55 protein-coding genes and 1 pseudogene (1 of these 56 cut by a window edge) are annotated in these 55,672 nt (G+C 52.8%); 31 read left to right on the top strand and 25 right to left on the bottom strand.

The window, feature by feature from the left end; all coding sequences use genetic code 11:
- The 8 genes from ACT3T7_RS09990 to ACT3T7_RS09955 form a co-directional block, all read right to left on the bottom strand.
- Positions 1 to 606, bottom strand: the 5' portion of a protein-coding gene (locus ACT3T7_RS09990; protein ID WP_444630943.1) for a septal ring lytic transglycosylase RlpA family protein. It extends 369 nt beyond the left edge of the window; the window shows 606 of its 975 coding nt (coding positions 1-606); the start codon lies at positions 604 to 606; its stop codon lies off the left edge, out of view.
- Positions 603 to 1,571, bottom strand: a complete 969-nt coding sequence (gene mltB / locus ACT3T7_RS09985) for a lytic murein transglycosylase B (RefSeq protein ID WP_444630942.1) — start codon at positions 1,569 to 1,571, stop codon at positions 603 to 605. The genes ACT3T7_RS09990 and mltB overlap by 4 nt, the downstream gene beginning before the upstream one ends.
- 103 nt (positions 1,572 to 1,674) lie before the next feature.
- On the bottom strand, positions 1,675 to 2,835 hold the full coding sequence (gene rodA, locus ACT3T7_RS09980; protein ID WP_444630941.1) for a rod shape-determining protein RodA: 1,161 nt from the start codon (positions 2,833 to 2,835) through the stop codon (positions 1,675 to 1,677).
- A gap of 3 nt (positions 2,836 to 2,838) precedes the next feature.
- Complete coding sequence (gene mrdA / locus ACT3T7_RS09975) at positions 2,839 to 4,746, bottom strand: penicillin-binding protein 2 (protein ID WP_444630940.1); 1,908 nt, start codon at positions 4,744 to 4,746, stop codon at positions 2,839 to 2,841.
- 70 nt (positions 4,747 to 4,816) lie between these two features.
- Entirely contained in the window at positions 4,817 to 5,284 is a 468-nt protein-coding gene (gene rlmH, locus ACT3T7_RS09970) for a 23S rRNA (pseudouridine(1915)-N(3))-methyltransferase RlmH (RefSeq protein ID WP_193053137.1), read from the bottom strand.
- Positions 5,281 to 5,667 (bottom strand): ribosome silencing factor, encoded by a 387-nt coding sequence (rsfS, locus tag ACT3T7_RS09965; protein ID WP_172118365.1) that lies wholly within the window; start codon positions 5,665 to 5,667, stop codon positions 5,281 to 5,283. The genes rlmH and rsfS overlap by 4 nt, the downstream gene beginning before the upstream one ends.
- 86 nt (positions 5,668 to 5,753) lie before the next feature.
- Positions 5,754 to 6,413: a nicotinate-nucleotide adenylyltransferase gene (nadD, locus tag ACT3T7_RS09960; protein WP_444630939.1), complete on the bottom strand. Its 660-nt coding sequence runs from the start codon at positions 6,411 to 6,413 to the stop codon at positions 5,754 to 5,756.
- 46 nt (positions 6,414 to 6,459) lie between these two features.
- Positions 6,460 to 7,767, bottom strand: coding sequence for a glutamate-5-semialdehyde dehydrogenase (locus ACT3T7_RS09955; RefSeq protein ID WP_193053140.1), 1,308 nt, complete (start codon positions 7,765 to 7,767; stop codon positions 6,460 to 6,462).
- 198 nt (positions 7,768 to 7,965) lie between these two features.
- Between ACT3T7_RS09955 and ACT3T7_RS09950 the strand changes: the two genes are divergently transcribed.
- Genes ACT3T7_RS09950 through ACT3T7_RS09940 form a run of 3 tightly spaced genes read left to right on the top strand, consistent with a single transcriptional unit; the run spans position 7,966 to position 11,163 of the window.
- On the top strand, positions 7,966 to 8,814 hold the full coding sequence (locus tag ACT3T7_RS09950; protein WP_444630938.1) for a hypothetical protein: 849 nt from the start codon (positions 7,966 to 7,968) through the stop codon (positions 8,812 to 8,814).
- Complete coding sequence (locus tag ACT3T7_RS09945) at positions 8,811 to 9,737, top strand: diguanylate cyclase domain-containing protein (RefSeq protein WP_444630937.1); 927 nt, start codon at positions 8,811 to 8,813, stop codon at positions 9,735 to 9,737. The genes ACT3T7_RS09950 and ACT3T7_RS09945 overlap by 4 nt, the downstream gene beginning before the upstream one ends.
- 28 nt (positions 9,738 to 9,765) lie before the next feature.
- Complete coding sequence (locus ACT3T7_RS09940) at positions 9,766 to 11,163, top strand: bifunctional DedA family/phosphatase PAP2 family protein (protein ID WP_444630936.1); 1,398 nt, start codon at positions 9,766 to 9,768, stop codon at positions 11,161 to 11,163.
- Between the two features lie 5 nt (positions 11,164 to 11,168).
- Here the strand turns inward: ACT3T7_RS09940 and ACT3T7_RS09935 are convergent, their stop codons facing one another.
- From ACT3T7_RS09935 to mpl, 3 genes are read right to left on the bottom strand one after another with little or no spacing between them, the layout of a single operon-like run.
- Positions 11,169 to 11,789 (bottom strand): LysE family translocator, encoded by a 621-nt coding sequence (locus tag ACT3T7_RS09935; protein WP_172118359.1) that lies wholly within the window; start codon positions 11,787 to 11,789, stop codon positions 11,169 to 11,171.
- Positions 11,786 to 12,439, bottom strand: coding sequence for a flavin prenyltransferase UbiX (locus ACT3T7_RS09930; protein WP_444630935.1), 654 nt, complete (start codon positions 12,437 to 12,439; stop codon positions 11,786 to 11,788). The genes ACT3T7_RS09935 and ACT3T7_RS09930 overlap by 4 nt, the downstream gene beginning before the upstream one ends.
- Positions 12,436 to 13,821, bottom strand: coding sequence for a UDP-N-acetylmuramate:L-alanyl-gamma-D-glutamyl-meso-diaminopimelate ligase (gene mpl / locus ACT3T7_RS09925; protein ID WP_444630934.1), 1,386 nt, complete (start codon positions 13,819 to 13,821; stop codon positions 12,436 to 12,438). Before mpl ends, ACT3T7_RS09930 begins: the two co-directional genes overlap by 4 nt.
- A gap of 290 nt (positions 13,822 to 14,111) precedes the next feature.
- Here mpl and ACT3T7_RS09920 point away from each other — a divergent pair, with 290 nt between their 5' ends.
- Complete coding sequence (locus ACT3T7_RS09920; protein WP_193053180.1) at positions 14,112 to 14,501, top strand: glutaredoxin family protein; 390 nt, start codon at positions 14,112 to 14,114, stop codon at positions 14,499 to 14,501.
- An 11-nt stretch (positions 14,502 to 14,512) separates the two neighbouring features.
- Here the strand turns inward: ACT3T7_RS09920 and ACT3T7_RS09915 are convergent, their stop codons facing one another.
- Complete coding sequence (locus ACT3T7_RS09915) at positions 14,513 to 15,013, bottom strand: hypothetical protein (protein WP_444630933.1); 501 nt, start codon at positions 15,011 to 15,013, stop codon at positions 14,513 to 14,515.
- Positions 15,014 to 15,303: 290 nt separating this feature from the next.
- Here ACT3T7_RS09915 and ACT3T7_RS09910 point away from each other — a divergent pair, with 290 nt between their 5' ends.
- The 7 genes from ACT3T7_RS09910 (at position 15,304) to pepQ (ending at position 23,396) form a co-directional block, all read left to right on the top strand.
- Positions 15,304 to 16,875, top strand: coding sequence for an ABC transporter substrate-binding protein (locus tag ACT3T7_RS09910; RefSeq protein WP_444630932.1), 1,572 nt, complete (start codon positions 15,304 to 15,306; stop codon positions 16,873 to 16,875).
- A gap of 156 nt (positions 16,876 to 17,031) precedes the next feature.
- On the top strand, positions 17,032 to 18,081 hold the full coding sequence (locus ACT3T7_RS09905) for an ABC transporter permease (RefSeq protein ID WP_172118203.1): 1,050 nt from the start codon (positions 17,032 to 17,034) through the stop codon (positions 18,079 to 18,081).
- On the top strand, positions 18,078 to 19,034 hold the full coding sequence (locus ACT3T7_RS09900; protein ID WP_444630931.1) for an ABC transporter permease: 957 nt from the start codon (positions 18,078 to 18,080) through the stop codon (positions 19,032 to 19,034). The genes ACT3T7_RS09905 and ACT3T7_RS09900 overlap by 4 nt, the downstream gene beginning before the upstream one ends.
- 7 nt (positions 19,035 to 19,041) lie before the next feature.
- Positions 19,042 to 20,058: an ABC transporter ATP-binding protein gene (locus ACT3T7_RS09895; protein WP_172118205.1), complete on the top strand. Its 1,017-nt coding sequence runs from the start codon at positions 19,042 to 19,044 to the stop codon at positions 20,056 to 20,058.
- A gap of 17 nt (positions 20,059 to 20,075) precedes the next feature.
- Positions 20,076 to 21,122 carry an ABC transporter ATP-binding protein gene (locus tag ACT3T7_RS09890; RefSeq protein ID WP_444630979.1) on the top strand — a complete coding sequence of 349 codons (1,047 nt, stop codon included), beginning with the start codon at positions 20,076 to 20,078 and terminating at the stop codon, positions 21,120 to 21,122.
- Positions 21,123 to 21,171: 49 nt separating this feature from the next.
- Positions 21,172 to 22,083, top strand: a complete 912-nt coding sequence (locus tag ACT3T7_RS09885) for a LysR family transcriptional regulator (protein ID WP_444630930.1) — start codon at positions 21,172 to 21,174, stop codon at positions 22,081 to 22,083.
- Between the two features lie 14 nt (positions 22,084 to 22,097).
- The gene (pepQ, locus tag ACT3T7_RS09880) at positions 22,098 to 23,396 is read left to right on the top strand and encodes a Xaa-Pro dipeptidase (protein ID WP_444630929.1); all 1,299 of its coding nucleotides are present in this window, start codon (positions 22,098 to 22,100) and stop codon (positions 23,394 to 23,396) included.
- Between the two features lie 88 nt (positions 23,397 to 23,484).
- Here the strand turns inward: pepQ and ACT3T7_RS09875 are convergent, their stop codons facing one another.
- On the bottom strand, positions 23,485 to 24,090 hold the full coding sequence (locus tag ACT3T7_RS09875) for an OmpW/AlkL family protein (protein WP_193053148.1): 606 nt from the start codon (positions 24,088 to 24,090) through the stop codon (positions 23,485 to 23,487).
- A 583-nt stretch (positions 24,091 to 24,673) separates the two neighbouring features.
- Here ACT3T7_RS09875 and ACT3T7_RS09870 point away from each other — a divergent pair.
- Both ACT3T7_RS09870 and ACT3T7_RS09865 read left to right on the top strand, forming a co-directional pair.
- Positions 24,674 to 25,528 carry an AAA family ATPase gene (locus ACT3T7_RS09870; protein ID WP_444630928.1) on the top strand — a complete coding sequence of 285 codons (855 nt, stop codon included), beginning with the start codon at positions 24,674 to 24,676 and terminating at the stop codon, positions 25,526 to 25,528.
- A gap of 3 nt (positions 25,529 to 25,531) precedes the next feature.
- Positions 25,532 to 26,713 carry a vWA domain-containing protein gene (locus ACT3T7_RS09865; protein ID WP_444630927.1) on the top strand — a complete coding sequence of 394 codons (1,182 nt, stop codon included), beginning with the start codon at positions 25,532 to 25,534 and terminating at the stop codon, positions 26,711 to 26,713.
- Positions 26,714 to 26,741: 28 nt separating this feature from the next.
- Here the strand turns inward: ACT3T7_RS09865 and ACT3T7_RS09860 are convergent, their stop codons facing one another.
- Complete coding sequence (locus tag ACT3T7_RS09860; protein ID WP_441679840.1) at positions 26,742 to 27,302, bottom strand: hypothetical protein; 561 nt, start codon at positions 27,300 to 27,302, stop codon at positions 26,742 to 26,744.
- Between the two features lie 168 nt (positions 27,303 to 27,470).
- Between ACT3T7_RS09860 and ACT3T7_RS09855 the strand changes: the two genes are divergently transcribed.
- A complete protein-coding gene (locus ACT3T7_RS09855; protein ID WP_444630926.1) occupies positions 27,471 to 27,812 on the top strand; it encodes a RidA family protein in 342 nt (113 codons plus the stop codon).
- A 66-nt stretch (positions 27,813 to 27,878) separates the two neighbouring features.
- On the opposite strand, the gene ACT3T7_RS09850 is transcribed toward ACT3T7_RS09855, so the two are convergent.
- The 3 genes from ACT3T7_RS09850 to ACT3T7_RS09840 all read right to left on the bottom strand — a co-directional run bounded on the left by ACT3T7_RS09850 (position 27,879) and on the right by ACT3T7_RS09840 (position 32,198).
- Positions 27,879 to 29,834 carry a tripartite tricarboxylate transporter permease gene (locus ACT3T7_RS09850; RefSeq protein WP_444630925.1) on the bottom strand — a complete coding sequence of 652 codons (1,956 nt, stop codon included), beginning with the start codon at positions 29,832 to 29,834 and terminating at the stop codon, positions 27,879 to 27,881.
- Between the two features lie 80 nt (positions 29,835 to 29,914).
- On the bottom strand, positions 29,915 to 31,021 hold the full coding sequence (locus tag ACT3T7_RS09845) for a tricarboxylate transporter (protein ID WP_444630924.1): 1,107 nt from the start codon (positions 31,019 to 31,021) through the stop codon (positions 29,915 to 29,917).
- Positions 31,022 to 31,073: 52 nt separating this feature from the next.
- Positions 31,074 to 32,198 (bottom strand): 4-oxalomesaconate tautomerase, encoded by a 1,125-nt coding sequence (locus tag ACT3T7_RS09840; protein WP_444630923.1) that lies wholly within the window; start codon positions 32,196 to 32,198, stop codon positions 31,074 to 31,076.
- 148 nt (positions 32,199 to 32,346) lie between these two features.
- Between ACT3T7_RS09840 and ACT3T7_RS09835 the strand changes: the two genes are divergently transcribed.
- Positions 32,347 to 33,252 (top strand): LysR family transcriptional regulator, encoded by a 906-nt coding sequence (locus ACT3T7_RS09835; protein ID WP_139528162.1) that lies wholly within the window; start codon positions 32,347 to 32,349, stop codon positions 33,250 to 33,252.
- Here ACT3T7_RS09835 and ACT3T7_RS09830 read toward each other — a convergent pair.
- Positions 33,249 to 34,706 (bottom strand): cobyric acid synthase, encoded by a 1,458-nt coding sequence (locus ACT3T7_RS09830; RefSeq protein ID WP_444630922.1) that lies wholly within the window; start codon positions 34,704 to 34,706, stop codon positions 33,249 to 33,251. The genes ACT3T7_RS09835 and ACT3T7_RS09830 overlap by 4 nt on opposite strands.
- A gap of 152 nt (positions 34,707 to 34,858) precedes the next feature.
- On the bottom strand, positions 34,859 to 36,220 hold the full coding sequence (locus ACT3T7_RS09825) for a cytochrome P450 (RefSeq protein ID WP_444630921.1): 1,362 nt from the start codon (positions 36,218 to 36,220) through the stop codon (positions 34,859 to 34,861).
- A gap of 337 nt (positions 36,221 to 36,557) precedes the next feature.
- Here ACT3T7_RS09825 and ACT3T7_RS09820 point away from each other — a divergent pair, with 337 nt between their 5' ends.
- The 7 genes from ACT3T7_RS09820 to ACT3T7_RS09790 all read left to right on the top strand — a co-directional run bounded on the left by ACT3T7_RS09820 (position 36,558) and on the right by ACT3T7_RS09790 (position 43,399).
- Positions 36,558 to 37,478, top strand: coding sequence for a glutaminase (locus ACT3T7_RS09820; RefSeq protein ID WP_444630920.1), 921 nt, complete (start codon positions 36,558 to 36,560; stop codon positions 37,476 to 37,478).
- A gap of 224 nt (positions 37,479 to 37,702) precedes the next feature.
- Entirely contained in the window at positions 37,703 to 38,740 is a 1,038-nt protein-coding gene (locus ACT3T7_RS09815) for a substrate-binding domain-containing protein (protein WP_444630919.1), read from the top strand.
- Complete coding sequence (locus ACT3T7_RS09810) at positions 38,737 to 39,753, top strand: ABC transporter substrate-binding protein (protein ID WP_444630918.1); 1,017 nt, start codon at positions 38,737 to 38,739, stop codon at positions 39,751 to 39,753. The genes ACT3T7_RS09815 and ACT3T7_RS09810 overlap by 4 nt, the downstream gene beginning before the upstream one ends.
- Positions 39,754 to 39,755: 2 nt before the next feature.
- Positions 39,756 to 40,646, top strand: a complete 891-nt coding sequence (locus tag ACT3T7_RS09805; RefSeq protein WP_444630917.1) for an ABC transporter permease — start codon at positions 39,756 to 39,758, stop codon at positions 40,644 to 40,646.
- Positions 40,643 to 41,431, top strand: coding sequence for an ABC transporter permease (locus ACT3T7_RS09800; protein WP_172118221.1), 789 nt, complete (start codon positions 40,643 to 40,645; stop codon positions 41,429 to 41,431). The genes ACT3T7_RS09805 and ACT3T7_RS09800 overlap by 4 nt, the downstream gene beginning before the upstream one ends.
- A 53-nt stretch (positions 41,432 to 41,484) precedes the next feature.
- Positions 41,485 to 42,576: an ABC transporter ATP-binding protein gene (locus ACT3T7_RS09795; RefSeq protein WP_444630916.1), complete on the top strand. Its 1,092-nt coding sequence runs from the start codon at positions 41,485 to 41,487 to the stop codon at positions 42,574 to 42,576.
- Positions 42,569 to 43,399 (top strand): phosphodiesterase, encoded by an 831-nt coding sequence (locus ACT3T7_RS09790; protein WP_444630915.1) that lies wholly within the window; start codon positions 42,569 to 42,571, stop codon positions 43,397 to 43,399. Before ACT3T7_RS09795 ends, ACT3T7_RS09790 begins: the two co-directional genes overlap by 8 nt.
- Here ACT3T7_RS09790 and ACT3T7_RS09785 read toward each other — a convergent pair.
- Together ACT3T7_RS09785 and ACT3T7_RS09780 are read right to left on the bottom strand one after the other, a co-directional pair.
- Entirely contained in the window at positions 43,380 to 43,892 is a 513-nt protein-coding gene (locus tag ACT3T7_RS09785) for an O-acetyl-ADP-ribose deacetylase (protein ID WP_444630914.1), read from the bottom strand. The two genes, ACT3T7_RS09790 and ACT3T7_RS09785, sit on opposite strands and share 20 nt — an antisense overlap.
- Positions 43,893 to 43,910: 18 nt before the next feature.
- A complete protein-coding gene (locus tag ACT3T7_RS09780; RefSeq protein ID WP_444630913.1) occupies positions 43,911 to 44,768 on the bottom strand; it encodes a methylated-DNA--[protein]-cysteine S-methyltransferase in 858 nt (285 codons plus the stop codon).
- 146 nt (positions 44,769 to 44,914) lie between these two features.
- Between ACT3T7_RS09780 and ACT3T7_RS09775 the strand changes: the two are divergent.
- Together ACT3T7_RS09775 and ACT3T7_RS09770 are read left to right on the top strand one after the other, a co-directional pair.
- Positions 44,915 to 45,493, top strand: a pseudogene (locus ACT3T7_RS09775) (LysE family translocator); the annotation flags it as partial.
- A 224-nt stretch (positions 45,494 to 45,717) separates the two neighbouring features.
- Complete coding sequence (locus ACT3T7_RS09770; protein WP_444630912.1) at positions 45,718 to 46,320, top strand: YqaA family protein; 603 nt, start codon at positions 45,718 to 45,720, stop codon at positions 46,318 to 46,320.
- Positions 46,321 to 46,356: 36 nt separating this feature from the next.
- Here the strand turns inward: ACT3T7_RS09770 and ACT3T7_RS09765 are convergent, their stop codons facing one another.
- On the bottom strand, positions 46,357 to 46,674 hold the full coding sequence (locus tag ACT3T7_RS09765) for an antibiotic biosynthesis monooxygenase family protein (RefSeq protein WP_441680236.1): 318 nt from the start codon (positions 46,672 to 46,674) through the stop codon (positions 46,357 to 46,359).
- Between the two features lie 75 nt (positions 46,675 to 46,749).
- On the opposite strand from ACT3T7_RS09765, the gene ACT3T7_RS09760 reads away from it, so the two are divergent.
- Entirely contained in the window at positions 46,750 to 47,187 is a 438-nt protein-coding gene (locus tag ACT3T7_RS09760; protein ID WP_444630911.1) for a helix-turn-helix domain-containing protein, read from the top strand.
- A 63-nt stretch (positions 47,188 to 47,250) separates the two neighbouring features.
- Here ACT3T7_RS09760 and ACT3T7_RS09755 read toward each other — a convergent pair whose 3' ends face one another.
- Positions 47,251 to 47,673 (bottom strand): MAPEG family protein, encoded by a 423-nt coding sequence (locus ACT3T7_RS09755; RefSeq protein WP_444630910.1) that lies wholly within the window; start codon positions 47,671 to 47,673, stop codon positions 47,251 to 47,253.
- A 170-nt stretch (positions 47,674 to 47,843) separates the two neighbouring features.
- Between ACT3T7_RS09755 and ACT3T7_RS09750 the strand changes: the two genes are divergently transcribed.
- The 3 genes from ACT3T7_RS09750 (at position 47,844) to ACT3T7_RS09740 (ending at position 50,075) form a co-directional block, all read left to right on the top strand.
- On the top strand, positions 47,844 to 48,647 hold the full coding sequence (locus ACT3T7_RS09750) for a helix-turn-helix domain-containing protein (protein WP_444630909.1): 804 nt from the start codon (positions 47,844 to 47,846) through the stop codon (positions 48,645 to 48,647).
- A gap of 50 nt (positions 48,648 to 48,697) precedes the next feature.
- Positions 48,698 to 49,153, top strand: a complete 456-nt coding sequence (locus ACT3T7_RS09745) for a carboxymuconolactone decarboxylase family protein (RefSeq protein WP_444630908.1) — start codon at positions 48,698 to 48,700, stop codon at positions 49,151 to 49,153.
- Positions 49,154 to 49,289: 136 nt separating this feature from the next.
- The gene (locus tag ACT3T7_RS09740; protein ID WP_444630907.1) at positions 49,290 to 50,075 is read left to right on the top strand and encodes a class I SAM-dependent DNA methyltransferase; all 786 of its coding nucleotides are present in this window, start codon (positions 49,290 to 49,292) and stop codon (positions 50,073 to 50,075) included.
- Here the strand turns inward: ACT3T7_RS09740 and ACT3T7_RS09735 are convergent, their stop codons facing one another.
- A complete protein-coding gene (locus ACT3T7_RS09735; protein WP_444630906.1) occupies positions 50,076 to 50,480 on the bottom strand; it encodes a DUF4019 domain-containing protein in 405 nt (134 codons plus the stop codon). It lies immediately after the preceding gene.
- 214 nt (positions 50,481 to 50,694) lie between these two features.
- A complete protein-coding gene (locus ACT3T7_RS09730; RefSeq protein ID WP_444630905.1) occupies positions 50,695 to 51,738 on the bottom strand; it encodes a linear amide C-N hydrolase in 1,044 nt (347 codons plus the stop codon).
- A gap of 272 nt (positions 51,739 to 52,010) precedes the next feature.
- Here ACT3T7_RS09730 and ACT3T7_RS09725 point away from each other — a divergent pair, with 272 nt between their 5' ends.
- The 3 genes from ACT3T7_RS09725 to poxB form a co-directional block, all read left to right on the top strand.
- Positions 52,011 to 52,406: a hypothetical protein gene (locus ACT3T7_RS09725; protein WP_444630904.1), complete on the top strand. Its 396-nt coding sequence runs from the start codon at positions 52,011 to 52,013 to the stop codon at positions 52,404 to 52,406.
- Between the two features lie 21 nt (positions 52,407 to 52,427).
- Positions 52,428 to 53,930, top strand: a complete 1,503-nt coding sequence (gene mqo / locus ACT3T7_RS09720; protein WP_444630903.1) for a malate dehydrogenase (quinone) — start codon at positions 52,428 to 52,430, stop codon at positions 53,928 to 53,930.
- An 8-nt stretch (positions 53,931 to 53,938) separates the two neighbouring features.
- The coding region (poxB, locus tag ACT3T7_RS09715; RefSeq protein WP_444630902.1) for a ubiquinone-dependent pyruvate dehydrogenase at positions 53,939 to 55,672 on the top strand (1,734 nt) is incomplete at its 3' end.

The following is a 55,672-nucleotide window of genomic DNA, read 5'->3' as shown; positions in this document are numbered from 1 at the left end:
AATGGCCTCGACTTTTACTCGTCCTGTTCCATTATCCAATATGCCCAACCGGGCGGCGGCTGCGTAAGAAAGATCTATTTCTCTATCGCTATGAAAGGGACCACGGTCGTTAACACGGACAATCACCGACTGCCCGCTGTCCAGGCTGGTAACGCGTGCAAAGGTGGGCAACGGTAGCGAGCGATGCGCCGCCGACATTTTATACATGTCGTAAATCTCGCCATTTGAGGTCGCATAGCCATGAAATTTTTCGCCGTACCACGAGGCCAAACCTTGCTTGGCATAGCCAGAAGCATCCGGCATTACATGGTACTTTTCACCCCATACTTCATAGGTTGGGCGGTTGCCTCCCGCAGAACGCGGTTCATTACGTGGTACAGCATCCGGCACGGTGGATACATCCGGCGGCGCAACAGGATACGCATCCCCATGCATGGCATAGCGCCCACCTCCACTGGCAGTAGTACTTGCGGCGGGTGCAGCGTCAGGTTGAGTTTGAGATGGCGTAGCAACACGCTGAGCTTCACGATTCGCGCAGCCGCTTACCAATATTATCAAGGCGATCATACTGCCTACTTGCCAGGTCCTTGATTGCAACATGTTCATCCTTGTTCCTCAGCCTGCTGTTGAATGGCCTCAGCTAACTCTGTCACTGCCATGGCGTATAAATGACTGTGGTTATAGCGTGTAATAACATAAAAGTTGTTTTCACCCAGCCGATAGCGTAGCTGTCCATCATCCATCTCAAACACCAAGGGCATCACAAGCAAAGTATCGTTAAGCGCTTCTTGCGGCTCAATCCCTTGCTTGGCTGTCTCAGCCACACTCATGGTCGGCGAAGACGTTTGGTTAAACGTCAGCGCTTGGGGCAACACTTCCGGTCCCGTTGCTTCATGATAAATGGCACCATCACGCCGCCAGCCATGCTCCGCAAAATAATTCGCGACGCTACCGATGGCATCCACTGGGTTTTCCCATAAATCACGAATGCCGTCATCGTCAAAATCAACGGCATAGGCCTGGTAACTAGTGGGAATAAATTGAGGATATCCCATTGCGCCTGCATACGAGCCATAAAGTTCAGTCGGGTCGACCTTTTGCTCATGGGCGATCTGTAAAAAGGCGGCTAGCTCACCACGGAAAAAATCCCCTCGACTGGGGTGATAAAACGCCAGTGTAGCCAGTGAATCCAGCACGCGATGGCGCCCTTTATGGCGGCCATAGTACGTCTCTACGCCAATAATGGCGGTAATAACATTACCCGGCACGCCATAAACATCTTCCGCACGCGCCAGGGTCTCAGCGTGCGCTTGCATAAAGGCAGCGCCCTCTTCGATACGCTGCTCCGTTAGAAATATATCGCGATACTCGTGCCACTTTAAGCGGCGCTCTGCCGCGCCTTCCATGGCATCCAGCACCTCTTGAGAATACGCTGCTTGAGAGAAAGCATCGCGTAACCACGCTTCCGGTATGCCTTGGGCGATTAACTCATCTACCAATATCTGGGTGCGTTCATTATGTTGCAGGTCCACCCCTTCCGCCGAGTGCTCCTCAGCGAATACGGCAGGCATCGAGCACGCTATTAGCGCGGCGACAAGGCAACTGCCAGCTTTATTTCGGGCCCTTTTTATCAACTCACCACTCCTTTGAAAACACACCGCCCTGACTGAAATACTAACGTGGCAATAGCCGACGATGGGCATGAATAGACATGAGAATACCGAACCCTGCCAACAAGGTCACGCTAGAGGTGCCACCATAACTCACCAAGGGCAGCGGCACGCCTACCACGGGTAAAATGCCGCTAACCATTCCCACGTTTACAAACACATAAATGAAAAAGGTGAGAATGATACTGCCGGCAAAAAGACGTCCAAACGTATCCTGTGAAGAAGCCGCCAACCAAATACCGCGACCTACGATCATCAAGTAAAGCGCCAATAAAACCAGCATCCCGATAAGCCCAAACTCTTCACCCAATACGGCAATAATAAAATCAGTATGCCGCTCAGGCAGAAATTCAAGCTGCGACTGCGTGCCCTCCAGCCACCCTTTTCCCCATAGCCCTCCACTACCAATGGCCGTGGTTGACTGGATAATATTCCAACCCGAACCTAGGGGGTCGCTTTCTGGATCAAGAAAGGTTAACACCCGCTGACGCTGGTAATTGTGCATATTCATCCACAAGAGCGGCACACACGCAGCCAACAATGCACCAACAAATCCAATCAAGCGCCAGGAAAGACCCGCGAGCAAAACCACGATGACAGCCGCACTGGCCACCAGTAACGATGTACCCAAGTCCGGCTGAATAGCGGTCAATACAACCGGCACACCAATGATCACCGCGCACACCACAATATCTTTTAATCGCGGTGGAAGCTGGCAACGATTTAAATAGGCAGCCACCATTAACGGAACCGTCAGCTTCATCATCTCTGAGGGCTGAAATCGGATAACGCCAGGGATCTCAAGCCAGCGCTTAGCCCCCATGCCAATATCACCGGCAATTTCCACTGCCAATAACATGATGACCCCTGCACCATAGGCAAAGGGTGCCCAGCGTAAAAACGTGGTCGGTGACAGCTGCGCCAATAATGCCATCACCGCCAGCGCAACGCCAAACCGCATCGCCTGAGCGATTACCGACTCAATACGCTGGCCAGACGCACTATATAAAACCAGTAGGCCGCCCACCATTAAGACCAACAAAAGGCCTAATAGCCAAGGGTCAAGATGGATGCGTTCCCAAATACTTTTACGTCGCGCGATACCGCTATCGGGCGGTCGAACGGGATAACGACGCAATGGGCGGGTAAGCGTCTGCCAAGGCATAGGTCAGTTCCCCTCCACTTGAGCGGTATCTTCTTCCAACACTTCGCGTACATCATCTGCGTCAGGCGCTTCATCTTTTAAAAGCCATGCATCGGTCATGGCGCGCGCCAAATGCGCTGCATGGGTACTGCCGCCGCCCGCATTTTCAACGATAACCGACACGGCAATTTGGGGGGAATCAACCGGCGCAAACGCTACAAACAAGGCGTGATCTCTCAGGCGTTCCTCAAGCTCATCGGCGTTATAGCGCTGGTCCTGACCCAAGGAAAACACCTGAGCCGTTCCCGATTTGCCGCCCATTCGATACTCAAGGCCAACGCCAGTCCGCCGTGCAGTGCCTTCGCTACCGCTGAGCACTTTCTCCATACCGCTAAATACCCGGTCCCACCAGGCATCATTTTCCAGCTGAATATCGTCCAGCGTGTCGGGTAAATCTTCACGAAGTAGCGTATCGCCCACCTGGAGAGCTAAGCGGGGTTTTACCCAGTGGCCCCGGTTGGCAAGCGTTGCCGTTGCGCTTGCCAGCTGCAACGGCGTTACTTGCCAGTAACCTTGGCCAATACCTACTGACAAGGTTTCGCCGGGATACCACGGCTGGTTAAAACGCTCCCGTTTCCATTCGCGAGACGGCATCAGCCCAGTGCTTTCACCCTGAACATCGTAGGCGACTCGTCGCCCGAATCCGAACCCATTCATCCGTTCATGCAGATTATCGATACCTAAATCATGGGCCAATGTGTAGTAGTAAGTATTATTAGAGACTGCTAATGAACGCTCTAAATCCACACGACCGTGCCCCCAGCGCAACCAGTTCCGGTAACGTCGGGAGTCATTAGGCAGTTGATAATAGCCTGGGTCGCTAATCGTGCTGTCTGGGGTAATAACCCCCTCAGCCAGTCCCGCGAGGGCTAAAAAGGGTTTAATGGTCGAACCTGGTGGATAGTGGCCACGAATAGAGCGGTTAAAAAGAGGTAAATCCAGGTCGTTCTGCAAGCCGCGATAGGAGGCGACATCGATCCCGGTCACAAACTGGTTGCTGTCAAACCCAGGCGTCGACACCATGGCCAGAATCTCGCCCGTTGCAGGCGCAATAGCGACGATTGACCCACGCCGCCCATCCATTAATTCATAGGCAAGCGTTTGTAGAGACTTATCAATTGTCAGCGTTATGTTCTTCCCAGGCACAGGGTCGGTGCGACCCAGCTCTCTTAATACTCGCCCTCGGGCGTTGGTTTCGACTTTACGCAGGCCTGCTTCGCCATGAAGCTCCTCTTCATAGAAGCGTTCAATGCCGGTTTTACCAATAAAGTGGGTGCCGGCATAACGGCCGGCATCCAAATTTTGCAGCTCATCAACATTAATACGCCCTACATAGCCCAGCGTATGGGCCATAACGTTTGAATCGGGATAGTAACGTAGCAGTTGGGCTTCGACTTCAACGCCTGGCAGGCGGTGGCGGTTAATCGCGAGCCGAGCAATTTGGGCTTCACTCAGATCGCTCATTAAGAGCGCAGGTTGGAAAGGACGCTGTCGCTGGCGTGAACGTACGTTAAAGGCCTCGATATCTTCTTCTGGCAGTTCCAGCAATTCCACTAACAGGGCCAGCGTTGCATCAAGGTCATCAACACGCTCACGCACCAGCGTCAGGTTATAAGTAGGCCGGTTTTCAGCTAACAGCACACCATTTCGGTCATAAATCAAACCTCGATTAGGCGGCAGCGGCTCAACACGCACACGGTTTTTTTCTGACCGCGTGGTGTAAATTTCATGTTGAACAATTTGTAAGTAGCCTAAACGCCCTACCAGAAGACCGGTAAGCGTTATAACGACCAGAACGGCAAGAAGTGTTCTGACACGAAAAATGCGCAACTCTTGCTCAGAATTTTTTAGCGTGTCACGGCGCTGGGGCATGGCAACAGATGACTCTCAAATCAGACGATTGACGCAACACAGCCAACAAATACCACCACCTTTTGAGCCGTTAACGGTGGTAGGGGTGACCAACTAATAGCGTCCAGGCACGATAAAGCTGCTCGGCCAGCATGATACGAACTAACGGGTGCGGCAGCGTTAACGGTGACAATGACCACGCTTTATCGGCTATCGCAGAGAGGGAAGGTTCAAGACCATCAGGCCCACCGACCAGCAATACAATATCGCGGCCCTCCATACGCCAGCTATCCGCTTCCTGGGCCAGTTGTTCGGTTGTCCAGGGTTTGCCTTTTACTTCCAGCGCAACCAGATACTCATCACCCCGCAGTTTATCGCGAATGCGTTGAGCCTCTTGAGCACGCGCTTTGGCAATATCTGCATTTTTACCGCGCTGGCCAAGCGGGATTTCTTCTATTTCAAGGCTGAAATCCCGAGGGAGCCGTTTACGATAGGTTTCAATGCCCTCTTCAACCCAAGCAGGCATTTTCGTACCTACCGCCAACAGCCTTATTCTCATGACATCGTGGCTCGCTCTTCAAAAAGCGTGCGTGCCTCATCCGTCATGCTTGCATCGCTAGGCAGGTCTGCCCAGAGGCGTTCAAGGTCATAAAGTGTACGGGCTTCCGGCATCATGATATGAACAACAATGTCACCCAGGTCGACCAATACCCAATCCGCATTATCACCGCCTTCAACACCGCGCGGCGCAAGACCGGCTGCCTTGGCTTTTTCTACGACGTTTTGCGCAAGTGCCGCAACATGCCGGGTAGACGTACCACTAGCAATCAACATAAGGTCGGTAACCTCAGTTAAGCTGGAAACGTCCAGTTGAGTGATATCGCGTGCTTTAAGGTCTTCTAACGCATCAAGCGCTAGGCTTTTCAGTGTATCGATGTGCATGACTCCTGCAGATAACCTCGTATGGTGTTCTGGTATTCGGCTAGCAAAGCGGGCCATTGTAACGGCTTCTTGCGTGACTACCAGCGCTATTCAACGTCCTGGTAAAAGCCTTTATGTAAAATGGCCTCTTCAACCGCTTCCGGGAGCAAATACCGAACGCTTTTTCCCTCACGCAGCCGCTGACGAATATAGGTCGCTGAAATTGCCATCATCGAAGGGAGCGACAGCAGTAAAACGCCACCACTGGGGCGCTGCATCAGCGAGCCCACGCCTTCGACTTCACGTTGCCCTACCAGTTCCCTTAATTCATCAGACCAGGGTGTTTGATAGCCAGGCCTGGCCATCACTACCAAGTGAGCGAGGGAAAACAACGTGTCAACCTGCTGCCACTGAGGAAGGCGTAAAAAGGCATCAAACCCAATCACCATGACTAAACGTGCCTGTTCACCATATTCAGCCCTCAGTTCAGCAAGCGTATCAACGCTGTAGGATGGCCCTTCGCGGCGCAGCTCACGGTTATCCGCGTAAAGCCCGGGCGTAGTGCCAATCCCGGCTTGTAACAACGCCATTCGTTGCTCTGCCGACACTTGTGGTGCACCACGTAAAGGCGGTTTTGGCGCCGGTATCATATGCAACTGGTCAAGGCCCAATGCTTCTCGCACTTCCAAAGCGCTGCGCAAATGGCCATGGTGAATAGGGTCAAATGTCCCTCCCAGCATGCCTGCTTTTATGGGTACTGAATTCATATCGACCTACCACTCATAGCGCTGCAAAACTCATAGCGTACACGCCTTATTGGCGAACCTGACCATCGCCGAATACAACGTATTTACGCGTGGTAAGGCCTTCCAACCCCACCGGCCCTCGCGCATGCAGCTTATCGGTCGAAATGCCAATTTCAGCACCTAACCCATACTCGAACCCATCGGCAAAACGGGTTGAGGCATTCACAATCACAGAGCTTGAGTCCACCTCGGCCATAAAACGGCGCGCCAGAGAGTAGTCCTGGGTCACAATAGCGTCGGTATGGTGCGAGCCATAGCGCTCAATATGCGCAATCGCCTCTTCCACGCCATCCACTATTTTGATCGCTAATACCGGAGCAAGATATTCGGCGTACCAATCCTCCTCGGATGCCGCCAAGGCCTGAGGAAGCAGCGCTTGAGTGCGTTCACAGCCTCGTAGCTCAACCTCATGTCCTGCGTAAGCCCGCGCCAGCTCTGGCAACAGCAAATCAGCCACCGGCGCATCAACCAGAAGTGTTTCCATGGTATTGCAGGTGCCGTAACGGTGCGTTTTAGCATTGACCGCGATAGCCAAGGCTTTAGCTGGATCCGCCGTGGTATCAATATAGACGTGACAAACACCATCAAGGTGCTTGATAACGGGCACTTTAGCGTCACGCGAGATTCGCTCAATCAGCGATTTCCCACCACGCGGGATAATGACATCCACGTAATCAGGCATGCTGATCAAGGCGCCGACGGCGGCACGGTCGGTCGTCGCCACCACCTGAACGCAGTTAGCAGGCAGTCCCACATCCACCAGTCCTTGCGTAATGCATTCGCCAATGGTTTGATTGGACGCGCTCGCCTCTGACCCGCCGCGTAAAATGCAGGCATTGCCCGACTTTAAGCACAAACTGGCCGCTTCAAGCGTTACATTGGGGCGTGATTCGTAAATGATGCCAATGACCCCCAAAGGCACGCGCATTTTGCCTACCTGGATGCCGCTGGGACGGTAACTCATATCGTCTATCTCACCCACCGGATCAGGCAAGGCGGCCACTTGACGCAGCCCTTCAATCATCGCATCAAAACGGGCGTCATCAAGCGCCAAGCGGTCAAGTAACGCACTATCCAGACCATTTTCCTTACCGCGCTGCATATCCTGAGCGTTGGCGTCTAAAATACGCGCGCGAGCCGTCATCAGCTGCTGCGCTATTGACTCAAGGGCACGATTTTTGATGCCGGTATCGGCACGACGTAGCTCGCTTGCGGCTGAACGCGCTGCCTTTCCAAGCGCCTGCATGTATGCGGGAACATCACCGGCGGTGAGTTGCTGTTGAGCCTCATCTTGTAAGGGCGTTGAAACGCTCATGCTGTCTCCCTTTATCATCATGCACGCCGCCATCATTTTATCTGGTCAGGCGCGTCGTAATTGTGTCCAGTAGTAGGCAATATATTACGCTACTTAAACGTTATAATGAGCATTTTAAGTTTCACACTTGGTCCTGTCACCGCTGATTAGACGACGGGGAACGTACATGGAGTTCGTGAAGGTGAATAGTAAGCCACCATGCAAAGCAAATACAAAATTCACTTGCTTAGAGCCAATTTACTCGCCGCAGCGGCTGCACTAGCGTTCTGGACGTTGGGCGCACAGCCCATAGCCATCCTGCTGCTTTGGCTCTCCGTCAGCTGGCTTTGCATTACAGCGCTGCTTCTGGATTTTAGCCATCGTCACTCCAGAGGGCTGCCCTGGCAAGTGCTGCCGGGCTTATTACTGCTGGGGTTAATTGCCAGCGCACCAGAGCAGCATGATATGTTGATCTGGGCGTGGGCGGCCATATTCATGCTACCCCAGGCGCGCTGGATTCTTGTACTTAATGCCATGGCCGCACTACTTAGCGGCGCCTTAATAGCGCCACAATTGTCCTTTCCAGCTGGGGGGCTAATACTGCTGCTATTGGGCATACTGTGCTTACTGGCTGTTTCTAGCGCACGCCAATTGGTTGATATGAATGGGGCTATCGGCCAGCGTTTGCGGCTTATCCCAAAGGTTAATCTTTGGGCTGGCGAACAGTTGCTGCGCGATCTTCCTCGTGAGCAAACCCGTTCTGAGCGCGAGGCTATCTACGCAGAGCTATTTATATTGCAGGTTAAGCGGCGCCAGCTTTGGCCCACCGCAAAAAAGCTTTGTGAGCTAACCTACTCCTTTGAGAACACCTATCGTCTGAATAGCACAACGCTTGCCACCTTGATGCTTTCTCGCTCGCCACAAGAAGCCACACGCCGTCGCACGCAGCTCCAGGCTGCGCTCCCTGAAAATGTTGTGAGCCATCATGAGCCGCTAATGGATATTGAGCCCTCAACCTTAACGCTTGAACACCTCTGCAATACCCCCAAGACGCTGGGTTCCTCATGAACAGCTATCCATTTTCCAAGCGGCTAATGATCATCACTTACAGCACCAGCCTGGTAGTAATGATGGGGTACGCGTTATGGCTTTATAAAATGGGCAGCTATCGGAGCTTATGGGTACCCGCGTTTGTTACCCTGGTGCTATTAGCGGCCCTACTGATGCATTTAGGGCAGGGATTAAAGGGATACATATCTCAAATACTGCTGGTAGGCAGCACCTACCTCACGGTATTAAGTACGCTTTCTATCTCTAACGCATCAGCCATCTGGCTTGGCCTACCCATCACCTCTGCTTTTATACTCTTACCCCTTTGGCTTGCCTTGGTGCTGACGGGGGTGCTTGGCCCCCTTGTCTGGTTGTTTATCTCTCACCCGACACCTGAGCCACCCTTCTATCTCGGCTATGTTATTTTGCTTTTACTGCTGGCCCTCCCTCGATGGGAGCATGCTCGCCGCCGCGCATTACTACAGGCCACCGACCCCTATGATTGTCACTGTCGCGCCTACAACTACGAAACGCTAAAGGAGCGCTTAAACAACGAATTTCAGCGTGCTGCCATGCTTAACAAGCGCTTAGCGGTACTGGTCATTCACCTGCCACAGCTGGATATGGCCGAAGAGCAGTTCGGCTCTCGAGCTAAAATCGCGCTACTTGATACACTGTGTAGCGAAGTGATAGGTCGCTGCCGTGATCATGACATATTGGGGCGCGCTGGCGAGGCCACCTTCTGGCTGGTGCTGCCCGACACCAGCGAAAGCGGTGCGCTGCTGGTTCGTGAGCGGCTACAGCATGCACTTTCCCAGTGTGTATTGGTTGAAACCGGTCATCTTGAAGCCCGCATTGCAGCTTGTTTGCCTCATAAAGAGAGCTTCGAGCGCTATATACAACGCCTGCACGCCCGTGCTCATGCGCTGGCAAACGGATGACAGCGTATCGCCCTTCAAGGAGTCCCTCGTGTCTTTAGTCGAAACCTTTCAACAGCTCTCGCTCTCTCCTTTCATGCTTCTTCTGCTGATGCTGCTCATTTCGCTTGCAGAATCGTTAGCATTAGTGGGCCTGTTGGTGCCCGGCGTGGTGCTGATTACGGCAGTGGCCTCCCTGGCGGGGCATGAGTCTATCGGGATAGTGTGGTTAGTAATGGCCGCCTTTTTAGGCGCGGTGATCGGCGACGGCATTAGTTTCAGGCTTGGTTATCGCCACCATGCACAAATCACTCAACGCTGGCCACTTTCCCTACATCCAGAATGGCTAGGCAGAGGCTCCCGCTTTTTTGATCGTTATGGTCTTTACTCGGTCTTTATTGGCCGATTTGTTGGCCCGGTAAGACCCGTCATTCCGCTCATAGCGGGCATGATGCGGATGCCACCCCGTAATTTTTTATGGGCAAATATCACATCTGCCGCACTGTGGGCACCTGCCTATGTACTGCCAGGCTATTTGCTCGGACGAACATGGCAAGAACACCTTGATTTACCCCCGGGCATCGAAACAGCGTTGCTCATAATAGCCGCCAGCGTGGTGGTACTCGCGGTAGTGTTTTCCTGGGGGCGAGCACAGGTAGGCCGTCATGGGCGTCTCTACCTTGCTACCGCCCGTTTAGCACGTCGTATTCCGTTTATGCGCCGACCCTGGCTTGTCATGAGCCAATCTGGCGAAGTCCCTCTCGCTTCGCTGCTGCTATTTATTATTGCCTTAACCTGCCTTTCGGGTTGGACACTGCTGGTTGTGCATCACAATGGTCCATTGACGCTCGACCTCTATATCCAACGGCTCTTTAGCTGGCTTCAAAGCGACACCCTTATCGCTATTGGTGCCGTATTTGCCAAGATTGGCGACAAGCTGGGCATTGCTGTCCTGTTGCTGCCGTGGGCACTATGGATGATCTTTTATAGAAGATGGGATGCCTTGCTGCATTGGGGAGCGGCGGTGGGAGGCGTAGCGCTTCTTAACACGCTGGGTAAAGCCATTTTCGGGCGTGCTCGACCTGACACCCCCGATTACCTGACCGGCTCGCTCTCTTATCCGAGTGCCCATACGTCAACCTCGGTTGTCGTATTGGGCCTGGCCGCCGCGTTTATTGCCTCGGAGCTACCTCTCCAAAAACGTATCTGGATCTATTGGGTGGCGATTGCTTTGGCGGTGCCAATGGCACTGTCACGGCTCGTTATTGGCGTGCACTGGTTTAGTGACCTGGTCGGCGGCGCTCTGCTTGGGCTGATGATCTGTGCGCTGGTTCGTCTAAGCTGGCAGCGCTATCCTCGAAAGCCATTAACGCCCTGTCCTTGGCTGCTATTGGGGTCGGCCTCGCTGGTATTAATCAGCCTTCGCGTGGTTTTCTTTCCACCAGTGTAGGCGGCCTAGCCTAGCGCCAGCCATAATCCAACGCCCATCATTAACGTGCCGGCAATGCGGTTAAGTAAACGAACATTGCCGCTTTTTCCCAGCGTTTTACGCAGCGTTTTACCGCCGACGGCATACACCAACAAGCTGGCAAACTCGATCAACAAAATAACCACAATCAGCAGAACCAGCTGGCTACCCAGCGGGCGGCTGCTATCCAAAAAGGGGGGCAGCAGTACCATAAAAAATGCCCACCCCTTCGGGTTAGCCACAGCGGTGACAAACCCTTGCATGGCAAGTGTTAGCCGCCCGGCGGCAGGCCCCGCATTTAGTTCACTGGGTATCGCCATACGCCCACGAGAGCGCCACATCATAATGCCCAAATAGGCCAAATAAGCGCCGCCCACCCATTTGAACACCGTGAAGAGCTCAGGCTGACGGAGCATTAAGGCGGCTACCCCAGCGCCTGCTGCTGCGGCTACCAAGCCTACGCCAACCAGCTCTCCCATCATCATCCACAGTGTACGTTTTACGCCTTGGGTCATGCCCAGCACCATGGCAAGCGTCATGCACATACCCGGCGTGAGTGACACAAATAAAAACGTGGGTACAAATATAGAGAGCGTGGCCCAGTTCATTGCTTATCCTTAAACATATTATCGGCTTCATCCTCGCCCCAGCGAGGCATCAAGGTATGCTGAATGCCCAACTGATTAAGAATGCGTGCCACAATAAAATCAATGAGATCATCAATGGATTGCGGGCGGTGATAAAATCCGGGGGCGGCAGGTAAAATGACAACCCCCATGCGGCTTAGCCCCAGCATATGTTCCAAATGGATAGGCGAAAATGGACTCTCTCGGGGCACCAGCACTAGCGTTCGACGCTCTTTAATCGCGACATCGGCCGCCCGCTCAATCAGGTTGTTACTTGCCCCAGTGGCAATAGCCGAGAGCGTTCCCGTCGAGCATGGGCACACCACCATAGCCGAGGCCGCTCCAGACCCGGAGGCAACAGGCGCCATCCAGTCCTCTCGCCCAAAGCAGCGGATTTGGCCAGGCGCGGCGCCGCTACGCTCTCTCAATGCAGCAGCCAGCCGTTCTGGCTGCGCAGGCAGGCTAATGTCGGTTTCCGTGGCAATCACCATGTGTGACGCTTTGGAGATCATGACCCACACTTCATGGCCTGCCTCTACCAATACGTCTATCAGCCGCAGGCCATACTGCGCCCCAGAAGCGCCCGTTAATGCCACGGTGATCGGCTTTTTGAACAGGGAATCTGTACTCACGCGTTCAATTCCTTGGCCGTTAAGGCATTTAGTAGACGTTCATGTACGCCATCAAAGCCACCGTTGGACATCACCACAATCCGATCCAGCGGTTCGGCATGGCGAACAACCGCCTCTACCAGCGTTTCAATCTGCTGATAAAGATGAGCTTTAGCACCTTGCTCAGCTACCAGCGCCTCCATCGACCAATCAATACCGGCAGGTTGATACCAATACACCTGATCCGCATCAGCGATGCTGTCGTTGAGTCGATCGCGTAGCGCACCTAACCGCATGGTGTTGGAGCGTGGCTCAATGACCGCCAGCAAGCGCCCTTTGGTCGTTGTGGCACGCAAGCCTTGCAAGGTCGCCGCAATCGCAGTGGGGTGATGGGCAAAGTCGTCAATGACTTGAACGCCCCCCACTTCTCCACGCACTTCCTGGCGTCGGCGTGGCGTTTCGAAACGCGCTAGTGCTGCGCATGCCCGGGCTAAATCAACTCCGCACTCGTGGGCAGCCGCCAACGCTGCCAAGGCATTTCGCGCGTTGTGAACGCCACTTAACGACCACTCGACTACGCTATCCTCTTCGCCCTGGTCTGTGCGGTGAATCACCTGAAAACGGCTGGCATCAGGGCGCTCAAGGCAGAGCTGCCACGCACTTTGGGACTGCTCACCAAAGTGCTTAATGGGTGTCCAGGCTCCCATCGCTATGACGCGTTCTAGCGCTGGCTGTTCATCGGCTACCAACAGGCACCCTTGGCTGGGTACGGTGCGCATAAGGTGATGGAACTGGCGTTCAATAGCAGCTAAATCCGGAAAGATATCCGCATGATCAAACTCAAGATTATTAAGCACAGCAATATCGGGGCGATAGTGTACAAATTTGGAGCGTTTATCAAAAAAGGCCGTATCGTACTCATCTGCTTCAACAATAAAAGGCCCCTGAGGATCACCCAGCCGAGCGGAAACACCAAAGTTACGCGGCACACCGCCAATTAAAAAGCCTGGTACTTGGCCTGCGCTCTCCAATAGCCAGGCCAGTAAACTGGCGGTGGTGGTTTTACCATGGGTACCGGCGATAGCAATTACTCGCCGTCCTGGTAACACATGCTCAGCAAGCCATTGCGCTCCTGAGGTATACGGCAAACCGCTGTTAAGGAGCGCCTCTACTTCAGGATTTCCGCGTGACAGCGCATTCCCCACTACCACCAGGTCAATCGAAGCACCAAGGTGCTCTGCTCGATAACCTTCCATTAACGTAATGCCTGCTTCAGCAAGCTGAGTACTCATCGGAGGATAGACGTTTGCATCTGACCCGCTAACCTGATGGCCCTGCTCGCGCGCGAGTAGCGCAAGACTACCCATAAAGGTGCCGCAGATACCGATAATATGAAGATGCATGGTTTCTGTCCCTGAACAACGTAATAAACACAGCTTAAAATAGCTGAAAAGACTAGCATGCTCGGCTTGTTTACTCACCCAGAAGCAAGGGTTTAAGCACACGTGGTGGTTAGAAAATGCCCCAATATACGTATAGCGAGCGTAGCCAAGTGACAAATGCGTTCGATTATTGCAGGATGCGCGCACGCTTATTTAAAGCCTACCTGTTGGCGCGTCGCATCGCTGTTTACAATGACGTACTTTTTCTAAGAACGCTGACCCATGCCCCAGGGTTAGCGATGGAGTTTATTATGCGTGTATTAATTCGCTATTTTTTCCGTGGTGTTCGCTTGGTGCTGGCACCGGTCATGCTTATCAGTGAAAAACTCTCAACGCCTAACGCGATTGAGCGTGCCCCCGCCGATCAAGCGCGCGTCGACCAGGCTTGCCAACGCTTGGCCCTTTATCAATTCCGTACCTGCCCTTTCTGCATTAAGGTGCGTAAAGAAATTGCCCGCTTAGGACTAACCATTGAGCTGCGCGATGTTCAGCATGACCCCGCACATAAGCAGGACCTCCTTGAAGGCGGCGGCAAAACCAAAGTGCCTTGCTTAAAGATTCACCACGAAGATGGTCGCGAAGAGTGGCTGTATGAGTCTGATGATATTAATGCATGGCTGCATCAGCAATTTGGAGCTTAAAACTGTGCTTGTTAGAACCGTGCTCGATAGGCATTAACGTCAAACTGCACGTCAATGTCGATTCCCTCAGCCCGGCTGGGCGCGTCGTCCAGTGCAGTTTGCAACGCCAATACGCCTTCGACACGTCCAGCAATATGAATGTGGCTGCCTTGCTGCTCAAGCTGCGTCAACGTGACGGTAACACTGCCTCCTTCAGAGGTGTAAAGCGGCGGTACGGTGGTGCTACCGATCAGTTGTACTACGTGGGCATCGATAAGCTGGTTGTCTTCAACCGCCAGGCTAATAGACAACCCTTCGTAGGCGTCCCTTTGATCAGGCTCGACAAACCCTGTGATAGTGATTTGACGTTGATCACCAACCTCTACAAAAGAAGCATTGGAGTCACGGCCCTGGCTCAGCACAAACCACTCCCGCGGCTCGCCGTCCAGCATGCCTTCAATAGTGTCAGACTGTGCGGTTAATGGAAGCCAACCGATTAACACCAGAATGGTCCATTGATTCCATTTCATCATTTTCAGCCTGCCTTCCAGCGGGTCACTAATGGCTTTCGTGGGCTGATAACAAACGCCCGTTTATTTTCCATCTACGACTTTAGACTAGCTTGCACTCCACTATTCACTGCTACAAGCCCAATCATTCAATAGTTGAATAGGGTCTATCATTATTTCGATTGTATGACGTATTCAACACTCTCTATGTTAATAGGATAGCTTACAAGCTGACCGTGTCTGCTTTGCTGTCTCGCCAATAGCGTTTAGACGGTAATGTGAACAATAAAATTATCAATAATACGGGAACGATTATGGCGCTCAAAAAAAAGATACTGGCCACTATTATCGGTGCAACTGTTGCGGGTAGCGCAGTGCTCCCTTTAACAGCAAACGCTGAAACGTTGCGCATTGGCTACTCCGCTGATCCGGAAACGCTTGATATTCACGAACAACTTTCCGGCGGTATGCTGCGTTTCTCCCACTTGGCGTTTGATCCTCTCGTCCGCTGGACCAAGGACTTTCAGTTTGAGCCCCGCTTGGCAACTGAATGGGTACAAACAGACGATACGCATATGCGCATGACGCTTCGTGAAGGCGTCAAGTTTCATTCGGGTAACGAGCTGACGGCTGAAGACGTGGTATGGACGATTGAGCGCTTAAAAGAGAGCCCTGACTACCGCGCCATTTTTGAGCCCATTGCTACCGCCGAAGCGGTTGATGACTACACGGTGGAAATCACGACGACGACCCCCTATCCGCTGTTGCTCAACCTGGCGACCTACATTTTCCCCATGGATAGCCAGTTCTATACCGGTGAAACCGAAAATGGCGTCGATAAAGCGGAGATCGTAAAAGCAGGCAACTCGTTTGCTTCACGCAATGTTTCCGGTACCGGCCCGTTCGTTCTTATTGACCGTCGCCAAGGCGTGCGTGTCGATTTTGAGCGCTTTGAAGATTATTGGGATACTGAAAGCGAAGGCAATGTCTCAAGCATTGTACTGACGCCGATTGCGGAAAACGCCGCGCGCGTAGCAGCCTTGCTCTCAGGCGGCGTCGATTTTATTGACGCTGTGCCGCCGAATGATCTGGAGCGCGTTCGTGAAGCAAGTGACGTTGAGCTTTTCGAAGTACCGGGCACGCGTATTATCGGCTTCCAGCTTAACGAAGAACAGGTTGAAGCCTTCAAAGACGTGCGCGTTCGTCAAGCCGTTGATCTTGCCATCAACCAGGAAGGCATCGCTGATCGCTTAATGCGTGGCTTTGCGACACCTGCCGGGCAGTTTTCACCGGAAGGCTACTCCGGTTACAACCCGGATCTGGTACCGCGCTATGACCTGACCCGCGCTCAAGAGCTAATGGCGGAAGCGGGTTATGAAGATGGCTTTAGCGTTGACATGATTGCGCCCAACAATCGCTACGTCAACGACGCACAAATTGCCCAAGCGGTAGCGAACATGCTATCGCGTATCAATATCAACGTTAACCTGCGCACCATGCCGCTCGCCCAGTACTGGCCAGAGTATGATACCCGTCAATCGGATATCGCCATGCTTGGCTGGCATTCGGATACTGAAGATACTGCCAACTTCTTCCAGTACCTCACCTTCTGTATTGATGAAGAGAGCGGTGCGGGCCAATACAACTATGGCAATTACTGCAATGAAGAGATCGACGCGCTGGTCACTGAAGCCGACAGCGTAACCGATCTTGAGCGACGCAATGAAATGCTGCGTGAAGCAGAAGCCATGCTGTATGAAGATGTTGGTTTTATTACGCTGCATTGGCAGAACCTTGCGTATGCCGCTGCCGAAGGCGTTGAGATTGAACCTGTCGTTAACGCCATCGACTTCCCCTACTTGGGCGATCTCGTTATTAACCGCTAAGTTTGACTAACGGTTTTTAAATTGCCTGCACGGATGCTTCGCTCTCCAGCCAACTGGAGGGCGAAGCGCTTGTTGTGTCAAAACCCATTGCGAAATGTTTAACGGCACTGACCTCTACTTCCTTTGCTAAACACTATTACATAGGTGGCGTACGCCATGATTGCCTTTTTAATCAAGCGGCTGATGCACGCGGTATTGGTGATGTTCATCATCAGCGTGCTGGCCTTCGCCATCCAGGATAACCTGGGTGACCCGATACAGCAGATGGTTGGACAATCGGTCCCCGAAAGTGAACGAGAGGCCCTACGCGAGCGCTTGGGGCTTAATGATTCTTTCATGGTGCAGTATGTGCGCTTTGCCAAAAATGCCGTACAAGGCGATTTTGGCAACTCCTACTTCTACCGCGAGCCGGCACTCAGCGTTATTGCACGCCACCTGCCTGCAACGCTTGAGCTCGTCTTTGCGGCCACCTTAATTATCGTGGTTTTTTCGGCACCTATCGGGGTATACAGCGCCATTAAACCACGCTCGATTATCTCGCGGTTTTTTATGGGGGCATCGATTATCGGTATTTCGATTCCGGTGTTCTTAACCGCAATTGTATTAATTCAAATTTTTGCTATCGGCATTACCGTCTCAATTTTTCCCGAAGGGACCGCGTGGGGGGCCTGGTTAAACAGTGCGCTATCCACTCAAGGTAATATGCCCTCGTTTGGGCGCGGTTATGACTTGGTGCACGTGTTTGGCTATTGGGATACCAACCTGGCCACCTGGAGCGGTCTGCAACATCTAGTGCTACCCGCCATTTCACTCGCCTCTATCATGCTGCCGCTGTTTATTCGCTTGATCCGCGCTGAAATGATGGAAGTACTGCAGTCTGAATACGTCAAGTATGCCCGCGCCAAGGGTATTTCAATGCGCCGCGTCTATTTTGTCCACGCGCTTAAAAACACCATGCTACCGGTGATCACCGTAGGCGGTGTTCAAATCGGCACGATGGTGGCTTACACCATTCTGACCGAAACCGTGTTCCAGTGGCCGGGCATGGGCCTGATGTTTTTGGACGCGATCAATCGGGCTGATATCCCGCTAATCGTGGCCTATCTAATGATTGTCGGTGTCATTTTCGTGGTGACCAACACCATCGTGGATTTGATTTACGGCTTTGTGAACCCCACCGTAAAACTGACGGGTAAACCCGCATGACGATGACAACAAAGAGCGTGCCCAAGAGCAAATCGCCCAGCCTTTTCCAACGCTTTCGCGACTCCTATTTATGGTACAGCTTCAAGAGTGACCGCACGGCACAGCTCTGCCTTGCGGTATTTATCTGCCTGGTAGTGGCTGCCTTTGCCGCGCCTCTTATTGCGCCTACCGATCCCTACGATTTGCGTCAGATCGATATTATGGCCTCCGAATTGCCACCGTTCTGGGTCGACGAAGCGGATGAACGCTACTCACTGGGCACCGATGCCCAGGGCCGAGACCTTTGGTCGATTATTTTGTACGGTACGCGAGTATCGCTTTTAATCGGCTTTGGTGCGGTGATCTTGCAGGCACTTTTAGGCGTAACGTTTGGCCTAATGGCAGGCTATTTGGGCGGCCGTGTGGATGCCTTTTTTATGCGCCTGGCGGATATTCAGCTGTCGTTTTCCACCTTGATGGTAGCTATCGTGGTCGGTGCTGTGGTGAAGGCCACCTTGGGTAGCTCTTTTTATAGTCAATACGCAGTACTGATGCTGATACTGATTATTGGCTTGGCTGAGTGGCCACAATACGCCCGCACCGTGCGCGCTTCCGTACTTGCCGAGAAAAACAAGGAGTACGTAGACGCTGCCCGGGTGATGGGACTCCGCAGCAAACGGATCATGTTCCGCCATGTGTTGCCCAATACGTTATCGCCTATTTTCGTTATTTCTACCGTGCAAATTGCCAACGCCATTATTTCTGAAGCGGCGCTGTCGTTTTTAGGCCTGGGAATGCCCGAGACCCACCCATCGCTTGGTTCGTTAATCAAGGCAGGCTTTGACTACATTCAGTCAGGCTCTTGGTGGATCACGCTAATTCCCGGTGCGGTACTGGTAGTGCTGGTGCTGTCTATCAATCTATTGGGCGACTGGCTGCGCGATGTCATGAACCCACGACTCTATAAAGGCTGAGGGCACCATGGCATTACTTGAAGTTTCCCAATTGGATGTACGTTTTGGCCTGCGCCAAGGCGAAGTACGTGCACTGCGTGATGTTAGCTTTACGCTAGAGCGCGGTGAACGTTTAGGCATTGTAGGCGAGTCTGGTGCTGGCAAATCGGTTGCGGCGTTTTCGCTGCTTAATCTGATTGCCAAGCCCGGATTTATTGCCGGTGGCAGTATTACGTTTGAAGGACAAACGCTTAATACCATGTCGGAGCGCGGGCTGCGTAAAATACGTGGCAACCGAATTTCAATGATCTTCCAGGATCCAATGATGACGCTGAACCCGGTGTTATCGATTGGCGCTCAAATGGTGGAGTGTCTAAAAGCTCACCGACGGATTTCCTCTAAAGAGGCCCGCGCCATTGCACTGGATAAATTACGCCAGGTGCAAATTCCCTCACCGGAAAAGCGTCTGGAACAATACCCTCATGAACTTTCCGGCGGCATGCGGCAGCGCATTATTATTGCCATTGCGTTGCTGCTTGACCCGGACATCATTATTGCCGATGAGCCTACAACGGCGCTGGATGTCACCATTCAGGCAGAAATCATGGCGCTATTGCTGGATCTCTGCGAACAGCACAATGTCGGGCTTATTTTGATTACTCACGATCTTGGCGTCGTGAGTCAGGTCACTCAACGCATGCTGGTCATGTATGCCGGTCGCGTGATTGAGCAAGGACCCACGCGTGAGATCATTAATGACCCGCAGCATCCTTACACCCAAGGGCTGATTAATGCCCTGCCCCAGATGGCAACGCCTGGTGAAAGACTGAATCAGATCCGTGGCAGTATGCCTTCGCTTTCCAATCTCCCCAGCGGCTGCGCCTTTCACCCACGCTGCGACTTTATTAAGCGCGCCGATGGGCAAACCCGCCCCGCTTGTATTGAGCAAGTGCCCGGATTTGTACAAGCGGGCAACTGCCAGGTAGCTTGCCATATGGTGGCTGAACTGCTGGAAGATCGTCGTTTAAAGGAGGAAAGCCAATGAGTACGCAGGCAAGTGCGATGGCAGAGCATCACATCCCCGCTGAAAACGTCGAAGAAGCCCAAGTACTTCTGCAAATCCGCGATCTCAAAAAGCGGTTTTCGCTATCAGGCGATTTTCTTGACCAGTTGCGATTTAAAGGCGGCAAGCTCGTTCGTCACCAGGAACACGTACACGCTATTAATGGCGTAAACCTGGAGATAATGCGTGGCGAGGCACTCTGCGTCGTTGGCGAATCCGGCTGCGGTAAATCGACCGTTGCCCGTACAGTCATGGGGCTCATTACGCCATCTGAAGGCGAGATTCACTATGATGGTCAGCGCATTGACCATTTAAGCTCGCGCCATTTGCTGCCGTATCGCAAGCGCATGCAGATGATCTTCCAAAACCCTTACGCGTCGCTTAATCCGCGGATGACCATCCAGCAAACACTGGAAGAGCCACTGCGCTTGCACCACCCCGCATGGAACCGTCAGCAGATTGCCGATAAGGTCGAAGAAGTAATGAGCTCGGTGGGCATTGACCCAGACTGGGGTAAGCGTTTTGGTCATGAATTCTCCGGCGGCCAGCGTCAACGTATTGCCATTGCGCGAGCGCTGGCAGTGGACCCTGAGTTTATTGTTGCTGATGAGCCCATTTCAGCGCTGGATGTCTCTATTCAGGCACAGGTGCTGAACCTGTTGATGGAAGCCCAGCACGCGCGCAATTTGACCTACCTGTTTATCACCCATGACCTTGCGGTAGTGGAGCATTTTGGTACGCGGGTTGCCGTGATGTATCTGGGCACCGTGTGCGAAATAGCCACGACCTCGACTCTGTTCGCCAAACCTCGCCACCCCTACACCCAAGCACTCCTTTCATCTATTCCGCGCCTTGAAGATGACCGGCCGCAGCATATTCGCCTTAAAGGTGAGGTGCCAACGCCGGTTAACTTACCGAGCGGCTGTGTTTTTCATGGTCGCTGCCCGTATGCCAATGCGCGCTGCATTCAAGAAATCCCGCAATTAAAAATGCAGGATGACGGCACGCGTGTAGCCTGCCACGCTGTTGAGGAAGGCCGCCTATGAAGCGTAGGCATTTACTGGCCAGTCACGCCATCTCACTGCGAGGTAAAGCATGGAAATTCGCTGGCTAGAAGACTTTATTGCCCTGGCCAGGACTCGGCACTTTTCACGTGCCGCCGATGATCAAAACGTAACCCAGCCGACCTTCTCTAGACGGATTAAACTGTTGGAAGAAGAGATGGGTATTACGCTCATTAATCGCCAAACGCTACCGCTTTCGTTAACCCCCGCCGGTGAGGAGTTCCTCACCTTATGCGAACAGGTAACGGAGCGCGTTCGTTTAACGCGTGACCGATTGCGCGAGATTAATGCCGGTCAACAGCGGCGCATTATGGTGGCCGCCCCGCAAAGCCTGCTGGGGAATTTCCTGCCTGAATGGCTAGCGTCTACCGGCTGGCAGGACCATGTACAGCCCTACCTGCGCGCTACCGGGTGGATTGCTCACGACTATTTTCAAGCGTTAATGCGCGCAGAGTGCGACCTGGCTATCTGTTACTGGCCTGCCGGGCGTTGCGATCTGGATATCGATACAAGCGCTTGTACCTATCGGGTGATCGGCCATGAGCGGCTAATTCCCGTGACGGGGCTTGCTTCTCAAGGCGAGCCTTGTACCGTTTTACCAGGCACACGCCAGCAGCCCTCGCCTTGGCTTGCCTACCCCAAGCGAGGCCTGCTGGGCTCTGCAATAAAGGCACACCTGGCCAGATTACCTCAAAGCACCCACCTGGTGGCACAAAGTGAAAACCTGTGCGCGGCAGGTATAAAAGAGTTGGTATTGCTGGGATATGGAATGAGCTGGCTGCCAGAGCGCAGCGTTTCACATGAGCTCGCCCAAGGCACCCTTGTCAGAGCAGGCGATAGCCGCTGGGATGTGCCCATGGAGCTGCGCTTATACCGCCACCAGCATCAGCACCATGCAGAACTAGACAAACTCTGGAGCGAGCTCGCCCCGTCACGTAGTTAACAGGATAGATTTTTATGTCAACAACGCTTTTTAACCTGCAGCTTGATCATATCGCTCATTTACAGCATGCCTATGAGCAGGTGTTAGCAAAGTACGGCTTTGACAGTCTGGTGATTTATAGCGGCCACGCCAGCCATCATTTTGCTGATGATCATGCCGCCTCTTTCCAAACCTATGGCCATTTTATGCACTGGGTAGGCCTTGCGGACATTCAGCACAGCTGGCTAGTCATCCAACCCGGCAAAAAACCGCAGTTTTATCTGCATGCGCCCGCTGATTTTTGGCATCAGCCTACTCAGCTACCCGATGAGCCTTGGCTATCCGTCATTGATGTACATCAGTGTGCCCACACACGCGCACCTCATTTAGAGGGCCGCAGCGTCGTCATCGGCGATATAGCAAGCACGGCGCCCGATATTCAGCAGGCGCTGAACGCTGAAACAGCCCCTGATGAGGTTGTGCGAGCGCTTGATGAACTTCGCATGTTCAAAACACCTTACGAAGTTGCCTGTCTACGAGAAGCCAATCACCTTGCAATAGCAGGTCACAAGGCCGCCCAAGCCGCCTTTATTGGCGCTTCAGGGGAGCTCGATATTCAACTGGCCTACCTAGCGGCTAGCCGACAGCGCGAATCTAACGTTCCCTACCAGAATATTATTGGTTTGAATGGACATGCAGGCGTCCTGCACTACCAACATTACGACATAACACCCCCCAGCCAGCGTTACAGCTTGTTAGTAGATGCCGGGCGACGCTTTAGAGGTTACTGCGCAGATATCACCCGCACCCACGCAGGGCCTGATGCCCCCGCGATTTTTGAAGAACTGGTAACGGCACTACATCATCTAAAAGATGACATTATTAGTCGCATCGAACCGGATACCTCTTTTGTTGAGCTACACCAGCAAATGCACCAAGCCCTGGGAAGCGTTCTCGTTGCCCATGACATATTTAAAGGCACCGTCGAGCAAGCGGTAAGCGAAGGAGTCACTCGCGCCTTCTGCCCACACGGTTTAGGTCACTCCCTGGGACTTCAAGTGCATGACGTAGCCGGTTTACGTCACCCTGATGGCTCGGCGGCCCCCGCCCCCAGCGAACATCCCGCCCTGCGCTTAACGCGTATTTTGAAACCCGGCATGGTGGTAACCGTTGAGCCAGGACTCTACTTTATTCCAATGCTCCTAAACCCGTTGCGCGACACATCGCTTCCAGTTAACTGGACGCTGGTGGATCAGCTAATGTCCTGCGGCGGTATTCGTATCGAGGATAACGTAGTGGTCACTGAAAGCGGTTACGATAATTTGACCCCATAAGGCCCGTAACAGAACCTCTTGTTAAGCCGTAAAAAAACACCCGGCGCAAGGCCGGGTGTTAGATGATATTTTAAAGCTGGCTTATGCCTTAGAAACGGAACGTCACGCCACCGCCGATGGTGACCGGGTCCATATCGACTTTACCGATATGCTCGCCATCACGTTTGATCTCGCCATCCACATCCGCATAGCTTACGTAGCCATTCAGTAACACGTTCTGGGTGACTGCTAAATCCACACCGGCTTGGCCGATAGCGCCATAGCTTCTGCGTACGTCAATATTGTCAGGACCACCCGAGAAGCGTGTGTAGTTAAGACCTGCGCCAACGTACGGCTGAACACGTGAATCCAGCCCCCCCATGGGGTAGTAATTTACTAATAGATTTACGGGTAAGCGGTCAATGCTTCCCAGGTCTTGTGATGCCGCATTGAGCTGATGTTCAAATTTTTCAGAACTATTAAGCTCAACACCCACTTTATCAGTAAATAGATAACCAGCGCCGAACGTAAAGCCTGTCTCGCTTTGAACGTTCAGTGACTCTCCATTGATATTACCGTTGCCTGATCCTGTATCGGTTTGAGCGACGCCACCACGAACAAATGCATCGCCAGCGTTGTACGCTAAGGCAACCTGGCTTGCCAGTGCTAAGCCAGCAGTTACCACAGCGGCTGAAATTAATTTCATATTGCTCATTAGGTTCACCCTCTATGCATTTTAGCTTGGGATTGGTGTCGACCAACCGGCTTACCTATACAATATATACCAATCGAACAGTGTTTCCAAATTTCTTGTGACATTCTTGTTATATGTTGAAAATGTTAACTCTTTTCTTCAAACATAAAAAAAAGCCCCCCGAAGGGGACCCAAGAGGAGCACGCCAGCTCACACGGTGTATCGCAAAACGGTCATTACCGTGGCGATGTAGTAAAGAAGGAAGAGCATCCAATGTGGCTAGTGATGCTGTTCATTTGCTTCTTATTTACGATATAGCCAACTGCGTGCCAACATCCTAAAAATCATTAAAATACAAAAATATACACAAAGCGCCTGCACTCAACTCGCCTACCTCAATATCTCATGCGAAGAAAGTGCACCAACCCTGTCCGTGCTTAGGTAGTTTTGCCCCCTAAAGGTACCGTGTGTGCAAAAAGGTACTGTGTGTATCCATTGGGTCTTGGTGTTTCTATTTAACGCCATCGGAATCGGCTGTTGGCCCCGACACCTACCCTCACGTACACTTGTTTGAATACGTTTTCGACCCGTCGAGGCACTCTTCATGGCGTTTGACTCTACTTCTTCCTACATTGCCACTGATGCACTAAAGCAAGCGGTTAACGCGGCGATTGTTCTTGAACGGCCGTTGCTGATTAAGGGCGAGCCTGGCACCGGTAAAACCCTGCTCGCGGAAGAGCTGGCCGAGTCATTGGGCACTCAGCTAATTACCTGGCATATAAAATCCAGTACCAAGGCAGCCCAAGGGCTTTATGAGTACGATGCGGTTAGCCGGCTGCGCGATTCTCAGCTAGGTGTCGAAGGCGTGGAGAACGTGGCCAACTACATAAAGCCCGGCAAGCTGTGGGAAGCCTTTACGGCCGATGAACGTGTCGTGCTTTTGATCGACGAGATAGATAAGGCCGATATCGAGTTTCCGAACGACTTGCTCCAGGAACTGGATCGCATGGAGTTCCACGTTTACGAGACCGGTGAAACGATCCGAGCCGATCAACGCCCCATTATTATCATCACGTCCAATAATGAAAAAGAGCTACCCGATGCATTTCTGCGCCGCTGCTTTTTTCATTACATTGAATTTCCCGACCGAGCCACTCTGCAGGCGATAGTGGATGTGCACTTTCCGGATATTGCACCGCGGCTGGTCGGCGAAGCGCTGAACGTATTTTTCGAACTACGTGATGCGCCCGGCCTTAAGAAGAAACCTTCAACCTCTGAACTGGTTGATTGGCTTAAGCTGCTAATGGCGGATGAAATTTCCCAGGAAGCGCTCTACAACCGCGACCCAGCCAAGGCGCTGCCGCCCATGGCCGGCGCACTGGTTAAAAACGAGCAGGATACGCAGCTGCTTGAACGCCTAGCGTTTATGTTACGCCGTCAGAAAGGCACAGGTCGTTAAGCCATGTTTATTGGTCTGTTCGAAACCTTAAAGCGTGCAGGCGTGCCTGTTTCGCTGCGTGAGTTATTGGACCTGCACGCGGTGGTTGAACGTGGCGTCGTATTCGCCGATATGGAAGCATTTTACCAAGTCGCTCGCATGGTAATGGTAAAAGACGAACGCCACTTTGACCGCTTTGACCGTGCCTTTGCTGCCTGGTTTAAAGGCCTTGAAGACATGGACGCCGCCATTGAGGCGTTGATTCCCGATGACTGGCTGCGCCGAGAATTTGAAAAGCAGCTGTCGGATGAAGAGAAAGCCAACATTGAATCGCTAGGCGGTCTGGAAGCGCTGATCGACACCTTTAAAAAACGCCTGGAAGAGCAAAAAGAGCGCCACGCAGGCGGTAACAAGTGGATTGGCACAGGCGGCACTAGCCCATTTGGCGCCTATGGCTATAACCCTGAAGGCATTCGCATCGGCCAGGAAGGCTCACGCCATCGCCGCGCAACAAAGGTCTGGGATGAACGGCGCTTTCGCGACTATGACGATTCGCTGGAGCTGGGTACCCGCAATATCAAAATGGCGCTGCGCCGATTACGCAAGTTCGCCCGCCAGGGTGCTGTGGAAGAGTTCGATGTCGACAGTACCATTCGAGAAACAGCGCGCGATGGGGGCTTACTAAACGTTCAGATGCGCCCTGAGCGCCACAACGCCGTTAAGGTGCTGCTGTTTCTGGATGTAGGCGGCTCCATGGATGATCACATTCGTGTTTGTGAGGAGCTGTTTTCGGCTGCCCGCTCCGAATTCAAGCATCTTGAACACTACTACTTTCATAACTGTTTATACGAAGGGGTCTGGCGACATAATTCAAGACGCGGCAGCGAGCGCATCCCCACCATGGACGTGCTCCACACTTACGGCGCGGATTATCAGGTAGTCATCGTGGGCGATGCGGCCATGTCACCTTATGAGATTACTCACCGAGGTGGCAGTGTCGAGCATTTTAATGAAGAGCCCGGCGGCACATGGCTGAAACGCGTCTGCGAGACCTTTCCCCACTTGGCATGGCTTAACCCCATGCCACCTCGCGCTTGGGAGTACACGTATTCCACACAGTTGATTCGTGAAATTATTGAAGACCGCATGTACCCCATGACACTGGAAGGGCTGGAAAGCGCCATGCGCGAGCTGGCCAAAAAGTAGCCTCGGCCAGCTCACAGGATAAGCATGCTCAGAGCGTTGCGGGAAACTGGTTCAAGCCGTTTAGAAAGTCCTGTTTGGCGCTTTCAAATGCTTTTGGGTCGTGCTTAAAGCGTCGTAAAATTAGCGCCTCATCCAACGCAACGGTCGCGGCCAGCTCGCCTGCATTACTGGCCGGATGGCGGCCGCTTAAGCCAATGCGTTTGCTGTCAACGCCATCAAACCAGCGCTTGATACCGCTCGCCTGATAAACCGCCTCCTGCTCCGCATTATCCACCTCAACGCGCAGCGGCGCTTTAAGCGCCAATTCGCTGATAAGCCGCTGCTTGGCGCCTTGCTCAAACTCGCAGGCGTGAGTAATCGTCATGCCTTCGCCCGCCTCATCCAATACCAACAGCGCCAGCGCCAACGGCTTACCAGCGCCATCAACACCCGCCACCAAACGGGCTATTTCTTGGGTAAACAGCACCTTGCGCGTACCGGCAAACACCACCAGCGGGGTTAATCCTGCCTGCTGACCATAAACGCTAGCGCACAGTTGCGCTAAACAGGCATCTCGCTGCCCCGCTTCTTTAATCTGAACTACCTTCATGACGCTCTCTTTAAGCTGTTGCTAACCGTATTAGCTACGTTAATGCATGTAAACTGATCGGGATACGAATAGTCACGCAATTGAGCACTTTTGCTGCCCGCTGGAGGTTAAATGCCTCAGTTTTTCAACGATCCGATACTACCCCAACCGGACTTCACAGGAAGTCACATGGTGATAGATGATCACTACGTGTTTATCTCGGGTCTAACCGTTGCTGACCTTTCTAACGACCACGATGCCAAAGGCGATATCAAGGAAGAAACGCGCCTAGTGATTCGCGAGCTTGCACGCATGCTGAACCAAGAAGAAGGCAGCTTAGCGGATGTGGTGCGTGTTGACATCCATTTGGCTGATTTAAAAGATATCAGCTCGATGGACGCTATTTATTCCGAATTCTTTGGGCCGGGTTGTTACTCGGCCCGTACGTGCACTGAATCGCCCTCTATCTACGGCGGTAGTCGCCTTGAAATTACCCTAATGGCTAAATGCGTTAGCGATTCGGAGCTCTAGCTACTTTGCAGCACAAAAAGCCAACTGAATGGCCTTTTGTGTACTCGTCTCTAGAAAGAACTTGTTTTACAAACTTGCCAACATACCAGTGGGATAGGTAAGCGTCAGCAGATTTGCCACCCCTATTAAGAAGAGCGTCGCTCCAGCCGCTAAACCCACGGCAGCTATGGGCTTCATACGTGCCACCACCAGTAAGAAGCCAAGGCAAAATATGGCGGCGGCAAACAGGAAACCGAGCACCATCACGCCTCCAATCAACGCGAAGAAACCGGCGACCCAAAGCAACTGCTGACTTAATGTCTGAGTTTGCCACTTCATCGGTTTGATGACCGTTCTAACAATTTCCAGCACGCAGGCTGCCACGATAATGGCAATCGCCAACCGGGGCATGATGCCACCCAGCATGGAAAGATCCGCAAACGCCCACCACATATACGCGGCACCGGCTAACAGACTGCCCAGCAATGCCACATCAATCACGCCCAGCGACAACGGAGCCACCTCTTCTTGAAGCGGATGAGCAGCAGACTCCTCGCTTTGACGGCGCTTTTGCAGGTAGTTACGTAAAGAGCGACGTAGCGGCGGAAGTAGCAGTGAGGCCGCAATCAGTGCGCCAATGATCAGTACGCCAGGCCGCATGAAGGCCTCAGCCCCCTGAAACTGGGCGGCTTGATAGAAGTATGCTTCAGCACCGGGCGCGAGCACAAAGCCAATCAAGAAGGCCGGGCGAGACCAGTTCGCCTGCTTGAACAGCACGCCAATCGCACCAATAATGCCGAGAGCAAAGAGATCCCCCAGCGAACGCGTTGCTTGATAGGCCGCAAAGAGAATCAAGATGGTAATCAGCGGTGCTAAAATCACGAACGGCACTCGCGTTAAACTCGCCACCGGACGCGCTAAGCCTAAACAGAGCGCAGCGCCTAAGATATTCGCTAAAGCTAACGACCAAATAATGGTGTACGTCAGATCAAGATTGGTCTCCAGCATACTAACCCCGGGCTGAAGGCCCAGCAGTAGCAAACCACCCAAGAACACCGCCGCCGTGCCAGACCCAGGAATACCAAACAGCAGCGTGGGCACCATTGCCCCGCAGGCACAGGCGTTGTTAGCAGATTCGGGCGCAATCACACCACGAATATCGCCTTTACCGAACTGTGATTTATCCTTGGCGCTCTGCACCGCATGGCCATAGGTGAGCCAATCCACCACTGAACCCGCCAGGCCAGGAATCGTGCCCATCAAGCTGCCAATGCCCGCGCAGCGAGCCACCAACCCAGGTCGTTTGGCTACATCCTTGACGCCCTCTTTCCAGCCTTTGCCCAATTGGCAGGGCTGCTCGGCAATTGCGCCGCGCTTCACTAATAAATCAATGATTTCAGGCAGTGCGAAAATACCTAACCCCACCACCACTAACGGCAATCCATCGTAGAGGTAGTCAATTTCAAACGGCAGCCGGAACTCCCCAGTGGCGGGTGCCATGCCAATGGTGCCCACCAGTAAGCCAACGCCGCAGGCAGCAATGCCTTTAAAAACATCTTTACCAGACAGAACCGCCACCATGGAAAGCCCCAGCAGCGTCAACATAAATAGCTCTGAGGAAGAGAACGACAGCACAACAGGCCGAGCAATAAGGATAAAGGCCGTCAACACCAGCGCACCGATAAGCCCACCGATCATTGATGACAGAAACGCGCTAGAGAGCGCTCGTGCCGCCTGCCCTTTTTTCGCCAACGCAAAGCCATCTACTACGGTGGCCTGGGAAGCGCTAGAGCCTGGAATGCCAAGCAGTACAGAGGCAAACGTATCGCCAGTGGGGATCACCGCCACTAAGCCCATTAGCATGCCCAGAGCAACGGAAGGCTCCATGCCATAAAGAAACGGTAACAGCAGCGACATGCCGGCTATGCCGCCAAGCCCAGGAATGATGCCCACAATCAGCCCAATCAGGACACCAATCACCATGTACAGCATATGGGGAACAGTAAACAACTGCCCCAAACTGGAAAATAAGACATCTATCATTGTCATGGCTCTTATGTTGTTTAGTGTAAGGGAGCCCAAAAGCACCACTTAAGCAGTGCTTTTTTGTGTTAACTGGCGTGTTAAATACGGGCATCGTGCTGCTCTAGCAGCCACTCGACCAACCACTGTCGCGTGGCATCATCAAGTGACATGGCCTCCTGTAGATGCTGCTCGACGACCTCACCCACCACTGGCGTGTAGGGGCCAAGCTGTGCCATTGCTGCATCTTTAAACGCTTCTGTATCCACAAAACGCTGTGCTGCTTCGCGATACTCCTGAATCAGCGCTTGTGGAGCATCGTTTGGCAGTAGGATCAACTTTTGCAGCGTGAACCCTGAGGCAAAGAACTTACGATACGCCTCGGCGGCGGGACCGCTAGGTGCTTCACCATGCAGGGTTTCATACACTTCATTGAAGGTTGGCAAGTCAGGAAAGGCAGGATCACGAACGATCTCGCCGCTGTCATTAAGAACGCCTAGGGAAAACAGCGGCACCGCTCGGCCGCTCTCTACCAGAGGTTCTACGCTGCTGAAATAGGCAGAGGTGGTCTGGAAATCGATATCGGCCTCGCCACGCTCAAAGGCTAACCGCCCTTCTCCACGGCTACGCATGCCCGAAACGGCCTGCACATCGGCCCCCAGCAAATCAAGCGCAATCAATACCGGCAGCTCTAGCCCGGTATGGCTTTGAACGGCAAACTTAACGCGCTGGTTAGTTACCGCGTTCAGCACTTCCTCTGCGCTATCGCCTAGGCCAGGTTGGGCATAGACCACGCCGCCGGTGGGCGTCGCTAAAATCGGCGTCCAATCATCGTAGCTATAGCGTACTCGGCGGTCTTGCAGCATGGCAGGGTATTGGGTAGAGGCAGACGTGCCAATCCACTGGCTGCCATCCGAGTCCGCCCGCATGGCGAACAGATTACTGCCATTAATAGAGCCGCCGCCGGGTACGTTGTCAATCACCAACGTCGGGTTGCCTTGAATATTCTCGATCATCCAGGTGGTGAAGAAGCGCGCCCATACGTCGGTTCCTCCGCCCACACCAAAGGGAATGGTCCAGCGAATGGTGTCAGGCACGTTCACATCGTCAGCTTGAGCATTCACACTGATAGCACCGAGCGTGGAACAAGCAACCACAAGTAGCGCTTTCTTGAACGTCTTTAGTGGCGTGTTTTTCAGAGTGGCCATGGCGATACTCCTGTTATTGATTATTGTCGGTCAGTCATAAAGGTAGCGTTATTCAATCAACGGTTTCGATAACGTGTTGCCCCACTTTCTTTGGAGGGGTCGCGTAAAAAATTTGCCCGCTCATGATCTTGCGAGCCGTTCGAATGAGCGATACGCGCGCTAGGTCAAAGGCATTCTGCTGGCGATATTCGGCCGTTAGCTCAATAGAGCCAGAAGGATGCTCCAGAATAATCTGTGATAGCAGTTGTCCAGCGAAAAGCTTACGAGTGCTCATGGCCATGTGATTGGCAATCGAGCCGGGCACGTTAATCGCCGCCACCACGGCCATCGCACCTGTCACGGCAATCGCTTTATGGCAGCGATGGGGCACAAAATAGCGCACATTCAGCGTGTGGGATGCTGCTTCAGCCGCTGAAATAAGTACCACCTTGGGCAGCACGCTCTGGCTAACATCGCCCATTCCCATTCGTCTCCCCGCTTCACGGCGCAGGGTCTCCAAGCGGGTTAATAAGGCCGCGTTATTATCCAGCTCAACAGGCGACTCATGGCCAGTTAACCCGACCGACTCAGCGCGCAGCAGCATAATCGGGGTGGCCGCATCAATACAGCTCACCTCGACACCATCAATCTCATCGCAAGCGTTTCCGGTGGGTAGCAGCTGGCCCGTTTTACTGCCCATGATGTCTAAAAAGCTGAGCTGGATGCCCGCCGCACTGCCAGGAACGCCGCTAATGGTAACGCTACCTTCGTACTGCACCTGCTTACCCGGAGTGGGTACATGGCACTCAATCAACCGCCGGGTGTTCAGGTTATGCACCTTCACCACGGTCGTACCGTCTTGGGGTTCCACCAGCCCTGTTTCGATGGCATAGGGCCCAACGGCAGAGAGCATGTTGCCGCAGTTCGGGTTAAAGTCGACGCGCTTGTTCACTACGTCTACTTGAGCAAACAGGTAGTCAACATCGGCATCAGGGTGTGACGAGCGCTCCACAATGGCCACTTTGCTGGTGAGCGGGTCGCCGCCTCCAATACCATCGATCTGTAGCGCATGGCCGGAGCCCATCAAACTCAGCAGAATATCAGCCTGCTGGGCCTGGTCACTGGGCAGATCTTTCATGCGAATAAAGGGGCCTCTAGAGGTGCCGCCCCGCATAATGACACAAGGAATGCTGTTCATATCGCTCCGCCATAGTTCGCGATGACTGTATGAACGAAGAATGTCAGCCAATGTTTAATGTCTCAAATGCAAATATAGGTTGCTATAAATCCGTTTTGTGCATTAATGTGTTTTGATTATTAATTACCCTCTTTAGCGCAACAATCCTATGCTGCATAGACTCGAATTTCTCGACCTCCAGGCCTTCATTTTGGTCGCTGAATTAGGCACCTTTCATGAGGCGGCGCAGCGCTTGCATTTATCGCAGCCAGCGCTTACTCGGCGCATCCAAAAACTCGAAGAACTCCTTGAAGTTGAATTACTTGAGAGAACCACGAGACGTACCCGACTAACGCCAATTGGAGCTGACTTTCTACCCCGTGCCAGACGTATGTTAGAGGAGTATGAGTCCTCGATTTTGGGAATTCGCGAGCTCGTCACGCACCAAAAAGGCACGGTGACGATTGCCTGCTTGCCAACGGCAGCCTTCTACTTTTTGCCTAGTGTCATTCGCGTGTTTAGCGAGGCTTGGCCGGGCATTCGCATCCGAATTCTGGATGTCAGTGCTAACGAGGGACTGGAAAAAGTCATTAATGGTGAGGCGGATTTCGGCATCAACATGATCAGCGCGCAAAGCTCCGAGGTGCGCTTTACCCCGCTACTTCGAGACCCCTTTGTGCTGGCACTGCGCTCAGACCACCCGCTTGCCAGCAAAAAGCAGATTGAGTGGAGCGATTTAGAAGATGTGCGTCTCATTACTGTGAGCCGCGATAGTGGCAATCGCACGTTGCTGGATAACGCGCTTTCAGCGGAGGGTATCCACCTCAACAGCTTTTATGAGGTACAGCATCTCTCTACCTCATTAGGACTGGTGGAATCGGGGTTGGGTGTGGCTATTTTGCCGCGCATGACCATGCCCGGCCCGGATCACGACACGCTCTGTTCTCGCGATTTACCCGAGCCACGCATTCAGCGCTCGATTGGTTTAGTGCGCAGCAACTCGCACAGCTTATCCAGTACTGCGCAGCTATTTATTGATCTTCTTTTAGAGCACTGGGGCAAAGAAGCTATCTAGCGACTTTCGGAAGGTAGCAACGCTAATACCGCCTCAATATCTACATGGGCTTCCAGCATATCCGCCAAGCGATCAAGTTCATGCTCTCGGTGGGCTTGGTAATCGCTTTGCTCGTCGTCAGCGAGGCCCAGTTGTTTTAACAGCCCATGGCAGGCATCAGGATGGTCAAATAGTCCATGCAGATAGGTGCCGATGATTTGGCCATCATCACTGACCGAGCCTTCTGGTCGACCATTAATATCAAATAGTGGCCTGCTCAGGGCGGAGCCTTCGCTAATGCCGTTATGAATTTCATAACCCATGACCGTTGCCGTTTCGCCGACTAGCACACCGCTAACATTACGTAGCTGTTTGCCCAGCACCATACGTGTGGTGAGCGATAAAAGCCCCAATCCGGCTACTTTCCCTGGCTGCCCTTCTAGCCCGTCGGGGTCATCGACCCACTCGCCCAACATCTGAAAACCACCGCAAATACCCAACACCTTACCGCCATAGCGCAGGTGACGCTGAATGGCGTTATCCCAGCCCTGGCGCTTTAGCCAAGCTAGGTCGCTGGCAGTGCTTTTACTGCCCGGCAATATGATGACATCTGCCGCGGGAATCGGTTGGTCCGGTCCAATAAAATGCAACGCCACGTGAGGATGAAGGCGCAGCGGGTCAAAGTCGGTATGGTTACTGATACGTGGAAGCGCCGGCACAACAATAGTTAATGGCGCTGCCTGCGCTGTTTTTTGGGTGAGGCCAACGCTATCCTCAGCATCCAGTAATAATCCCTGCAGATACGGCAAGGTGCCGAACACAGGTTTACCTGTCCGCTGGGTCAACCACTCAAGCCCTGGGTTCAGCAGGCCAATGTCGCCGCGAAAACGGTTGATAATAAATCCCCTGGTACGCGCCTGCTCGCTTTTACTGAGCAATTCAAGCGTGCCTACCAACTGGGCAAATACGCCTCCTCGATCAATATCGCCGACCAGTAATACGGGGCAATCTGCCGACTCCGCAAACCCCATATTCGCGATATCGCCCTTTCGCAGATTAATTTCGGCAGGGCTGCCTGCCCCTTCGGCAATAATGACATCATAACGGCGCTGCAATGCATGCCAAGCGGCCATGACACTTTCCTGAGCAGTCCGCTTAAAGGCGTGGTAATCCAGCGCCCCCATATGGCCGTACACCTTACCGCGCAAAATTATCTGAGCGCCACGGTCCGATTCCGGCTTAAGCAGCACGGGGTTCATATCACTATGAGGTACCACGCCAGCGGCCTGTGCTTGTAGAGCGGTAGAGCGGCCGATTTCTCCGCCATCTTCCGTTACGGCACTGTTCAATGCCATGTTTTGAGGCTTGAAAGGAGCCACACGAAAGCCTCGACGTTTAAGCACTCGGCATAGCCCGGCGACCACGGTGCTCTTACCTGCATCTGACGTGGTGCCTTGAATCATTAAGGTGGCCATGCGACATGCTCCATACGTTCAGTTAGCCCAGCAAAGGCCGAACTGTAGCGAGCACTCTACAAGGATGCAACGCACATCAAGGGCAAAGAAGACCACCCTTGCGACGGCACCCCCAGCAGGCTTAGCGATTCAAACAAGCGCTTTACACGCCCTCAGCCCTCCTGGCGTGATAAAGCATCTGATTGTTTAACCTGAAAACAGAGATGGAAGTTGCTTAATAACGCCGGCATGGGCTCATCTTCTGTGAGCCTGTCGGGCGGGTTTAACGTAAACGTGTGGTTGTTCATCAGCGCGGCCAGTACCGCGCTGGTCACCAGCAGGACGATATTTCTTCCGGGGCAAATACCCGGCCCTCCGCTAAAAGGCAGCAGTGGCCAGTGTTTAAGTTGTTCAGGGTTTAGCCAAATATCGGGCGCAAAGCGGTTGGCGATGTCCAATGTGCGGTCATCACGGTGAAAATAGGGCGCATGGATAAGCAGCGTGGTATTGGTAGGCATTTCGCCTTGCGACCAGCACGTTCGCTCTGTTGTTTCGCGCAGAATAAGGGGCGTTGTTGGCCACAACCGCAAGGCTTCCAGCACACAGGCTTGTAAAAAGGGGTTGTCTGGCGGTGGGGAGAGGTTAATTTCACGCTGAGCCCGTTCAGCCTGAGCCGGATGGGCGCATAGCAGCGCCAACGCTCGAAACGTCGCCATACCGGCAGGCTCAAACGCAAATAGCCACTGAGGCATCTGGCCCACAGGTTTTGCCTGGCTCCCGATGGCGTAATGGGACACCTTCGCCGCCAGGCTATTGGTTTCAGACTGATCGACATAGTGCGCTAAACGATTATGAAATTTTTGCCGTAACCGCTTGTGCTTGGGACGCATGAATCCCCAATTAGCAGCCTTACGCAGTTGAATAAGTTCTTGGGTGAGCGGGTAATCATCCCGAGCAGCATCCCCCAACACCACGCGACGCACGACACGGTTCCAGGCATCAAAAAACAAGGGCCAGTCCAGCTTATTATTATGATGATAAACGGCCTTTAAGAGTGCGTTTACCTCCTGCTCAGCCACTTGGGTAAAGTGATCAGAAAAACGGTGCATCGGACAACCGCTTTCTAAAACGTCTTCATTTAACCGCCGCCGCTCTTCGCGGGCCTTACCCTTTGAGATCAACGCTACATCCGGTTCAAAATGGGCAAGTGCGCTCTTTTTTGCTGATTCAGCCGTGGCGAAGGGCTCGGGCGTTTCCTCTATTACCCGGGTTGCATCATCCGGGTCTAATATCAATGCCATGGGTTTGAACGGTGTTTTAAAAAGTAGCGGGCCCTTTCCATATTTATTATTAAACGCCTGTACTTGTTTAATGGAGCGCTTGTCCAGTGCCCATCGCTCAGCAACGTGCATAACGCCTGGGCGGCGAATAATGACGCCCTTGGCAATATTGGGCGCCATGACCTTAAACAAGAACGATACGGTTTCGCTAAACGATGCGGTGGGCAGTGAATCGGTGACGGTTTCCTTTGCCATTAGCGCTCTCCTTTTAAATCGTCCATGAGAGCCAAGTCTAGATGCCCCTTAACGCACCGCAAGCGAAACGCTTTAAATCTTTAGCCTTTCAAACCTTTGTTAAAAAAAATAATTTTATAATTAAAGGAAACGGCAAATGCTTTTACCATCGTAAAACTAAAAAAATGGGATCTTTACCGATTGTTTGCTTATTTCACTATTTCGTACAATAAAGAAGAATAACCATCTAACTGCTCAAGGCTCTTCACTGGCCTACTAGCGATAGGCTTCTGGCAGACATTGCCGCCGTTTTCGGTTATTTTGGCAGCCCTCTTTTACCCAAAATTAACGGCTATAAATGCAAGATTTACTCAATGAGATCGCAAGGGCAATGGCCGCCGAAACCGAACGTGGCAAGGTGGCCGACTATATCCCTGAGCTTGCTCATGCGGACCCCCAAAAATTTGCCATTTCACTTGCTACAGTGGAAGGCGCACGCTACTCAGCCGGTTGTGCCACTACTCCTTTCTCGATTCAGAGTATTTCGAAAGTGTTTACGCTGACGATTGCGTTGGGAAAAATGGGCGATGCGCTTTGGTCCAATGTTGGCCGTGAGCCATCGGGTGATCCGTTTAACTCTATCGTTCAACTTGAGCACGAAGGCGGCAAACCGCGGAATCCATTTATTAATGCCGGGGCGATAGCGGTCGTTGACGCCATCATGATGGGTCATGAACCCAAGGAAACGCTTGCCGAACTGCTAAGCTTTGTGCGCTATATCGCGGACGACGACAGCATCTGCTTTGACCATACTGTCGCTGCTTCTGAAATGGCGCACCGTGACCGCAACGCCTCGCTTGCCCACTTTATGAAAGCATTTGGCCGCCTGCGCCACGATGTCGATAAAGTCCTGGGTACCTATTTTCACCAGTGCGCCATTGCCATGAGCTGCCAACAGCTTGCTCATGCGGGGCTTTTTTTGGCGTCTGATGGCGTTAACCAGCCCAGCAACATTCGCGTCGTCTCCCCTCAACGGGCTCGGCGTATTAACTCGTTGATGATGATGTGCGGGCATTACGACGCCTCAGGTGAATTTGCTTTTCGGGTGGGGCTACCAGGAAAAAGTGGCGTCGGTGGCGGCATCCTGGCAATCGCCCCAGGCCAAGGCGCCATTGCTGTCTGGTCACCAGGCCTGGATGAATATGGCAATAGTCTGCTGGGCACGAGAGCACTTGAAATGTTTGCTCAACGCACCGGCTGGTCAGTGTTTGGGCATTGATCTGATCGTTTTTACTCCTTCAAGTCACCACTCACAATCTGGTTAGTAATAAAAAAACTAAAATATTTCTACCTTGCTAACCAGACAACATCCTACTGATGGTAAAACTGCCATCAAATTCTTGCCAAATTTACATCTCCTCGACATCAGTTCGTAACAGTCCCTCGCTAGGCTGACACCCAACCAATGAGATCGATCTCATTTCACCAATAACAGGTGCTGGCATGGCAGATTTACTCAGCGTGGCAAAACTCGCCGGCGTCTCTCGAGCAACGGCCGCACGCGCTTTTTCAACCCCTGATTTAGTACGCGACACAACGCGGGAAAAGGTCTTCCATGCAGCTCAACAGCTTGCATTTAGGCCTAACAAAGTGGCTCAGCAGTTGCGCTTACAAGCAACGCAAATGATTGGCGTCATGGTACCTAGTCTTGATAACCCGGTATTTGCGGAACAGCTTCAAGCCATGGAAGTAGCCGCTCGGGCCTGCTGGTATTCACTTATTGTTACGACGAGTGAATACGATGCCAGTCGCGAGAACGACATTGTCGAAGAGATGTTACGTCAGCGAGTTGATGGCTTGGTGCTAACCGTGGCTGAAGCTGATAAAAGCACCGTGCTTACTCAGCTACGTCAAGAAACTACGCCCTGCCTGCTTGTTTATAACCCTCCCGGCAAAAGCGGTTTTCCCTCTGTCGGCGTTGATAATCACGCCGCTAGCGAAGCCGCCACCCACTACCTTATTTCGCTGGGTCACCAGCAAATTGGTATGGTCGCCGGCCCATTACTGCAATCCGACCGTGCGCAACATCGTTATGAAGGCTATCGCCTTGCCATGCAGACGGCTGGGCTACCCCCATATCCACTCATTGAAATGCCCCGTCACACCCAAGCAGACCTGAAAAGTCTAGCGCCGCATTTACATGGCACCGATGGACTCAGTGCGCTGATTTGTACCAATGATCTACTCGCCATCAGTTTGATAGGCGAACTTCAACGAGCCGGGCTTTCGGTACCTAGCGATCTATCCATTATGGGGTTTGACGGCATTGCCCTGGGAAAATATCTCTATCCCTCGCTTTGCACCATTGAGCAACCCCGTGCGGATATTGGTCGTGCAGCCATTCACACGATGTTGAACATGATTCGGGGTGAAAGACCCGTTCTTACACCCCTGCCCTATGTATTACGAAAGGGCGAAAGTGTCGGAGCTCCGACAACCAGAAAGACCCCACCAGGTATTTCATCGAGGAGTATCACATGAACGTTAAGCATCTATATCAAGCGCTATTGGCCACTACGCTGATCAGCGCTTCAAGCAGCGTGATGGCTCAAAACAGTGATAATGCTATTTGCTACAACTGCCCGCCCGAGTGGGCGGACTGGGGCACACAGCTACGCCTGATTGAGCAGGAAACCGGCATCCGGGTACCACAAGATAATAAAAACTCCGGCCAGTCACTGGCACAGCTAGTGGCAGAAGCCAATAGCCCTGTTGCTGATGTGGTCTACTACGGAGTGACGTTTGGTATCCAGGCGATGGAAGCCGACGTCGTTGAGCCTTACCAGCCAGCCCATTGGGATGAAATACCTGAGGGCCTTAAAGACCCTGACGGTAACTGGTTTGCCATTCACTCAGGCACGCTTGGCTTTATGGTCAACGTTGATGCCTTGGATGGCGCCCCCGTTCCTACCTCTTGGGAAGACCTGCTCAAACCTGAGTACCGGGGCATGGTGGGCTATCTTGATCCCGCCAGCGCTTTTGTTGGTTACGTGGGGGCAACCGCGGTTAACCTAGCGATGGGTGGCGATCTTAACGACTTCACCCCCGCCATTGATTACTTCAACCAGCTCGCCGATAACGCCCCTATCGTTCCGAAACAAACCAGCTACGCCCGCGTACTTTCCGGTGAAATTCCGATTCTGCTGGATTACGACTTCAACGCTTACCGTGCCCGCTATAGCGATGGCGTCAACATCGACTTTGTGATTCCTGAAGAAGGCAGTGTCGTTGTGCCCTACGTCATGAGCTTGGTGAAAGATAGCCCTAACCCGGAAAACGGCCGCCAAGTGCTTGATTTCGTACTTTCCGATCAAGGCCAAGCGGTATGGGCAGATGCTTATCTACGCCCGGTACGCGAAGAGGCTATCTCAGCAGAAGCCCGTGAAGTCTTTCTGCCCGATAGTGATTACGCCCGCGCCGTCACGGTAGATTATGATGCCATGGCCAATGCCCAGCGCAGCTTCTCCGAGCGGTATCTTTCGGAGGTTCGTTAATCATGGCAGTCATATCCAAGCAGCCCCCAGGGGCTGCTTATTCAGCCACCCAAGCAATAAGCCAAACCCCGAAACGTAAAAACTTCATTGCGGTATTCGCCTTAGCGCCAGCACTAGCCGTATTTTTCGCTTTCTGGCTACTGCCGTTTTCTCGTCTGATTCTAATGGGCGCTGAAGCCGATCGTAGTAGTGGTATCAGTGCTTATCTCACCATTCTTACCCATCGACAGTACTTAATTAGCCTCGTCACCACCGTCACAATCTCCTTTACCGTCTCACTTGTTGCCGTGGGCATCGCAGGCATCGCCGGTTTTTTTTTGGCACGCCACCGTTTTATAGGTAAATCGGTATTGGTCGCGATTCTCACCTTTCCACTTGCCTTTCCAGGCGTGGTAGTCGGCTTTTTAGTGATTATGTTGGGTGGTCGTCAGGGAGCTTTGGCTCAATTGAGCCTGTGGTTATTCGATGAGCGCTGGATGTTTGCCTATTCACTTGCCGGGCTCTTTATCGGCTATCTCTATTTTTCCATTCCGCGCGTCATCACCACGGTAATGGCGGCTTGTGAAAATCTAGACCAAAGTCTTGAAGAGGCTGCCCGTTCGCTGGGGGCAAACTCATGGCAAGTCACTAAAGATGTCATCGTGCCGGGTATTGCGCCCGCTTTACTTTCGACCGGCGCTATCTGCTTTGCGACCAGCATGGGGGCATTTGGTACCGCTTTCACGCTCGGCACGCGACTGAGCATTTTACCTCTCGATATTTATGGCGAATTTACCAACTACGCCAACTTCGCCATGGCAGCCGCGCTATCTGTTGTGCTTGGGCTGATTACTTGGGTCGCATTAAGTCTGGCCCGCAAGTTGGCGGGCGGCAATGTAGGAGCCCCCGTATGAATCCACGTATCCGATTCTTCCTACAGCTGAGTTTCACTCTGCTGGTTTGCCTCTTCATGATCATCCCCGTGGTCATGTCCGTCATGGCTGGGCTGACCGAGAACTACTTTGTTGGCCTTAAAAGCGGTTTGACGCTGCGCTGGGTAAGTGAGGTATGGCAGCTTTACTCCAACACAATCTGGCTTTCTATCAAGCTGGCGCTGGCCTGTTTGGTGATTACAACGCTGATTGGCGTGCCCGCGGCTTATGGTTTGCTACGCAGCCGCCGCCGCTGGGCCAATGCGATTGAGGAACTGCTCCTGCTACCGGTGGCCGTGCCAGGCCTTGCCACTGCCCTCGCTTTACTACTTGCCTACGGTAGCTACCGGGAATTCCGTGGAAGCTGGCTATTCATTTTGGTAGGCCATGTACTTTTCACTCTGCCATTTATGGTGCGAGCCGTGCTTTCTGTTATGCAAACCGCGCGTCTACCGCTGCTTGAAGAAGCGGCAGCAAGCCTAGGAGCCAACTTTCGACAACGCTTTTTTGCGGTGGTGATTCCCAACTGTCTTAGCGGTATTTTGGCGGGCGCGCTGATGGTCGTCACCCTATCAATTGGTGAGTTCAACATTACCTGGATGCTGCATACCCCGCTTACTAAAACCCTTCCGGTAGGCCTAGCCGATAGCTATGCCTCCATGCGCCTTGAAGTGGGGTCGGCCTATACACTGATCTTTCTAGTGATGATTGTCCCACTGCTGGTGGCTATTCAATGGGCTGGGCGGCTTTCCAGCCCACGCCGTTAAGCAACCAGAACATCTAACTCGCCCCGTCGCCAAGAGATAACCCCGAGATCGATATGAGTTCATCCGTCAGCATCACCCTAACCCAATGCAGCCGTACTTTTTCAGGTAACCACAAGGCCCTGCAACCGCTAGATCTCCACATTAACGCAGGAGAAACCTTAGTGTTACTTGGGCCGTCTGGATGTGGCAAAACTACTACACTGCGCATCATCAGCGGCCTTGAAAGCCCGGATAAGGGCGGTCGCGTCCAATTTGGCGAACAGGATGTGACTGCCCTGCCTATTGAAAAGCGCGATGTCGGCATGGTGTTTCAAAACTACGCCCTATTTCCCAATATGAGTGTTGCCGACAACATTGCCTACGGTCTGAAAATACAGCGCTTGCCCCGTTCTGAGATTGAGCAACGGCTGGCCGAGGTCATGCGCATGGTGGATCTGGAAGGCTTTGGCGAGCGGCGTATTGATGCCTTGTCAGGTGGGCAAAAACAGCGCGTTGCCCTCGCGCGCGCCATTGCCGTTCGCCCCAAAGTGCTGCTATTTGATGAACCCCTTGCGGCTCTGGATGCCAAGTTGCGCGACCGGCTGCGCCTGGAAATCGGCCAGCTACTACGCGAGCTGGGCACAACCGCGGTTTATGTGACCCATGATCAAGACGAGGCGATGGCCTTGGGAGACCGTATCGCAGTGATGCAAACCGGGAGAATTGCACAATTGGGTACGCCCCAAGAGATTTATCACCAGCCCGCCAATGCGTTTGTGGCCGACTTTATCGGCGCGGTGAATCGCTTGGAAGTCATCGGAAAAGGGGCTGATGGTCATCTCACGGTGCAAGGCGGTGAATTGACCGCGCCTCACCTACAAGAGGCACTAAGCGTTTACTGTCGTCCAGAGGATATCGAAGTGGTCGCCCTAGCGGATGCCCAAGTAAAAGGCCGCGTTCTACAAAGTATTTTTCTAGGCCAGTCTCAGCAGTTAATGGTTGATACAGGTGGCGCTACACCGATTCAGGTTAAGGCATCATCGCGCCAGCTTTGGCCCACCGGCGCCGCTATTGGTTTGAACCTGCCCCCGCAAGCGCTTTTTCATCCAGAGCCAAGTCATTCAAAACTAGCCGCCACAAGCGCCAAGGAGCAGGCCAATGGGTAAATCTTGTCTTATCGCTCAAATCAGTGACCCGCATATCAAAGCTGGCGGGCGCCTTTCCTATCGTCAAGTGGATACTGCCAGTGCTCTACGCCAAGCCATTCAAACGCTCAATCAGCTAATGCCACGCCCCGATTTGGTACTCATTAGCGGTGACCTGGTCGACTTTGGCCACCCCGATGAGTACGCGACATTTAAACAGATTTTGGCGGAGCTAACGCTGCCGGTTTATCTGATCCCCGGCAATCATGATGACCGCGATCATTTACGTACTGCTTTTCCCGAGCATGACTATCTCTTTCAAGACGCTCATTATTTACAGTGGGTAATTGATGACTACCCAGTACGCCTAGTGGGGCTGGACTCCTCCGTGCCGGGCGAGCCTTACGGAGAGCTAAGCGAGGAAAGCCTGTGCTGGCTGGATAAAACCCTGGCCGAACAGCCGCAAACCCCAACGCTGGTGATGCTCCATCATCATCCATTTATCAGTGGCATTGATCATATGGACCGCCAGCCTCTTAAGCAGCCCCACGCGCTGGCCGAGATAATTAACAAGCATGCCCAGGTTGAACGCGTGCTTTGCGGGCATGTACACCGCACTATTCAGGCACGCTTTGGAAATACGTTAGCCATCAGCTGCCCTGGAGTTTCGCATTATGTCAGCCTGGATCTAACCCCAGACGGCCCTTCCCGTTTCCAATTAGAGCCGCCAGGGTATTTACTACACCAATGGTCAGCAGAGGCAGGCATGGTGACGCACCAAGGTTTTATTAAACAGTACCCGGGCCCTTATCCGTTTTACGACGCTAACGGTCTAATTGACTAATACACGCTTCATACACCGCTAAATCCCCGGCAGAAAAGCAGCAAAACGTAACCGCCTCAACGGTAGAGCCCTGCCTTAGCGCCTCGCTCACCGTTGAGACAGCAATCCGTGCAGCTTCTTCAATAGGATAACGGTATACGCCGGTACTGATGCTTGGAAATGCTACCGAGCGTGCGTTTACCGATTCAGCCAGAGCCAAGCAGCGCTGATAGCAAGACGCCAATAATTCGGCTTCGCCGCGTGTTCCGCCATGCCATACAGGGCCAACGGTATGGATAATAGTACGTGCTGGCAGTTTAAAGCCTTCGGTCAGTTTTGCATCGCCAGTGGCGCAACCTCCCAGCGTTCGACAGGTGTCAAGTAGCTCCGGCCCGGCCGCACGGTGAATGGCGCCATCTACACCTCCGCCACCCAGTAATGAGGTGTTAGCCGCGTTAACAATGGCATCAACATGAAGCGTAGTGATATCAGCTTGTATCGCGATAATGCTCATTTACAACCTCCTTGTTGGCTATTTAGATGCACCGATCGGCTCCACTTCAGGTGTTAAGTGCGCCAGCTCCCAGGCCTGCACCATCTGCTTTTTAGCGACGCCCCAACGGTAGCCACCTAACGCCCCGCTTTGCTGGATAACACGGTGGCAAGGGATCCATAACGCAATTGGGTTAGCACCCACCGCATTGCCTACGGCTCGCGACGATTTAGGCATGCCCAGCGCTTGAGCAATCTGCGTATAGCTTGCCAACTGGCCTTCAGGAATGGTGAGTAGTGCTCGCCATACTGCGACTTGGAAATTGGTACCGGTCACGTGAAGCGATAACGTACCAGGTTTTGTTTTAGAAGCTGCCAATAGCGCATCAACCACATACGCCGTCGCCGCTGGGCGATGATTGAGCGAGCTTCGCGGCCACTCCTTGGCAAGCCGCGCCAGCAGTTCATCGGCGCTCGTAGCATCCACAAAGCCCATACGGCAAACGCCGCGCGGAGTCACCGCTACCAGCACGCTGCCCAAGGGCGTTGCATGCACGCCGTACTCGATACAGACGCCCTCCCCTTGACGTTTATGCTCTCCAGGCGTCACCGCTTCTAACTGCACAAAGTGATCATAAAGCCGAGAGCCACCGCTCAGCCCAAGCTCATGGGCAACATCCAGTAATGCCAGCGGCTCTTTTAATAACTGCTTACCCCGCTCCATGGTGAGGGCCTGCAAAAAGCGCTTGGGCGAGATACCTGCATAGCGGCAGAACAGACGCTGAAAATGGTAGGCACTTAAATGCACATGAGCCGCAACCTCTTCCAAACTGGGTTGCAATACCGCCCGCTCGACCATGTAGACCATCGCCTTTTCGATACGCGCATAATCATCCATTGCCGGTTCCTCTGTGTGATACCGAAGCTCTCCTAGCTTAAGCGCTCCCTAGCGGCCTGCCGACCCGAATCTTGCGCATATCATTTTTATACAATACCCCGTCGCCACATCATCGCACACTCCCCTTACTGTTTAGGAGGATCACAATGTGCGTTTCGCTATTACTCCCCATGTCAGCTTTTGCTCTTGCCGCATCCATTTCCCCAGGCCCCGTCAATTTGATATGCCTCAGTAGCGGCACCCATTACCCTATTGTTAAAGGGTTAATCTTTGTGACAGGAGCCACACTAGGGTTTATAGCGCTGTTTCTAGGAATTGGTGCAGGGCTTTACGCTTTGCTCACCACCGTGCCTCTACTTGAAGTATTACTTCGTTGGGCCGGAGTAGCGTTTCTGCTTTACCTAAGTGTCAGGTTAGCAATGGATGACGGCAAGTTGTCTGTGCAAGCAACCACCAAACCGCCTGGTTTTATGACAGGTGCGCTCATGCAATGGCTAAACCCCAAAGCATGGATTGCATCGGCTTCTGGCATTGGCGCTTATACAACGGGTAACGACCCGGCTCAAATAGCCATGTTCGCGGCGCTTTACCTGCCTATTTGCTGGTTATCGTTAGCCAGCTGGGTTTACGCGGGGGCTTTCTTAAAGCGCTATATTCAAACGCCTCGATTGTTAGTCGCTATTAATCGACTGCTTGCAGCGTTATTGGCTGCTAGCTGCCTATTTTGCGAAGCTCTATATACGGTATTTTTGGGTCACGCCAAAAAACAGGAGCTGCGAAAGGAAAAGAGTGTGGGGGTATCTATTATATCCTAGCCAATAAGAGAAGTGATGAAGAGTAAAATGACCCTACCGCCTGCGTGTCGCCACCTCACCACTCGCGCTAGACAATACCATGGGACTGACCCAGTATGTACCGCCGTATTAGTCCGCCGATGTAGATCCCATCCATGGCCATTATCTCAAAAAGTCCTAAAGTGTGGTTCGAGCGCATTAACGGCTCAAAGAATATGCTATGGCTATTGGGCATGTTCTCATTTCTTGAAACCATTATTTTACCCATTCCCATTGAGCTAATACTCATCCCGCTAATGGCAGCCAACAAGCAGCGGATCTGGCTTTTGGCGACCATCACTACATTGGGCTGTCTGACCGCCTCCCTGGTGGGCTACAGCGTAGGCTTGCTGTTATTTACGTCGGTAGGCACATGGTTTATCAACATCACCGGTATGCAGGAGAGCTTTCAGGCGTTTCAACTGTTTTTTGATCAATACGGCTTCGCTGCCATTATAGCCATGGGTATCCTGCCTATCCCCTTTCCGATAGCCATGATAACGGCGGGCATTTCGGGCTACCCTGTCTTGCTGTTCTTGCTGGCGGCATTAATTGCTCGTGGCCTGCGCTACTATGGCTTAGCCTGGCTGGTTTATCGCTTCGGTAATCGAGTGCTGTTGCTATGGAAGCGCCATGCGTTGTTTACCAGCTTGATGGGCGGCGTAATAGTGCTATTGATTGCTCTGGGGCTACAAGCACTCACGCGCTTGATGATGTAACCGACATAAAGCAGAAGACCAGGAAAGTAGCACCCGCTAGATACCGTAATCCCGCTCGACCTTGGCAATCCGAGTTTTAAAGTGCTGATACCACTGCTGATGCCCAAGCCGCTGTGCTTCTTTATGTTCGGCGTGCGCCTTCCACGCTTTAATCGAGGCCAAGTCAGCCCAGTAGGAAACCGTAACCCCCACCTCATTTCGAGCCGATTCAACGCCTAAAAAACCTGGCTGCTGCATGGCTAACTCAACCATACGCTCCGCCATGTCATCATAGCCATCTTCAATACCCGTGCGCACAGAGGTGAAAATAACGGCGTAATACGGGGGTTCTGGAGTCGTTGCGATAAGGGCCATGAAGTTCTCTTGATCTGAAAACGGTTTTAAAAAGCATACCGTAGGCGAAGCAGTAGACTCCATAGCTAATTATTGGTGTTTACTCATCAAATCAATATCGTTGCGCGTGAGATGGTGCTTTACCTACGACGCAGCGGGCAAGAGCCCCAGCTTGGCGCTTGGCTTGAAGGGCGCAACCATGTCGATGAGCGAATTCACCTAGTGCAAGACACCCTTTGCGCGGCCCCTTCACACACTTGGCGAGTTGAAGCGCTAGCGGCACAGGCAGCCATGAGCGAACGCCATTTCAGCCGTCGGTTTAAACATCTCACGGGCACGCTGGTAGGCGATTATATTGCGGGTTTGAGGCTACAACGCGCCAAAGCGTTAATGACCGAAACCACATGGACGCTTGCGCGCATTGCAGACGAAGCAGGATTTGGTGATGAGCGCCAGCTTCGCAGGTCCTGGGCTCGGCAGGAAAGTGTGCCGCCCAGCGTGTGGCGCCGGGCTCAGCCAGTCATGCCGGTTTAATACGGTTTTCAATACAGCTACGCAAAAAGCACGATGACTCATCGGCGGTGCTTTACTTGAGGCTTAGACCAGCGCTCGAACTATTTGAAAACACATCACCAGCAAGCACAGCGTTCCAATACCGTAGGAAACCGTGCGCCAAGGCTGAAGTTTGGCCAGATAACACAGCGTATGGCAGTAGCGTGCTGCGGTGAAAATCATGAAGAGCCATACGGCCAAGCCTGAAGGCGCGCCCACGAAAATATAGGTAACTCCCAAGGCCAAAAAAATAGGAATATTTTCAAGATCATTCGACCAGGCTTTGCTAGCTTGCTGCACCTGAGGCAACTCCTCCTGGGCAGGCGCCTTACCTGCTAACGCCGCATCCTCGGGTGTTTTAAAGGTCATTTTGGTGATGCGATGAAACCCCTGATATAAAGACGTGGCAAACATCTTCACAAACAGCAGCACTGTCGCTACCGCGTACCAATAAACGGCCTCATCCATAACGCCTCCGGTAAGATTCAATCCTGGTTAACGCATAATTGATGATTAAACAGTTCATTGCGAAGTGAGAACTTCACTGTCCAAGCATAGCCACTTTCCCAGCCCCTGTGTTTAGGCTTTAATACAGCTTATGCGATGAAGCCCATTCATCAACAAAGCAGGTTGTCGCCATGGCCCACTTTATTCTGCCCGGTAACGCCGTTCATTTGAATTTCCAGCAGCGCCTGCCCAACACCAACCTTCGCACATGGGTGCAATGCCTTTGGTCGATGGGCGGGCAAAGCCCCCTTGCGCATCCCATCGTAGAAAAGCTTTATCCCGATGCAGGCGCCAGCCTCACCATTCACCTTGGAAGCTCTCGTCCCATCGTCACGCTCTGCTTTAACAGACACATGTTGCTTGAGACGTTTGATACGTCCACCACCCGGATGGGTATTCGGTTTAAACCGGCCAGTATGTATAGCCTCCTGGGCTTAGCCCCGGAACAGTGTATAGACGCGCATCTTTGCTTGGGCGATGACATAAAACCCTCCTGGATGGACAGTTTAATGCCGGTGGTGGAGCGCCTTTATCAGCTTGATGCACCCAAAGGATTAGCCCTGCTTGAAACATGGCTTCTGGGTTTACTCAAAAGTCGACTAACGAGTAGAAGCCCCGTACCAGGAATTATCCAGGCGATTAACCAATTACAGCTCCCACCTGAGCAGTTAGCTGCCAATGTTGGGTTAACCCGACGCACCCTGGAACGTCGATTAAAACGTGAAGTCGGTGTCTCGCCAGGCGCGTTGGTGACGTATGCTCGCCTCAACCGAGCGCGACGGTGCTTACTTGAAGCTGACCGGCCGCTATCAGAAATAGCGCTCCACTGTGGCTACTATGACCAGCCGCACTTTACCCACGCCTTCCAATCCTTTACCAACGAAACACCCGCCACCTACCGCAAGCGCAAATTGTCGCAAATTTACAAGGCCTAGTACGCACACCTTTATATGCTGAGACCTCACCAATCAACGAGGTCACTGCCATGTCTCAGCGTATTTCTCGACAAGTCGTTTACAAGCTAACCCCTCGCCTTGCTAAACATTTGGTGCCTCTGGGCGAAGTAGCGGCTAATAGCGCGGTAACGCCTACCATCATCCACCTCGTTCAGCTACGCGTTTCCCAAATCAACCAGTGCTGCTTCTGCCAGCATATGCATACTCAGGAAGCCCGAGACGACGGCGAGCATCAGGTAAGACTGGATGTACTGCCTGCCTGGCGGGAAGCCCCCTGCTTCAATAAACAGGAACGTGCAGCCCTTGAGTGGGCCGAAGCGCTTACCTTAATCAGCCAACAGTCTGTTAGCGACAGCGTCTACCAGAATGCTCTGGCTGCCTTTGGCGAACAGGACCTTCTTGAGCTAACCACGGTGATTCTAGCCATTAATAGTTGGAACCGGGTGGCGGTAAGTATGCAGTTTGCGCCTGACATCTCGCTATAAACCGAAAAAGACATCGCAAGCCTGTGTGACGGCCTGCGATGTCTTGATCAAAATCCCCTTCCGCACGGCTGGCTTCTAAAAGCCACTCCACTCGTTTACTATGCGCCACCCTCACTCCCAAGCTACCCAGGCCGCCATGTCCTTTAACGCACTCTATACCGACCTTTCTGGCTATTACGATGTGATGTGCGAAGACATCGACTACCGGGCGCAAAGCAACGCCGTGCAAAGGCTTCACCAAATTTTTGGTAACGGTGGCAACCTTCACCTCGATGTCGCGTGTGGTACCGGGCCTCATGTTCGCCATTTTATTGATAATGGCTACGTGAGCAGCGGCTTGGACATTAACCAACCCATGCTGGATATTGCCGCCATACGTTGCCCTGAGGCTCAGTTTACGTGTCAGGACATGGGCAACTTCCAGGTAAGCGACCCGCAGGATTTGATTACCTGTTTTTTATATTCGATTCACTACAGCGACGGAATTGAAAAGCTCAAAGCGTGTATTGAAAGTGCGCACAGCGCCTTAATGAGTGGCGGGGTTTTCTGCTTTAACGCAGTCGACAAAGATAAAATCGACAACAATCTGTTTGTGAGCCACACCGTTAAAAAAGCCGACGATGCCTTCACGTTTCGTTCCGGGTGGCATTACAGCGGTAGCGGTGAAAAACAGGCCCTCAAACTTAGTATTGCAAAAACCAACGCGTGCGATACCCAAGTATGGAACGACGAGCACCCCATGGTCGCGGTTAGTTTTGCCGAGCTAATTACGCTGCTTGAGCCCTACTTTGAAGTGCACGTATTCGAGCACAACTTTGAAGCTATCACGCCGTGGAACACCACTTCGGGGAACGCCATTTTTGCCTGCGTGAAGATTCAACCCCCCACGGTTGTAGCAACGGGCCAATCCACTTGTTGCTGATCAGTTCACATAGTACCCACTTACTTTCCAAACGCCGTTTTCAAAGTGCGGCGTAATGGTTTCGGTAATATCAGACTTGTTGGAAAAACGCGTTTGATAGATGAACTTTTTGTAATCATTTTTGGGAGCGCCGGGCATAGAGGTTTGCGTGATGACGCGTGTGCGGCGTCTTGCCTCCACCGACCCGAAGTCACGGCGCGCTGCGCTAATGATCCGCTCTAGCATACTGGGCGAAAGCGGACTCTTAAGAAGCGGTGATGACTCCTCCCAAGCCAGCTCATACTCACCACTGTCGATTGCATCAAGCCATGCCAGCGCCGCGGCCTCAGCCGCATCGGTGTTCGCTTGAGCATAAGGTGCCAGCAGTAGCAGGGCTGTAATGAAACAGATCACGATTTTTGGCATGGGTAACTCTAGGCAGCGATCAGTAAATAGGTGTGCTTAATTTAATATCGGTACCAGTCGCCATTACTTTAGTATTAATCACAATAATCGAACAAGCTAACCGCAGTTTTTTCTATCCCTTGGCTTTATTAAGTAAGAGAAAGCCCCCTGCGCCAACCGCGGCACAGGGGGCTATTTCATGCGTTAACTAGCAAAAAACAGCCCTTAGCGCACCTTACAGGCCAGCAAACTCAAAGGGCTCGGCGTCCTCAAACGCGTTGACCGTATTGCCTGCATAAACACTGTTATTCTTGAGGCTCAGTTTGCGAACAGGCGCGCCCTCAGTAAAGTCGGCATCCTTCATATCCACCCAAAACGTGTTAGGCGTAAGTGCCGTCTCGAAATAATAAACAAGGTGTTTCTGATCAGATACCGCTCTCCACCTGGTAGAAGAAATATTCGGCTCCTCTTCTGATGAGATACCGAAAGGAACAGACGCATTGCGGATCACGCTAAATGCGCTGCCAACAGCAACTCTTGTATCGCTCGTTTTAGGAATGGCATCCATGTAGAACGACGCTCTGACAAACCGATCCGCGGCACGGTTTGTGCCAGGCAGCATGACCAAACCACCGATCTGTCTCCAGTAGTCATCCAGCGTCAGTTGCTGCTTGAAGGTGGGCGAGTTTGTCACCACATTGTATGACGTATCGTGATGAATAGTGAGTTTACCGCCGATATACTCAAATATTGCGTTATCACCCTTGGCATCTGAAATTGACAAGTGAAGCGTAGCAAATCGAGTGGTGCCCGGTATTTCAGCAGAGACGACCACAAAAGGCTCATCGCGCAGCGCCTCCACCGCCTCTTCAACGGTCGCAAAATTATCCAAAACATACTGGACCCAGGCAGCCACGGAAAGCCCCTCGTCATCCGGCCCAAAGTCAGGATACTCTGCCTCAGCAAGCCATAGCAGGTTAGCCACCAAGCCTTTTTCGTTCATGCCATCAGTGCTTGCGATATCAAACGCGCTGGTAACGACACTTCCATACTGGGATGTCCAAGTAACGGAGTTGGGCCCAGCCGCACCATCGCGCTCCATTCCCTTTGGAAACAGCCATAGGTTCGGATGTATTTCGTCCCTCCAATCCATGGAGCGCGCCGTGATAATCATGTCATCAGGGCCCTGATATACCGCGCGCGTGCATGCATCTGCTGTGATGGCCACGAACAAGGCACACATGCTTGCCGCTAGCGTTAATTTTTTTTTGATTCTCATGGTGGTTTCCTTTTATTTACAAACGTTATAGAGCCTGCCAGAGATAATTGGCGGCTAACAAGAAAAGCGCCAATCCCTTTTTTATAAAAAGAATAGCGACATGGAGTCCCCAGCCCATACCCATATTTAAATTATCAAATCCACTTCACCTTAGGCATAAATTTAGCTTTGGTCACACACCTTATTGCACAACATCTGAACTAGTATTTAAACTCAGATGATTGTTCTATTTTTCATCATGTTTTGTCACTACTCACAATCAGGAGTCAGTAATGTTCCGATGTGTAAGGTTATGGACAGGCAGTAATCATCAATCGTGTTTTGAAGAAGGATGGATCGATCTTCCCAAAGGCGAGCGTCATGACTTGCTCAGTGATGTCATCGAAACGACCAGCATCTCCTTTCGGGAAACAAGCGAAGGCGGCAGCTTTAGCTGGCATGACGCTCCCAACCGTCAATTCGTCTTAACGCTTAGCGGCACACTCACTTTCGAGACGCGCACGGGCGACTCATTCACGCTGCACCCCGGCGACATTTTATTGGCGGAAGACACCACAGGCGGCGGCCACCGCTGGCATCTAATCGATAACCAGTCCTGGCGGCGCGTGTATGCGATAGTGCCTCAGGATATAGACCTTCCTTTTATCAGCGCATCAAGCAAGTGTTGAGTTCCTAAGCGGAGAACGTTCATGCCTACATCAGCACAGATTCCCGAGCGGGCAGATATTGTAATGGTCGGCGCTGGCATCATGAGCGCCACGCTCGCAACCCTCCTCAAAGAGCTAGAGCCTTCACTCAAGATTGTGGTACTGGAAACACTGAAAGATTGCGCCCAGGAAAGCTCCAATGGTTGGAATAACGCAGGTACCGGACATGCCGCCAACTGCGAAATGAACTACACCCCTGCTCGCTCAGACGGCACGGTTGATATCAGCAAGGCGCTGGAGGTCAACACAGAGTTCGATATTTCACGCCAACTCTGGGCCTACCTGGTCAAGAAAGGGGCCATTCCCAACCCGCAGGCGTTTATCAATCCCTGCCCACACATGAGCTTTGTTTGGGGCGAGGATAACGTCAACTATCTACGCCAGCGCTTTAAACAGATGTCATCGCACCACTGCTATCACGGCATGGAATATAGCGAAGACCCTGCACAGATCGAGCAGTGGACTCCGCTCATCATGGAAGGACGCAACGATGGCGAGCCCGTCGCGGCGACGCGTATCGTATCAGGGTCTGATGTCGACTATGGCGCGCTTACCCACCTGCTGTTCGACCATTTGTCGCAGCAATCCGGGTTTGAAATTCACTACTTAAAGCACGTACAGGATATTACTCGACAAAACGACAACCGCTGGTGCGTGGAAATGCACGACACGCACAGCAAACATCATGAAAGCATTCAGGCTGGGTTTGTTTTCATCGGCGCGGGTGGCGGCGCTATCGAACTGCTGCAAAAGTCTGGCATCCCTGAAGGGCATGGCTACGGCGGCTTCCCCGTCAGTGGTATTTGGCTACGCTGCGATATAGACAGCATTAGTGAACGTCACCACGCCAAGGTGTACGGCAAGGCGGCCCATGGCTCGCCCCCGATGTCAGTCCCCCACTTGGATACGCGCATTATTGGTGATAAAAAATCGCTGCTCTTCGGCCCTTACGCCGGTTTTTCATCGCGCTTTCTCAAGCAAGGTTCTCTGACGGACATGTTCCGTTCGGTACACCTGGATAATGTGATTCCCATGCTTGATGTTGCAAAGGATAACTGGCAACTAACGGAGTATCTGGTCTCCCAGGTACTGCAAAGCAAGAGCCACCAATTTGAGATGCTGCGCCAATACTACCCAATGGCACGCCATCACGACTGGACCCACGCCGTGGCGGGTCAGCGCGTGCAAATCATTAAACCCAGCCATGAAAAAGCCGGTGTGTTGGAGTTTGGCACCGAGCTAATCGCCTCATCCAATCACTCCCTCGCCGCGTTACTAGGCGCTTCGCCTGGCGCATCAACGGCGGCCTTTATCACGCTAGAGGTATTGGAGAAATGCTTTGCCGACAAGCTAACCAATGATGGCTGGCTCCCCCAGCTCAAGACGATCATTCCCACCTACGGCATCGACCTTAAAACGGATAAAGAGGCCTGCTACGACACGCGCAAGCAAACAGCCGCAACGTTAAACCTGGACTTTGTTTGAGGTCTCTCATGTCTATCAAAAACGTATCTGATTTAGTGATCGAAACGCTGTTGGAAAGCGGTGTTGAGCGGATCTATGGCGTTGTTGGCGACAGCCTCAACGGCCTCACTGAGGCCATACGTGAGCGGCCCGGCATCGAATGGGTGGGCCTACGCCATGAGGAAGTTGCCGCATTCGCGGCCAGCGGCGAATCACAACTAACCGGTAGCCTGGCCGTTTGTGCAGGCTCTTGTGGCCCCGGCAACCTTCATCTTATCAACGGCTTGTTCGATGCCCACCGCACGCGCACGCCGGTGCTGGCCATTGCCGCGCATATTCCCTCTTCAGAGATCGGCGGCGGCTATTTTCAGGAAACCCACCCCCAAGAACTGTTTCGTGAATGCAGCCACTACTGTGAGCTGGTCTCCGACGCCAGCCAATTACCTTATGTGCTGGACAATGCCATTCGCGCCGCCGTTGGGCAGCGTGGCGTTGCGGTCGTGGTGGTGCCTGGTGATGTTGCGCTGCGCGCCTCACCGGTTAAAACGGTAACGCCGCGCCATGGCTTATTACCCCCCACGCCACGTGTGGTGCCCGCCAAAACCGAAGTGGAAGCACTCGCCAAACTACTCAACGATGCAGAGCGCATTACGCTTTTCGCTGGCCGAGGCTGCGCCGGTTCACACGCCCAGCTAATGCAATTGGCCGATGCGCTTAAAAGTCCCATCGTGCACGCACTCGGCGGCAAAGAGCACGTCGAATATGACAACCCCTATGATGTCGGCATGACCGGCTTTATCGGGTTCTCATCAGGTTACGCGGCCATGCAGGAGTGCGACCTGCTGCTGATGCTGGGCACGGATTTTCCGTATAAACAGTTTTTACCGCAAAAGACCAACGTCGTGCAGGTCGATATTCTTCCTGAAAACCTGGGCAGGCGTGCCAAGCTGGCATTGGGCGTGGTCGGCGATATCGGGTTAACCATTGAGGCCATTCTGCCGGCGCTTCATACGCGCACTGACCGGCACTTTCTGGATGCAGCGCTGGCCCACTACGTTAAAGCGCGCGAAGGCCTGGACAAACAGGCGCAAAATCACTCGGCCCACTCACCTATCCATCCACAGTACCTTGCGCGCTTGTTGAGCGAAAAAGCCAATGAGGATGCGATTTTTACTGCCGATGTAGGAACGTGCACAGTCTGGTCGGCGCGCTACCTTAAAATGAACGGCCAACGTCGTCTTATCGGCTCGTTCTCGCATGGCTCGATGGCTAACGCCATGCCTCAGGCGATTGGCATTCAGTACGCGCAGCCGGGTCGGCAGGTTATTACGTTCTCCGGCGACGGTGGCCTTTCCATGCTGATGGGCGATTTACTGTCACTTAAACAGCACAACATTCCGATCAAAATCGTCATCTTTAATAATGGAGTGCTCGGCTTCGTTGCACTTGAAATGAAAGCAGCCGGTTTCATTAACACGGGCGTAGACCTGGATAATCCCGATTTTGCTGCCGTTGCAAGCGCAATGGGCATTTATGCCCGTCGTGTTGAAAACCCTGGCGAGCTGGCCGATGCCATCGACAATGTATTAGCCCACGATGGCCCCGCCGTGCTGGATGTAGTGACAGCCAAACAAGAGCTGGTACTGCCGCCCACCATCGGCATGGAACAGGTCAAAGGGTTTAGCCTCTGGGGGCTACGTGCCGTCATGGATGGCAGCATGCACGAAGTCATTGATCTGGCCAAAACCAACCTGCTAAAGCGT

It is taken from the genome of Halomonas sp. 111 (assembly GCF_052379685.1).
GTDB lineage: Bacteria > Pseudomonadota > Gammaproteobacteria > Pseudomonadales > Halomonadaceae > Vreelandella > Vreelandella citrativorans.
This window is presented reverse-complemented; position numbering and strand designations above follow the sequence as displayed.

What these genes read in the sequence shown, in the direction of transcription:
- ACT3T7_RS09910 (WP_444630932.1), top strand. Translation starts at nt 15,304, where the DNA reads ATGGCGCTCAAAAAAAAGATACTGGCCACTATTATCGGTGCAACTGTT.
- rodA (WP_444630941.1), bottom strand. Translation starts at nt 2,835, where the DNA reads ATGCCTTGGCAGACGCTTACCCGCCCATTGCGTCGTTATCCCGTTCGA.
- ACT3T7_RS09730 (WP_444630905.1), bottom strand. Translation starts at nt 51,738, where the DNA reads ATGAGAATCAAAAAAAAATTAACGCTAGCGGCAAGCATGTGTGCCTTG.
- ACT3T7_RS09875 (WP_193053148.1), bottom strand. Translation starts at nt 24,090, where the DNA reads ATGAGCAATATGAAATTAATTTCAGCCGCTGTGGTAACTGCTGGCTTA.
- ACT3T7_RS09885 (WP_444630930.1), top strand. Translation starts at nt 21,172, where the DNA reads ATGGAAATTCGCTGGCTAGAAGACTTTATTGCCCTGGCCAGGACTCGG.
- mltB (WP_444630942.1), bottom strand. Translation starts at nt 1,571, where the DNA reads ATGCCTGCCGTATTCGCTGAGGAGCACTCGGCGGAAGGGGTGGACCTG.
- ACT3T7_RS09810 (WP_444630918.1), top strand. Translation starts at nt 38,737, where the DNA reads ATGAACGTTAAGCATCTATATCAAGCGCTATTGGCCACTACGCTGATC.
- mpl (WP_444630934.1), bottom strand. Translation starts at nt 13,821, where the DNA reads ATGCATCTTCATATTATCGGTATCTGCGGCACCTTTATGGGTAGTCTT.
- ACT3T7_RS09950 (WP_444630938.1), top strand. Translation starts at nt 7,966, where the DNA reads ATGCAAAGCAAATACAAAATTCACTTGCTTAGAGCCAATTTACTCGCC.
- ACT3T7_RS09905 (WP_172118203.1), top strand. Translation starts at nt 17,032, where the DNA reads ATGATTGCCTTTTTAATCAAGCGGCTGATGCACGCGGTATTGGTGATG.
- ACT3T7_RS09955 (WP_193053140.1), bottom strand. Translation starts at nt 7,767, where the DNA reads ATGAGCGTTTCAACGCCCTTACAAGATGAGGCTCAACAGCAACTCACC.
- ACT3T7_RS09870 (WP_444630928.1), top strand. Translation starts at nt 24,674, where the DNA reads ATGGCGTTTGACTCTACTTCTTCCTACATTGCCACTGATGCACTAAAG.
- ACT3T7_RS09735 (WP_444630906.1), bottom strand. Translation starts at nt 50,480, where the DNA reads ATGCCAAAAATCGTGATCTGTTTCATTACAGCCCTGCTACTGCTGGCA.
- ACT3T7_RS09855 (WP_444630926.1), top strand. Translation starts at nt 27,471, where the DNA reads ATGGTGATAGATGATCACTACGTGTTTATCTCGGGTCTAACCGTTGCT.
- ACT3T7_RS09890 (WP_444630979.1), top strand. Translation starts at nt 20,076, where the DNA reads ATGGCAGAGCATCACATCCCCGCTGAAAACGTCGAAGAAGCCCAAGTA.
- rsfS (WP_172118365.1), bottom strand. Translation starts at nt 5,667, where the DNA reads ATGCACATCGATACACTGAAAAGCCTAGCGCTTGATGCGTTAGAAGAC.
- ACT3T7_RS09745 (WP_444630908.1), top strand. Translation starts at nt 48,698, where the DNA reads ATGTCTCAGCGTATTTCTCGACAAGTCGTTTACAAGCTAACCCCTCGC.
- ACT3T7_RS09785 (WP_444630914.1), bottom strand. Translation starts at nt 43,892, where the DNA reads ATGAGCATTATCGCGATACAAGCTGATATCACTACGCTTCATGTTGAT.
- ACT3T7_RS09780 (WP_444630913.1), bottom strand. Translation starts at nt 44,768, where the DNA reads ATGGATGATTATGCGCGTATCGAAAAGGCGATGGTCTACATGGTCGAG.
- ACT3T7_RS09820 (WP_444630920.1), top strand. Translation starts at nt 36,558, where the DNA reads ATGCAAGATTTACTCAATGAGATCGCAAGGGCAATGGCCGCCGAAACC.
- ACT3T7_RS09835 (WP_139528162.1), top strand. Translation starts at nt 32,347, where the DNA reads ATGCTGCATAGACTCGAATTTCTCGACCTCCAGGCCTTCATTTTGGTC.
- ACT3T7_RS09850 (WP_444630925.1), bottom strand. Translation starts at nt 29,834, where the DNA reads ATGATAGATGTCTTATTTTCCAGTTTGGGGCAGTTGTTTACTGTTCCC.
- ACT3T7_RS09945 (WP_444630937.1), top strand. Translation starts at nt 8,811, where the DNA reads ATGAACAGCTATCCATTTTCCAAGCGGCTAATGATCATCACTTACAGC.
- ACT3T7_RS09915 (WP_444630933.1), bottom strand. Translation starts at nt 15,013, where the DNA reads ATGATGAAATGGAATCAATGGACCATTCTGGTGTTAATCGGTTGGCTT.
- ACT3T7_RS09805 (WP_444630917.1), top strand. Translation starts at nt 39,756, where the DNA reads ATGGCAGTCATATCCAAGCAGCCCCCAGGGGCTGCTTATTCAGCCACC.
- mrdA (WP_444630940.1), bottom strand. Translation starts at nt 4,746, where the DNA reads ATGCCCCAGCGCCGTGACACGCTAAAAAATTCTGAGCAAGAGTTGCGC.
- ACT3T7_RS09900 (WP_444630931.1), top strand. Translation starts at nt 18,078, where the DNA reads ATGACGATGACAACAAAGAGCGTGCCCAAGAGCAAATCGCCCAGCCTT.
- ACT3T7_RS09845 (WP_444630924.1), bottom strand. Translation starts at nt 31,021, where the DNA reads ATGGCCACTCTGAAAAACACGCCACTAAAGACGTTCAAGAAAGCGCTA.
- ACT3T7_RS09865 (WP_444630927.1), top strand. Translation starts at nt 25,532, where the DNA reads ATGTTTATTGGTCTGTTCGAAACCTTAAAGCGTGCAGGCGTGCCTGTT.
- ACT3T7_RS09860 (WP_441679840.1), bottom strand. Translation starts at nt 27,302, where the DNA reads ATGAAGGTAGTTCAGATTAAAGAAGCGGGGCAGCGAGATGCCTGTTTA.
- ACT3T7_RS09755 (WP_444630910.1), bottom strand. Translation starts at nt 47,673, where the DNA reads ATGGATGAGGCCGTTTATTGGTACGCGGTAGCGACAGTGCTGCTGTTT.
- ACT3T7_RS09790 (WP_444630915.1), top strand. Translation starts at nt 42,569, where the DNA reads ATGGGTAAATCTTGTCTTATCGCTCAAATCAGTGACCCGCATATCAAA.
- ACT3T7_RS09830 (WP_444630922.1), bottom strand. Translation starts at nt 34,706, where the DNA reads ATGGCCACCTTAATGATTCAAGGCACCACGTCAGATGCAGGTAAGAGC.
- ACT3T7_RS09840 (WP_444630923.1), bottom strand. Translation starts at nt 32,198, where the DNA reads ATGAACAGCATTCCTTGTGTCATTATGCGGGGCGGCACCTCTAGAGGC.
- ACT3T7_RS09895 (WP_172118205.1), top strand. Translation starts at nt 19,042, where the DNA reads ATGGCATTACTTGAAGTTTCCCAATTGGATGTACGTTTTGGCCTGCGC.
- pepQ (WP_444630929.1), top strand. Translation starts at nt 22,098, where the DNA reads ATGTCAACAACGCTTTTTAACCTGCAGCTTGATCATATCGCTCATTTA.
- ACT3T7_RS09935 (WP_172118359.1), bottom strand. Translation starts at nt 11,789, where the DNA reads ATGAACTGGGCCACGCTCTCTATATTTGTACCCACGTTTTTATTTGTG.
- ACT3T7_RS09920 (WP_193053180.1), top strand. Translation starts at nt 14,112, where the DNA reads ATGCGTGTATTAATTCGCTATTTTTTCCGTGGTGTTCGCTTGGTGCTG.
- ACT3T7_RS09825 (WP_444630921.1), bottom strand. Translation starts at nt 36,220, where the DNA reads ATGGCAAAGGAAACCGTCACCGATTCACTGCCCACCGCATCGTTTAGC.
- ACT3T7_RS09795 (WP_444630916.1), top strand. Translation starts at nt 41,485, where the DNA reads ATGAGTTCATCCGTCAGCATCACCCTAACCCAATGCAGCCGTACTTTT.
- ACT3T7_RS09740 (WP_444630907.1), top strand. Translation starts at nt 49,290, where the DNA reads ATGTCCTTTAACGCACTCTATACCGACCTTTCTGGCTATTACGATGTG.
- ACT3T7_RS09800 (WP_172118221.1), top strand. Translation starts at nt 40,643, where the DNA reads ATGAATCCACGTATCCGATTCTTCCTACAGCTGAGTTTCACTCTGCTG.
- ACT3T7_RS09725 (WP_444630904.1), top strand. Translation starts at nt 52,011, where the DNA reads ATGTTCCGATGTGTAAGGTTATGGACAGGCAGTAATCATCAATCGTGT.
- ACT3T7_RS09815 (WP_444630919.1), top strand. Translation starts at nt 37,703, where the DNA reads ATGGCAGATTTACTCAGCGTGGCAAAACTCGCCGGCGTCTCTCGAGCA.
- ACT3T7_RS09750 (WP_444630909.1), top strand. Translation starts at nt 47,844, where the DNA reads ATGGCCCACTTTATTCTGCCCGGTAACGCCGTTCATTTGAATTTCCAG.
- rlmH (WP_193053137.1), bottom strand. Translation starts at nt 5,284, where the DNA reads ATGAGAATAAGGCTGTTGGCGGTAGGTACGAAAATGCCTGCTTGGGTT.
- ACT3T7_RS09770 (WP_444630912.1), top strand. Translation starts at nt 45,718, where the DNA reads ATGGCCATTATCTCAAAAAGTCCTAAAGTGTGGTTCGAGCGCATTAAC.
- ACT3T7_RS09765 (WP_441680236.1), bottom strand. Translation starts at nt 46,674, where the DNA reads ATGGCCCTTATCGCAACGACTCCAGAACCCCCGTATTACGCCGTTATT.
- nadD (WP_444630939.1), bottom strand. Translation starts at nt 6,413, where the DNA reads ATGAATTCAGTACCCATAAAAGCAGGCATGCTGGGAGGGACATTTGAC.
- mqo (WP_444630903.1), top strand. Translation starts at nt 52,428, where the DNA reads ATGCCTACATCAGCACAGATTCCCGAGCGGGCAGATATTGTAATGGTC.